Origin of the sequence: Allobrachymonas denitrificans DSM 15123, assembly GCF_900110225.1 — a bacterium.
Taxonomy (GTDB): domain Bacteria; phylum Pseudomonadota; class Gammaproteobacteria; order Burkholderiales; family Burkholderiaceae_C; genus Brachymonas; species Brachymonas denitrificans.
Genome location: NZ_FOCW01000001.1, coordinates 1,070,101 through 1,126,955 on the forward strand (window position 1 = coordinate 1,070,101; position 56,855 = coordinate 1,126,955).

50 protein-coding genes and 5 tRNA genes (2 of these 55 only partly in view) are annotated in these 56,855 nt (G+C 62.9%); 33 read left to right on the forward strand and 22 right to left on the reverse strand.

The window, feature by feature from the left end; genetic code table 11:
- Together BMW28_RS04980 and BMW28_RS04985 are read left to right on the forward strand one after the other, a co-directional pair.
- On the forward strand, positions 1 to 104 hold the 3' end of the coding sequence (locus tag BMW28_RS04980; RefSeq protein WP_091814570.1) for a hypothetical protein. The gene continues 907 nt to the left of window position 1, outside the view; only the last 104 of its 1,011 coding nucleotides appear in the window; its start codon lies beyond the left edge, outside the window; it ends in the stop codon at positions 102 to 104.
- Between the two features lie 107 nt (positions 105 to 211).
- Positions 212 to 1,621, forward strand: a complete 1,410-nt coding sequence (locus BMW28_RS04985; protein WP_091814573.1) for a DUF2130 domain-containing protein — start codon at positions 212 to 214, stop codon at positions 1,619 to 1,621.
- A gap of 147 nt (positions 1,622 to 1,768) precedes the next feature.
- Here BMW28_RS04985 and BMW28_RS04990 read toward each other — a convergent pair.
- From BMW28_RS04990 to hemA, 6 genes are all read right to left on the reverse strand, one after another.
- Positions 1,769 to 1,845 (reverse strand) — tRNA-Ile (locus BMW28_RS04990).
- 57 nt (positions 1,846 to 1,902) lie between these two features.
- Positions 1,903 to 3,201, reverse strand: a complete 1,299-nt coding sequence (locus tag BMW28_RS04995) for a polyamine export protein PaeA (RefSeq protein WP_091814576.1) — start codon at positions 3,199 to 3,201, stop codon at positions 1,903 to 1,905.
- 106 nt (positions 3,202 to 3,307) lie between these two features.
- Complete coding sequence (gene grxD, locus BMW28_RS05000) at positions 3,308 to 3,625, reverse strand: Grx4 family monothiol glutaredoxin (protein WP_091814578.1); 318 nt, start codon at positions 3,623 to 3,625, stop codon at positions 3,308 to 3,310.
- A gap of 159 nt (positions 3,626 to 3,784) precedes the next feature.
- On the reverse strand, positions 3,785 to 4,651 hold the full coding sequence (prmC, locus tag BMW28_RS05005) for a peptide chain release factor N(5)-glutamine methyltransferase (RefSeq protein ID WP_091814580.1): 867 nt from the start codon (positions 4,649 to 4,651) through the stop codon (positions 3,785 to 3,787).
- Entirely contained in the window at positions 4,644 to 5,747 is a 1,104-nt protein-coding gene (prfA, locus tag BMW28_RS05010; RefSeq protein WP_091814584.1) for a peptide chain release factor 1, read from the reverse strand. The genes prmC and prfA overlap by 8 nt, the downstream gene beginning before the upstream one ends.
- 114 nt (positions 5,748 to 5,861) lie before the next feature.
- Positions 5,862 to 7,133 carry a glutamyl-tRNA reductase gene (gene hemA / locus BMW28_RS05015; protein WP_091814586.1) on the reverse strand — a complete coding sequence of 424 codons (1,272 nt, stop codon included), beginning with the start codon at positions 7,131 to 7,133 and terminating at the stop codon, positions 5,862 to 5,864.
- Positions 7,134 to 7,239: 106 nt separating this feature from the next.
- Between hemA and BMW28_RS05020 the strand changes: the two genes are divergently transcribed.
- Both BMW28_RS05020 and BMW28_RS05025 read left to right on the forward strand, forming a co-directional pair.
- On the forward strand, positions 7,240 to 7,590 hold the full coding sequence (locus tag BMW28_RS05020) for a hypothetical protein (protein ID WP_091814589.1): 351 nt from the start codon (positions 7,240 to 7,242) through the stop codon (positions 7,588 to 7,590).
- A gap of 152 nt (positions 7,591 to 7,742) precedes the next feature.
- Positions 7,743 to 11,699, forward strand: a complete 3,957-nt coding sequence (locus BMW28_RS05025) for a DUF3683 domain-containing protein (RefSeq protein ID WP_091814592.1) — start codon at positions 7,743 to 7,745, stop codon at positions 11,697 to 11,699.
- 97 nt (positions 11,700 to 11,796) lie between these two features.
- Here BMW28_RS05025 and BMW28_RS05030 read toward each other — a convergent pair whose 3' ends face one another.
- Positions 11,797 to 12,405 carry an SAM-dependent methyltransferase gene (locus BMW28_RS05030; RefSeq protein WP_091814595.1) on the reverse strand — a complete coding sequence of 203 codons (609 nt, stop codon included), beginning with the start codon at positions 12,403 to 12,405 and terminating at the stop codon, positions 11,797 to 11,799.
- Between the two features lie 93 nt (positions 12,406 to 12,498).
- A complete protein-coding gene (locus tag BMW28_RS05035; RefSeq protein WP_159430717.1) occupies positions 12,499 to 13,020 on the reverse strand; it encodes a YceB family lipoprotein in 522 nt (173 codons plus the stop codon).
- Between the two features lie 192 nt (positions 13,021 to 13,212).
- Between BMW28_RS05035 and BMW28_RS05040 the strand changes: the two genes are divergently transcribed.
- Positions 13,213 to 13,677, forward strand: a complete 465-nt coding sequence (locus BMW28_RS05040; RefSeq protein ID WP_091814601.1) for an HIT family protein — start codon at positions 13,213 to 13,215, stop codon at positions 13,675 to 13,677.
- On the forward strand, positions 13,670 to 14,071 hold the full coding sequence (locus tag BMW28_RS05045; protein ID WP_091814604.1) for an MAPEG family protein: 402 nt from the start codon (positions 13,670 to 13,672) through the stop codon (positions 14,069 to 14,071). The genes BMW28_RS05040 and BMW28_RS05045 overlap by 8 nt, the downstream gene beginning before the upstream one ends.
- 74 nt (positions 14,072 to 14,145) lie before the next feature.
- On the opposite strand, the gene BMW28_RS05050 is transcribed toward BMW28_RS05045, so the two are convergent.
- Both BMW28_RS05050 and gloB read right to left on the reverse strand, forming a co-directional pair.
- Complete coding sequence (locus BMW28_RS05050; protein WP_091814607.1) at positions 14,146 to 16,086, reverse strand: transglycosylase SLT domain-containing protein; 1,941 nt, start codon at positions 16,084 to 16,086, stop codon at positions 14,146 to 14,148.
- Between the two features lie 34 nt (positions 16,087 to 16,120).
- Positions 16,121 to 16,927: a hydroxyacylglutathione hydrolase gene (gene gloB / locus BMW28_RS05055; RefSeq protein WP_091814609.1), complete on the reverse strand. Its 807-nt coding sequence runs from the start codon at positions 16,925 to 16,927 to the stop codon at positions 16,121 to 16,123.
- Positions 16,928 to 17,100: 173 nt separating this feature from the next.
- Between gloB and BMW28_RS05060 the strand changes: the two genes are divergently transcribed.
- The 4 genes from BMW28_RS05060 (at position 17,101) to coaBC (ending at position 20,182) form a co-directional block, all read left to right on the forward strand.
- Positions 17,101 to 17,874: a class I SAM-dependent methyltransferase gene (locus BMW28_RS05060; protein ID WP_234969981.1), complete on the forward strand. Its 774-nt coding sequence runs from the start codon at positions 17,101 to 17,103 to the stop codon at positions 17,872 to 17,874.
- An 80-nt stretch (positions 17,875 to 17,954) separates the two neighbouring features.
- A complete protein-coding gene (gene rnhA, locus BMW28_RS05065) occupies positions 17,955 to 18,401 on the forward strand; it encodes a ribonuclease HI (RefSeq protein ID WP_091814617.1) in 447 nt (148 codons plus the stop codon).
- Positions 18,402 to 18,447: 46 nt separating this feature from the next.
- Positions 18,448 to 18,912: a type II 3-dehydroquinate dehydratase gene (gene aroQ, locus BMW28_RS05070; RefSeq protein ID WP_091814619.1), complete on the forward strand. Its 465-nt coding sequence runs from the start codon at positions 18,448 to 18,450 to the stop codon at positions 18,910 to 18,912.
- 10 nt (positions 18,913 to 18,922) lie between these two features.
- The gene (coaBC, locus tag BMW28_RS05075; RefSeq protein ID WP_234969982.1) at positions 18,923 to 20,182 is read left to right on the forward strand and encodes a bifunctional phosphopantothenoylcysteine decarboxylase/phosphopantothenate--cysteine ligase CoaBC; all 1,260 of its coding nucleotides are present in this window, start codon (positions 18,923 to 18,925) and stop codon (positions 20,180 to 20,182) included.
- Positions 20,183 to 20,356: 174 nt separating this feature from the next.
- Here the strand turns inward: coaBC and earP are convergent, their stop codons facing one another.
- Positions 20,357 to 21,553 (reverse strand): elongation factor P maturation arginine rhamnosyltransferase EarP, encoded by a 1,197-nt coding sequence (gene earP, locus BMW28_RS05080; RefSeq protein ID WP_091815531.1) that lies wholly within the window; start codon positions 21,551 to 21,553, stop codon positions 20,357 to 20,359.
- Between the two features lie 56 nt (positions 21,554 to 21,609).
- Here earP and uvrC point away from each other — a divergent pair, with 56 nt between their 5' ends.
- From uvrC to BMW28_RS05120, 8 genes are all read left to right on the forward strand, one after another.
- Complete coding sequence (uvrC, locus tag BMW28_RS05085; RefSeq protein WP_407640931.1) at positions 21,610 to 23,796, forward strand: excinuclease ABC subunit UvrC; 2,187 nt, start codon at positions 21,610 to 21,612, stop codon at positions 23,794 to 23,796.
- A gap of 102 nt (positions 23,797 to 23,898) precedes the next feature.
- Entirely contained in the window at positions 23,899 to 24,465 is a 567-nt protein-coding gene (gene pgsA, locus BMW28_RS05090) for a CDP-diacylglycerol--glycerol-3-phosphate 3-phosphatidyltransferase (protein ID WP_091814628.1), read from the forward strand.
- Positions 24,466 to 24,539: 74 nt separating this feature from the next.
- Positions 24,540 to 25,439, forward strand: a complete 900-nt coding sequence (locus BMW28_RS05095) for an alpha/beta fold hydrolase (RefSeq protein WP_091814630.1) — start codon at positions 24,540 to 24,542, stop codon at positions 25,437 to 25,439.
- Entirely contained in the window at positions 25,436 to 26,533 is a 1,098-nt protein-coding gene (locus BMW28_RS05100) for a tartrate dehydrogenase (protein ID WP_091814633.1), read from the forward strand. The genes BMW28_RS05095 and BMW28_RS05100 overlap by 4 nt, the downstream gene beginning before the upstream one ends.
- Positions 26,534 to 26,810: 277 nt before the next feature.
- Positions 26,811 to 27,083 (forward strand): HU family DNA-binding protein, encoded by a 273-nt coding sequence (locus tag BMW28_RS05105; protein WP_091814635.1) that lies wholly within the window; start codon positions 26,811 to 26,813, stop codon positions 27,081 to 27,083.
- 14 nt (positions 27,084 to 27,097) lie between these two features.
- Positions 27,098 to 27,173: transfer RNA gene (locus BMW28_RS05110), tRNA-Val, on the forward strand.
- A gap of 77 nt (positions 27,174 to 27,250) precedes the next feature.
- The gene (locus BMW28_RS05115) at positions 27,251 to 29,191 is read left to right on the forward strand and encodes a SurA N-terminal domain-containing protein (protein WP_091814638.1); all 1,941 of its coding nucleotides are present in this window, start codon (positions 27,251 to 27,253) and stop codon (positions 29,189 to 29,191) included.
- Between the two features lie 52 nt (positions 29,192 to 29,243).
- Positions 29,244 to 29,319, forward strand: a tRNA-His gene (locus BMW28_RS05120).
- Positions 29,320 to 29,518: 199 nt separating this feature from the next.
- Here BMW28_RS05120 and BMW28_RS05125 read toward each other — a convergent pair.
- From BMW28_RS05125 to BMW28_RS05135, 3 genes are all read right to left on the reverse strand, one after another.
- Positions 29,519 to 30,535, reverse strand: a complete 1,017-nt coding sequence (locus BMW28_RS05125; RefSeq protein ID WP_091814640.1) for a P1 family peptidase — start codon at positions 30,533 to 30,535, stop codon at positions 29,519 to 29,521.
- A complete protein-coding gene (locus BMW28_RS05130; protein WP_091815533.1) occupies positions 30,532 to 31,152 on the reverse strand; it encodes an energy-coupling factor ABC transporter permease in 621 nt (206 codons plus the stop codon). The genes BMW28_RS05125 and BMW28_RS05130 overlap by 4 nt, the downstream gene beginning before the upstream one ends.
- Positions 31,153 to 31,327: 175 nt before the next feature.
- A complete protein-coding gene (locus BMW28_RS05135) occupies positions 31,328 to 31,864 on the reverse strand; it encodes a hemerythrin domain-containing protein (RefSeq protein ID WP_323031167.1) in 537 nt (178 codons plus the stop codon).
- Between the two features lie 153 nt (positions 31,865 to 32,017).
- Between BMW28_RS05135 and BMW28_RS05140 the strand changes: the two genes are divergently transcribed.
- Positions 32,018 to 32,476, forward strand: coding sequence for a universal stress protein (locus BMW28_RS05140; RefSeq protein ID WP_091814642.1), 459 nt, complete (start codon positions 32,018 to 32,020; stop codon positions 32,474 to 32,476).
- 66 nt (positions 32,477 to 32,542) lie between these two features.
- Positions 32,543 to 32,618: transfer RNA gene (locus BMW28_RS05145), tRNA-Gly, on the forward strand.
- 74 nt (positions 32,619 to 32,692) lie between these two features.
- On the opposite strand, the gene alkB is transcribed toward BMW28_RS05145, so the two are convergent.
- Positions 32,693 to 33,352 (reverse strand): DNA oxidative demethylase AlkB, encoded by a 660-nt coding sequence (alkB, locus tag BMW28_RS05150; RefSeq protein ID WP_091814645.1) that lies wholly within the window; start codon positions 33,350 to 33,352, stop codon positions 32,693 to 32,695.
- Between the two features lie 100 nt (positions 33,353 to 33,452).
- Between alkB and BMW28_RS05155 the strand changes: the two genes are divergently transcribed.
- Positions 33,453 to 35,357: a choice-of-anchor I family protein gene (locus BMW28_RS05155; protein WP_091814646.1), complete on the forward strand. Its 1,905-nt coding sequence runs from the start codon at positions 33,453 to 33,455 to the stop codon at positions 35,355 to 35,357.
- A gap of 184 nt (positions 35,358 to 35,541) precedes the next feature.
- Here BMW28_RS05155 and BMW28_RS05160 read toward each other — a convergent pair whose 3' ends face one another.
- The 5 genes from BMW28_RS05160 to BMW28_RS05180 form a co-directional block, all read right to left on the reverse strand.
- Entirely contained in the window at positions 35,542 to 36,687 is a 1,146-nt protein-coding gene (locus tag BMW28_RS05160; RefSeq protein ID WP_091814649.1) for a glycosyltransferase, read from the reverse strand.
- Positions 36,688 to 37,473, reverse strand: coding sequence for a UDP-2,3-diacylglucosamine diphosphatase (locus tag BMW28_RS05165; protein ID WP_091814652.1), 786 nt, complete (start codon positions 37,471 to 37,473; stop codon positions 36,688 to 36,690).
- Positions 37,474 to 37,994: 521 nt separating this feature from the next.
- Positions 37,995 to 38,085 (reverse strand) — tRNA-Ser (locus BMW28_RS05170).
- Between the two features lie 71 nt (positions 38,086 to 38,156).
- Positions 38,157 to 39,071, reverse strand: coding sequence for an SPFH domain-containing protein (locus BMW28_RS05175; RefSeq protein WP_091814654.1), 915 nt, complete (start codon positions 39,069 to 39,071; stop codon positions 38,157 to 38,159).
- An 85-nt stretch (positions 39,072 to 39,156) separates the two neighbouring features.
- Entirely contained in the window at positions 39,157 to 39,603 is a 447-nt protein-coding gene (locus BMW28_RS05180) for an NfeD family protein (protein ID WP_091815538.1), read from the reverse strand.
- Positions 39,604 to 39,799: 196 nt separating this feature from the next.
- On the opposite strand from BMW28_RS05180, the gene BMW28_RS05185 reads away from it, so the two are divergent.
- Entirely contained in the window at positions 39,800 to 42,181 is a 2,382-nt protein-coding gene (locus BMW28_RS05185; RefSeq protein ID WP_091814657.1) for an arginine/lysine/ornithine decarboxylase, read from the forward strand.
- Between the two features lie 182 nt (positions 42,182 to 42,363).
- Here BMW28_RS05185 and fabI read toward each other — a convergent pair whose 3' ends face one another.
- Complete coding sequence (fabI, locus tag BMW28_RS05190) at positions 42,364 to 43,164, reverse strand: enoyl-ACP reductase FabI (RefSeq protein WP_091814660.1); 801 nt, start codon at positions 43,162 to 43,164, stop codon at positions 42,364 to 42,366.
- A gap of 402 nt (positions 43,165 to 43,566) precedes the next feature.
- On the opposite strand from fabI, the gene rimP reads away from it, so the two are divergent.
- The 9 genes from rimP (at position 43,567) to BMW28_RS05235 (ending at position 55,573) form a co-directional block, all read left to right on the forward strand.
- Complete coding sequence (rimP, locus tag BMW28_RS05195; RefSeq protein WP_091814662.1) at positions 43,567 to 44,184, forward strand: ribosome maturation factor RimP; 618 nt, start codon at positions 43,567 to 43,569, stop codon at positions 44,182 to 44,184.
- Positions 44,185 to 44,190: 6 nt separating this feature from the next.
- A complete protein-coding gene (nusA, locus tag BMW28_RS05200) occupies positions 44,191 to 45,678 on the forward strand; it encodes a transcription termination factor NusA (RefSeq protein ID WP_091814665.1) in 1,488 nt (495 codons plus the stop codon).
- A gap of 20 nt (positions 45,679 to 45,698) precedes the next feature.
- Positions 45,699 to 48,647 carry a translation initiation factor IF-2 gene (infB, locus tag BMW28_RS05205; protein ID WP_091815540.1) on the forward strand — a complete coding sequence of 983 codons (2,949 nt, stop codon included), beginning with the start codon at positions 45,699 to 45,701 and terminating at the stop codon, positions 48,645 to 48,647.
- Positions 48,648 to 49,019 carry a 30S ribosome-binding factor RbfA gene (gene rbfA, locus BMW28_RS05210; protein WP_091814668.1) on the forward strand — a complete coding sequence of 124 codons (372 nt, stop codon included), beginning with the start codon at positions 48,648 to 48,650 and terminating at the stop codon, positions 49,017 to 49,019.
- A gap of 2 nt (positions 49,020 to 49,021) precedes the next feature.
- Positions 49,022 to 50,026, forward strand: coding sequence for a tRNA pseudouridine(55) synthase TruB (gene truB / locus BMW28_RS05215; protein WP_091814671.1), 1,005 nt, complete (start codon positions 49,022 to 49,024; stop codon positions 50,024 to 50,026).
- A gap of 49 nt (positions 50,027 to 50,075) precedes the next feature.
- Positions 50,076 to 51,908, forward strand: a complete 1,833-nt coding sequence (gene typA, locus BMW28_RS05220; protein WP_091814674.1) for a translational GTPase TypA — start codon at positions 50,076 to 50,078, stop codon at positions 51,906 to 51,908.
- A gap of 102 nt (positions 51,909 to 52,010) precedes the next feature.
- A complete protein-coding gene (locus BMW28_RS05225; protein WP_234969983.1) occupies positions 52,011 to 53,012 on the forward strand; it encodes a DMT family transporter in 1,002 nt (333 codons plus the stop codon).
- On the forward strand, positions 53,009 to 54,139 hold the full coding sequence (locus tag BMW28_RS05230; RefSeq protein WP_091814677.1) for an enoyl-CoA hydratase/isomerase family protein: 1,131 nt from the start codon (positions 53,009 to 53,011) through the stop codon (positions 54,137 to 54,139). The genes BMW28_RS05225 and BMW28_RS05230 overlap by 4 nt, the downstream gene beginning before the upstream one ends.
- A 63-nt stretch (positions 54,140 to 54,202) precedes the next feature.
- Positions 54,203 to 55,573: a TrpB-like pyridoxal phosphate-dependent enzyme gene (locus tag BMW28_RS05235; protein ID WP_091814680.1), complete on the forward strand. Its 1,371-nt coding sequence runs from the start codon at positions 54,203 to 54,205 to the stop codon at positions 55,571 to 55,573.
- 98 nt (positions 55,574 to 55,671) lie between these two features.
- On the opposite strand, the gene smpB is transcribed toward BMW28_RS05235, so the two are convergent.
- Positions 55,672 to 56,151: an SsrA-binding protein SmpB gene (gene smpB / locus BMW28_RS05240; RefSeq protein ID WP_091814683.1), complete on the reverse strand. Its 480-nt coding sequence runs from the start codon at positions 56,149 to 56,151 to the stop codon at positions 55,672 to 55,674.
- A 205-nt stretch (positions 56,152 to 56,356) separates the two neighbouring features.
- Here smpB and BMW28_RS05245 point away from each other — a divergent pair, with 205 nt between their 5' ends.
- Together BMW28_RS05245 and BMW28_RS05250 are read left to right on the forward strand one after the other, a co-directional pair.
- Positions 56,357 to 56,797 (forward strand): type II toxin-antitoxin system RatA family toxin, encoded by a 441-nt coding sequence (locus BMW28_RS05245; protein WP_091814685.1) that lies wholly within the window; start codon positions 56,357 to 56,359, stop codon positions 56,795 to 56,797.
- Positions 56,790 to 56,855: the 5' end (the start) of an RnfH family protein gene (locus tag BMW28_RS05250; RefSeq protein WP_091814688.1), read on the forward strand. Its footprint extends 294 nt past the window's final position; only the first 66 of its 360 coding nucleotides appear in the window; its start codon is at positions 56,790 to 56,792; its stop codon lies off the right edge, out of view. The genes BMW28_RS05245 and BMW28_RS05250 overlap by 8 nt, the downstream gene beginning before the upstream one ends.

The window sequence follows — 56,855 nt, forward strand, 5'->3', positions numbered from 1 at the left end:
GGCGAGCGGTGCAGCGTGTGGGTGCGGTTGATCTGGACATCCGGATCGTGTCTTATGGGGCGCCTTCGGCCGAGACGCAAGCGCTGGTGCGCGAACTGGCGTAACCGGCAGGGGCTGCCGGGCAAGACCGCCGCCTCAGGGAGTTGGGCGCAATGCCGAGCAATGGCAGAGACGCGCTGCCAGAAATTCATACAACAAGGAAAAACAAGACATGCATGACATCATCTGCCCGCACTGCCACAAGGCGTTCAAGATCGACGAGGCGGGGTACGCCGATATCCTGAAACAGGTGCGTGACAGCGACTTCGAAAAGCAGCTGCACGAGCGGCTGGAGCTGGCCGAGCAGGACAAGCGCAATGCCGTCGAGCTGGCCAAGGCAAAGGCAGCCAGCGAGTTGCAGAAGGCAGCTGCCGCCAGGGATGCCGAGATTCAGGGGCTAAAGGCCAGGCTGGAGACGGACGAGGTTGCGCGCAAGCTCGCCATCAACGAAGCGCTGAGCGCCATCGAAAAGCAGCGTGATGCGCTGGCCAACGAACTGGAGCAGGCCCGGCAGGAACAGCAGGCATCAGCCAGGCTGGCTGAAGCGACGTTGCTGCACGAACTGCAAAAGGCGGCTTCAAAGAAGGAGGCCGAAATCCAGGAGCTGAAAGCCAGGCTCGATGCCAGCAATATCGCACAGCGCCTTGCGGTGGCCGAGGCGGTCAACGTTGTCGAGAAGGAACGTGATGACCTGAAGAGCGGGCTGGATCGTGCGAAGCTGGAGAAGGATCTGGCCGAAAAGTCGATGAAGGAGCGCTACGAAACGCAGATCAAGGACCGGGACGACATGATCGAGCGGCTGCGCGACATGAAGGCGAAGCTGTCCACCAAGATGGTGGGGGAAACACTGGAGCAGCACTGCGAAACCGAGTTCAACCGCATCCGCGCCACGGCGTTTCCGTACGCGTATTTCGAGAAGGACAACGATGCGCGGAGTGGCAGCAAAGGAGACTACATCTTCCGCGACACGTCGGAAGACGGGACGGAGGTCGTTTCGATCATGTTCGAAATGAAGAACGAGAACGATACGACGGCGACAAAGAAGAAGAACGAGGATTTCCTGAAGGAGCTCGACCGTGATCGCACGGAAAAGGGCTGCGAGTATGCCGTTCTGGTGTCGCTGCTGGAGCCTGAAAGCGAACTCTACAACTCCGGCATTGTCGATGTCTTCCACCGCTACCCCAAGATGTATGTGGTGCGGCCGCAGTTCTTCATTCCGATCATCACGCTGCTGCGCAATGCGGCGATGAAGTCGCTGGCTTACAAGTCGGAGCTGGCCTTGGTCAAGGCGCAGAATCTTGACATTACCCGGTTCGAGACGCAGCTGGAGGATTTCAAGACGGCGTTCGGGCGCAACTGGCGCCTCGCTTCGGAAGGGTTTGCCGAGGCTGTCAGGCGCATTGACGAGGCGATCAAGGATCTTGAGAAAACCAAGGAAGCGCTGTACAAGTCGGCCAACAACCTGCGGCTGGCCAATGACAAGGCGGAGGATTTGACCATCAAGCGGCTGACGCGGGGGAATCCTACGATGAAGGCGAAGTTTGATGAGGCGAGGGGGCAGGGGGCGGTTGGGGCAGAATGACTTGGGGCAGTGGGCTGTTCTCCAGTCCTTGCGCGTCAGGGTGCGAAAATCGTGCCCCTAACTTACATCCCGGCTACACAGGGTTAGGAAATCGCTGCGTAGAAGAAAAAGGGGTCTACGAAATTGCTCTAACCCATTGATTTTATTTGGTAGGGCGTGAGGGACTTGAACCCCCGACCAAGGGATTATGAGTCCCCTGCTCTAACCAACTGAGCTAACGCCCCCCAGCCGCGCCATTGCAGCGCGTAGCCCGCCATTGTAAACCGAGCGCTACGCCCGCGTCACTCAACCGCTGGTGTCTTGCGCGTCACCATCACTTGGTCGATGCGGTAGCTGTCCACGTCCATCACCTCGAAGGTGAAGTTGCCCACCGTGACAGTATCCGTCCGCTTGGGGATACGACGCAGCATCACCATCAGGAAGCCGGCCAGCGTCTCGTAGCTGTCTTCGTCCGGCAGGGTGTCGATGCCCAGGGCACGCTCCACATCGCCGATGGGCGTGATGCCGTCGATCAGCCAGGAGTTGTCGTCGCGGCGGACGATCATTTCCTCTTCGTCCATGGCCACCAGATCGCCCATCACGGTGCTCATCACATCGTTCAGCGTCACCACGCCGACCACCATGCTGTACTCGTTTACCACTACGGCAAAATCCTCGTGCACCTGGCGGAACTGGTCGAGCACCTCGGCCAGCGTCACTTGGGCGGGCACCACCAGCACCTTGTGCAGCAGCGCCGGATCGCGCAGGTTGATGGGCTCATTCTTGAGGGCGCGCTGGAACAGGTCCTTGGCGTCCACGTAGCCGATCACATGGTCCAGATCGTCCTGCACCACGGGGTAGGTGGAGTAGGGCTGTTCGGTGATGCGGGCGCGGATGATCGTGTCCGAGTCGTCGATGTTGAACCAGGCAATGCGGTCGCGCGTGCTCATGGCGCTGGCCACGGTGATGCTGTCCAGCTCGAACACGTTCTCGATCACGCGCTGCTCGTTGCGTGCCAGCAGGCCCGATTGCGCACCCGCTTCGGCCAGCGAGAGGATGTCATCGGGCGTGACGCGGTCATCGCGCTGTGCCGGCATGCCCGAGACGCGCAGCACCAGGTCCGTGATGCGGCTGTAGAACCAGACAATGGGCTTGAGCAGTGCCACGCAGGCCTGCATGGGGCGGATCAGGCGCACCGCAAATTTTTCCGGCTGGCTCATGCCGATGCGCTTGGGCAGCAGGTCGGACAGCAGGATGAAGGCCGAGATGATCGCGATGAAGGAGAGGGCCGCGCTCAGGTGGCGTAGCACCACGGGATTGTCGATCCAGTACAGCGCATCTGCGATATAGGGGGTGAGACTGCCTTCGCCCACGATACCGCCGAGGATGGCGACGGCATTCTGCCCGATCTGGACGGCGGTGAAGTAATACCCAGGTTGCTCCTGCACATGCAAGACAGTGTCTGCGCGGGGGTCTCCGTCATCGGCCATTTGCCGCAAGCGTACGCGGCGCGATGCAGCCAGCGCAATTTCCGCCATGGAAAAGAAGGAGGAGGCCGCGATCAGGGCCAGCAGGATGACAAGACTCTGGGTAAAGCTCATAAAGATCCAGTTGGGTCGAACACCGGTAACCGCGGCGATGCGCTGGCGCCATCGCACTCCCTGCGGTTACCACGAAGCCGGACACGGGCGGCCCGGCTCAGGCATCTCAGGCCTGGAGCAACTGTTGCAGTTCGCCGCTTTCGTACATCTCCATCATGATGTCGGAGCCGCCGATGAATTCGCCCTTGACATAGAGCTGGGGAATGGTCGGCCAATTGCTGTAGTCCTTGATACCCTGGCGGATTTCGTCATCTTCCAGCACGTTCACGGTCTGCACATCCTTGGGATCCACGCCGCAGGCCTTGATGATCTGGATGGCACGGCCGGAAAAGCCGCACATGGGGAAGCTGGCGTTACCCTTCATGAACAGCACGATGGGGCTGCCTTTGACCAGGGTGTCGATGCGTTGTTGGGTTTCGTTCATGGTGTGCTCGCTACGAAAATCAGATGTCTGAGAAGGGCGCAGCCATGCATAGCTCCGCCCGAGTCGGTCAATTATCAGTGATATTGCTGCCTGCGCCGTGTGGGTGAGGGGCAGACCTTGCTGGTTTCGGGGCTACAGCGGGTGATTGCCTGTTCTGGATCAAGTCCATTGGCCGCCGGTACAGCGCGCAATGCCGGCCAGATCGTTCCGCGACTGCACCTGCGTGAACCCCTGCTCGCACAGCAATGCCTGCACGGCTACCGACTGATCATGGCCGTGTTCAAGCAGCAGCCAGCCGCCGGGTTTCAGGTAGAAGGGCGCCTGCGCGATGATGGCGCGGATATCGTCCAGCCCGTCCGCGCCGCTGGCCAGGGCAGACAGTGGCTCATGCCGCAGCGCGGCCAGATGCGGGTCATCGTCGGGAATATAGGGCGGGTTGCTGACGATCAGGTCGAAGCGGGGCGCTTGCGGGCCGAAGGCCTGCAGCCAAGAGCCGTGTGCGAACTGCACCGGAAGCTGCAGGCGTTCGGCATTGGACCGCGCCACGGCCAGCGCATCGTCGCTGGCGTCGCAGGCATGGACGCGTGCGTACGGGGCGTTGGCTGCAATGGCGCAGGCGATGGCGCCGCTGCCGGTACCGAGATCCGCAATGCAGGGCTGGTCTGCAAAAGTGGGCAGCAACTCCAGTGCCCAGTCCACCAGGGTTTCCGTATCGGGGCGTGGATCGAGCACGCGGGCGTCCACAGCGAGTTGCAGTCCGTAGAAGGCGTGAAACCCACGCAGGTAGGCCACGGGTTCGCCTGCCAGGCGTCGCCGCATCAGTTGCTGCCATAGTGCGTGTTGTTCCGTGGTGAGTAGGTCACCGTCATGGATCAGCAACCAGGAGCGGTCGCGAGCATCCTGCCCCACGGCATGCAGCAGCAGCAATTGGGCATCCAGGCGCTCCAGTCCCGCTGCCTGTCCCTCACGCAGGGCTTGTGCCAGTGTGACGGGGGTATCCGTGGAGGGGCAGGGCGACTCAGTCATTGACTTCCAGCTCGGCCAGTTGCTCTGCCTCACGCGCATGGCGCAGGGCCTGCAGCACTTCCGACAGGTCGCCATCCATCACGAAAGTGAGCTTGTACAGGGTGAGGTTGATGCGGTGATCCGTCAGCCGCCCCTGCGGGAAGTTGTAGGTGCGGATGCGGTCGCTGCGGTCGCCACTGCCGACCAGACCCTTGCGCATGGCCGCTTCCTTGGCGGCGCGTTCGCTGCGCTCCTTGTCCTGGATACGCGCCTGCAGCACCTGCAGCGCCTTGGCCTTGTTGCTGTGCTGGCTGCGGCCGTCCTGGCATTCGGCCACGATGCCGGTAGGCAGGTGCACCACACGCACGGCGGAGTCGGTCTTGTTGATATGCTGGCCGCCGGCACCGCTGGCGCGGAAGGTGTCGATGCGCAAATCGGCCGGGTTGAGCGTGATGGCTTGCGCCGGATCGGGCTCCGGCATCACGGCCACGGTGCAGGCGCTGGTATGGATGCGTCCCTGCGTCTCGGTGGCTGGCACACGCTGCACACGGTGGCCGCCAGATTCGAACATCAGCGTGCCATACACGCCCGTGTTGGTGTCCGTGCTGTTGGCGCCTTCCATGCGCAGCACGATTTCCTTGTAGCCGCCGATCTCGCTCGGCGATTCGCTGATTACCTGCACTGTCCAGCCCTGGCGCTCGGCATAGCGCGTGTACATGCGCGCCAGGTCGCCGGCAAACAGGGCAGATTCATCGCCGCCGGTGCCGGCACGGATTTCCACGAAGGCCGGGCGGCCTTCATCGGGGTCCTTGGGCAGCAGCAGGCGCTGCAGTTCGTCCTCCAGCTTCACCAGTTCGGCTTCGCCGTTGCTGATTTCTTCTTCTGCCATTTCCGCCATGTCCGGGTCGTCCAGCATGTCGCGGGCGGTGGCCACGTCGGCTTCTATCTGGCGGTAGCGCGTGAAGCGGCCGGCAATCTGGCCAATCTCGTTATGCTCGCGCGACAGCGCCAGGAACTGCTGCATGTCCTGCATGATGTCTTCGCGGCTGAGCAGGAAATCCAGCTCGTGCAGGCGTTCGGCGTAGCGGGCGAGCTGGGTGCGGAGAAAGGGTTTCATGCGGAGCAGGGCGGAAAGGGGAAAGACGGAAGACCGAGGCAGCGGCGAAGGGGTAAGCCCGCAGGCGCGCAGACAAAAGGCGGCCAAGGTTGGCCGCCCGTGTACGCGGGATAGCTAGCGCTGCTTGTTCAAAAACAGGCGCTGCACGGTCTCTGCGGCCTGCACCTGGCGCGACAGTTCCGTGCTCTGCAGCTCTTTCATCGTGCCGTGCAGCATTTTCTGCGTCAGGCCACGGGAAAGCGATTCCAGCACAGCCTCCACATCATCGCCCTTGGCCAGGCGCTTGCGTGCCTTGGCGATTTCCATTTCGCGCCATTCGTCGGCGCGCTGGTTGACCTGGCGGATCAGCGACACGGCCCCGTAGTTGGGGTCGCGCTGCTGCAGCCAGTGCATGAAGTTGCGCACGCCTTCGTCGATGATGGCTTCGGCTTGCGCCACGGCTGCCTGGCGGTTGGCCTGGCCGGTCTGCACCACGGTGGCGAGGTCGTCCACGGTGTAGAGATAGGCGTCGTTCAGTGCCTTCACTTCGGGCTCGATATCGCGCGGCACGGCCAGATCGACCATGAACATGGGGCGATGGCGGCGCTTCTTGAGCGCGCGTTCGACAGCGCCCAGACCGATGATGGGCAGGGTGCTGGCAGTGCAACTCACCACGGCATCAAATTCATGCAGACGCTCGGGAATGTCGGCCAGCTTCATTACGCTGGCGCCGAAGCGGTTGGCCAGTGCTTCGCCGCGTTCCATGGTGCGGTTGGCAATCACCATCTGCTTGGGATTGCGCGCGGCAAAGTGGGTGCTGGCCAGTTCGATCATCTCGCCGGCGCCCACGAACAGGATGCGGATCTGGCTCAGGTCCTCGAACAGTTGCGAAGCCAGACGCACGGCCGCGGCGGCCATGCTGATGCTGTGCGCACCAATTTCGGTGCTGCTGCGCACCAGCTTGGCCACGGAGAAACTGCGCTGGAACAGCTGGTTGAGCGTGGTGCCCAGGCTGCCGGCGGCCTCGGCGGCGCGCACGGCATCCTTCATCTGGCCGAGGATCTGCGCCTCGCCCAGCACCATGCTGTCCAGCCCGCTGGCCACGCGAAAGGCATGGCGTGCCACGGTGTCGTTCTGAAGCGTGTAGGTGTAGTCGCGAAGCGCGTGCTCGGGCACATTGCCCGCGCGGGCCAGCCACGCAAGCGTGTGGTCGATATCGACGCGGTCGCTCGCGCAGTACACCTCGGTGCGGTTGCACGTGGAGATGATGGCTGCTTCGGGATGCTGCGCAAAAGTCTGGCGCAAGCCGTGCAGGGCCGGACCCATCTGGTCGACCGCAAACGAGAAGCGGCCGCGCAAATCCAGCGGTGCGGTGTGGTGGTTGATGCCTAGAGCCCAGACTGACATGGCAGGGATTATAAAATCGAAGCTGGCCGCCTGTCTTGACGACGCTCTAGACTCCAGCAGGGCAGGCGTGTACTTTTTGCTCCCGTTTGCGCGGAAACCCTTGTCCATGGGACTGTTTGCCCTCTTCAATCACCTGTTCAACTTTGTGCTTCCTGCCATTTGGCTGGCCAGTCTGCTGTTGCTGACGCACCGTGTGTTGGCCCGGCGCCGCGATGTCACGCTGCGCTGGCAGCGTGAGTGGCTGTGGCTGTTCGTCTCTGGCGTGCTGATCCTGCTGCTGGGCATGCTCCTGCTGCAGCGCGACGGCGGCATGCTCACCTACGTGGCGCTGGCGCTGGGCATGGGCGGCATGCAGCAATGGCTGCTGCGCCACTTCCGCCGCCGCGAAGCACCGGTTGCCGAAGCAGAAGAATTGCCCGTTGCGCCCTGGCACCAGGGTGATACAACGCGGCATTAACACCACAGTGCTGTTGCCGGGCATGCCTTGAACGCATCGCATGTCCCACATGCCGTAGGGACAGTCCCTACTGGACTAAAATTCGTACTCGTGCTCCTTCCACCACGCGCCAGGGCCAGTTTTCTGGCGCGCCGACGAGGCTTTACCTGCCCATGAACGCTCCCGTTTTGCACAAGAACGTGCTGGCCCTCCAGCACGCTGCCCAGCGTATTCGCGAAATTCCCTATAACTACACCAGCTTCTCCGACGCCGAGATCGTCGAGCGTCTGCTCGGCCGCCATGGCTGGGAGTTGCTGAACACGCTGCGCGGCGAGCGCGAAACCGGCCGATCCGCCCGCATGCTCTACGAGGTGCTGGGCGACATGTGGGTGATCAAGCGCAACCCGTATGTGCAGGACGACCTGCTCGACAACCCCAAGCGCCGTGCCCAGTTGATCGAGGCCATGCGTCACCGTCTGGGCGAGATCGAGAAGCGCCGCACCGGCAGCATCGACAAGGTGCGTGACGACGCCGTGGGCGAAGTGCTGGCGCTGGCCCATGAGGCCGTCAACAGTTTCGAACGCTCCTTCGGCGTGACGATCGACCTGCGCGACAAGGTGCTGCGCCGTCTGCGCAAGCTGACGCAGAAGGACAACATCAAGTTCGACGGCCTGAGCCGCGTCAGCCACGTGACTGACGCGACCGACTGGCGCGTGGAATATCCCTTCGTGGTGCTCACGCCCGATACCGAGGCCGAAATGGCCGACCTGGTGAAAGGCTGTGTGGACCTGGGCCTGACCATCGTGCCGCGTGGCGGCGGTACCGGCTATACCGGCGGCGCCATTCCGCTCACGTGGATGAGCGCGGTCATCAACACTGAAAAACTCGACACTGTGACCGAAGTCGAGATGGTGCAGCTGCCCGGCGTGGCCGAGCCCGTACCTACCGTGTGGAGCGGCGCCGGCGTGGTGACCATCCGCGTGGCAGAGGCCGCCGAGCGTGCCGGCTTCGTGTTTGCGGTCGACCCGACTTCCATCGAGGCGTCCTGCATCGGCGGCAACATTGCCATGAACGCCGGGGGCAAGAAGGCCGTGCTGTGGGGCACGGCGCTGGACAACCTGGCCAGCTGGCGCATGGTGACTCCGGATGCGCAATGGCTGGAAGTGCACCGACTCAATCACAACCTGGGCAAGATCCACGACGTGGACGTGGCCAGCTTCGAGCTGCGCTACTTCGAAGCGGACGGCAAGACGCCGATCCGCACCGAACGCCTGGACATCCCCGGTGCCACTTTCCGCAAGGAAGGTCTGGGCAAGGACGTGACGGACAAGTTCCTGAGCGGTCTGCCCGGCATCCAGAAGGAGGGCTGTGACGGCCTGATCACCAGCGCGCGCTGGATCGTGCACCGCATGCCGGCGCACAGCCGCACCGTCTGCCTGGAGTTCTTCGGCAGCGCCAAGCTGGCGGTGCCCAGCATCGTCGAGATCCGCGACTACATGTTCGAGGAACAGAAGCGTAGCGGCGTGCTGCTGGCCGGCCTGGAACATCTGGACGACCGCTACCTCAAGGCCGTGGGCTATGCCACCAAGAGCAAGCGCGGCGCCACTGGCGAACTGGGCGGCAACGGCCTGCCCAAGATGGTGCTGATCGGCGACATCGTGGGCGACGATCCCGACGCCGTGGCCCGTGCCACCAGCGAAGTGGTGCGCATCGCCAACAGCCGCAGCGGCGAGGGCTTCATCGCCACCACGCGCGAAGCGGCCAAGAAGTTCTGGGCTGACCGCAAGCGTACCGCCGCCATCAGTCGCCACACCAACGCCTTCAAGATCAACGAGGACGTGGTGATTCCGCTGCCGCGCATGGCCGAGTACACCGATGGCATCGAACGCATCAACATCGAGTTGAGCCTGCGCAACAAGATCCGCCTGGCCGATGAACTGCTGGAGTTCTTCGAGCAGCCGCATCTGCCGCTGGGCAAGTTCGATGCCGAAACTGCCTCCATGGAACCCGGCGATCCGGCCGACATGCTGGCGACGCGCGTGCGCGAAGCCCGTGCGCTGATCACCGGCGTACGTGCCCTGTGGCAAAACTGGCTGGACAATATTGACCAGCATTTCGAAGCCCTGCAGGACCACAGCCTCCGTGCCAGCTGGAAGCTGCAGATCCGCAACCCGCTGCATACCCTGTTCAGCGGCGAAGTGTTCAAGCCGCTGCTGGAGGCAGTGGATGCGGTGCATCAGCGCGTGCTCAAGGGCCGTGTCTGGGTGGCGCTGCACATGCACGCGGGTGACGGCAACGTGCACACCAATATCCCCGTCAACAGCGATGACTACGACATGCTGCAGCTGGCCCACGAGGCGGTCAAGCGCATCATGGCGCTGGCGCGTTCGCTCGACGGCGTGATTTCCGGCGAGCACGGCATCGGCATCACCAAGCTGGAATTCCTGACGGACGAGGAACTCGCGCCGTTTGCCGACTACAAGGCGCGCATCGACCCCGAAGGCCGCTTCAACAAGGGCAAGCTGCTGCGTCCGGTGGTGATGAGCGAGAAACAGCGTGCTGTCTACGTAGGCACCACGGCGCTGGCCGACCTGAGCAATGCCTATACGCCCAGCTTTGGCCTGATGGGGCATGAGTCGATCATCATGCGCCAGAGCGATATCGGCTCGATTGCCGACAGCGTGAAGGACTGCCTGCGCTGTGGCAAGTGCAAGCCGGTGTGCGCCACGCACGTGCCGCGCGCCAATCTGCTATACAGCCCGCGCAACAAGATTCTGGCAACTTCGCTGCTGGTCGAAGCCTTCCTGTACGAAGAGCAGACGCGCCGCGGCATCAGCATCAAGCACTGGAGCGAATTCGAGGACGTGGCCGAGCATTGCACGGTGTGCCACAAGTGTTTCGATCCGTGCCCGGTGGACATCGACTTTGGCGATGTCTCCATGAACATGCGCAACCTGCTGCGCAAGATGGGCCAGCAGAGCACGCGTCCCGGCAAGTCGGCGGCCATGCTGATGCTGAACGCGACCGAGCCGTCCACCATCAACCTGCTGCGTGCCGGCATGGTGAACGTCGGCTTCAAGGCGCAGCGTGCGGCAGTGGACTTCTTCAAGGTGGCAGGGCGCCACCAGACTGCGCGTCCGCCGGCCACGGTAGGCACGGCTCCGGTCAAGGAGCAGATCATCCACTTCGTGAACAAGAAGTTGCCGGGCGGCCTACCGACGCGTACTGCCCGTGCGCTGCTGGATATCCAGGATCGCCAGTACGTGCCGGTGATCCGCGATCCGCAGAACACCTCGGTGGATAGCGAAGCGGTGTTCTACTTCCCGGGCTGCGGCTCCGAGCGCCTGTTCAGCCAGGTCGGCCTGGCAACGCAGGCCATGCTGTGGCATGCCGGCGTGCAGACCGTGCTGCCGCCGGGCTATGTGTGCTGCGGCTACCCGCAGCGCGGCGCCGGCCAGTTCGACGTGGCCGAGAAGATGATCACCGACAACCGCGTGCTGTTCCACCGCGTGGCCACCACGCTCAACTACCTGGACATCAAGACCGTGGTGGTGAGTTGCGGTACTTGCTACGACCAGCTGCAGGATTACGAGTTCGAGAAGATTTTCCCGGGCTGCCGCATCATCGACATCCACGAGTTCCTGCTGGAAAAAGGCATCACGCTGCCCAAGCCGGAAGGCTATCTGTACCACGATCCCTGCCACACGCCGCTCAAGCTGCAGGACCCCATGAAGACCGTCAAGGGCCTGCTGGGTGATGCTGTGGTGAAGAGCGATCGCTGCTGCGGCGAGTCGGGTACGTTGGGTGTCAGCCGACCGGACATCTCCACGCAGGTGCGCTTCCGCAAGACGGAAGAGATCCGCAAGAACGCCGTGGAACTGGCCAAGCTGCAGCAGGAGAATGGCCTGACGGCTCCGACCCTGCGTAACGGCGATCCCAAGGTGAAGATGCTCACCAGCTGCCCGAGCTGCTTCCAGGGTCTGAGCCGCTACAACGAGGATCTGCCCAATGGCCTGATGGAAGCCGACTACATCGTGGTGGAGATGGCGCGCCAGATCCTCGGCGAGGACTGGATGAAGGGCTATGTCGATGCCGCCAATGCGGGTGGCATCGAGCGCGTGCTGGTGTAAGCCGGAACGCGGCGCAGACGGTAAAGGCTGGAGAAGCGAAAGCTTCTCCAGCCTTTTTCTTTGTAATGTCCTGACAGATGGAAGGAGGAGGGTGACCTTATGCCGCGATCTTGCGGCCGATCCAGCGCGTCACCCATGCCGGCCCCTGGTGACCGGGGCCTTCGTCCAGGGTGGCCGGGCCTTCTTCGGCCATGACTTCTTCCATGCCATCGGCAAGGTCGGCGCGCAGCATGTCCAGCGTGTAGAGCATGGCTTCATCCTTGGGACCGCCGCTGCTGTACCCGAGCTGCTTCGGGTGGAAGGCTTCCAGCAGCAGCAAGCCGCCAGGCTTGAGTGCCTGTACCAGCTTGGCATGCACGGCAGGGCGCAGTGCCGGGGGCAGGTGCAGGTAGATCATCACCACCGCGTCGGCGCTGGCTGGTTCGGGCTGCCAGCTGGCCAGATCGGCCTGTACCGTGTCGATTGCAACGCCCCGGCGCTGCGCGAGGTCACGCGCACGGGCTAGGCCCACTGCGGAACTGTCGATGGATTGCACGGCGTGGCCCTGTTCGGCCAGCCAGACGCCATTGCGGCCTTCGCCATCTCCGGGAACCAGAATGCGTGAGGGACTGTCCAGTCGCGCTGCCTCCTCGCGCAAGAAGGCGTTGGGGGCTTCGCCGTACTTGTAGCCATCCACGGCGCTGTAGTTCTGGTCCCAGAAATTCATGCGTACTCCTGCAATAGAGGTGTTGTCCAAACGGCAAGCGGGCCTCACGCCCGCCTGTGCCCTGGTCCGGTGCTGCCGGACATTCATCCCGCATTATTTCCGCGGCACGAGAAGCACGTCGACACCATTACGCTTAACCGTAATTGTTGTCGGGGTGTATTGGTACTTGCTGGCCTTCTCCAGATCGGATGCGGTGAACTTGTACAGCGTGTAATCCTGGAACATCTGCTCGCCGACCATGGCCAGCGCATTGTTGGCGCGGCTGTTGCCCTGGCCTTTTTCGTCCTTCAGGTCGACCGATTTGACCTCGACATTGGTCATGCGCACGCTGTGATCGCTCGGTTCGTAGCGCAGTCCGTAGGCCAGATCCACATTGCCTTTCATGGCAGGCATCAGGCCGAATACGGCAGGAGTGGCCAGTGTCAGGCGCGTCCCCAGCTTGTTGGCGGCGGGATCGAAGCTCAGGCGGGGATTGCTCACCGTCACGTCAAACATGCCCAGCAGGCGTTTGTCGACGGGAAAACGGGTGTCCAGCTTCTGCTGCAGCTTGCTGCCATCGATGAAAACTGTCTGCTCGCCGGAGAACATGCCGGAGCAGCCGGTAACGGAAAGCATGCCGGCTGCGGCAACAGCAGCGGAAATCAGGTGGCGACGGGGAAGTGAGGGTATTGGCAGTGGCATCGTGGTGTGTGGGTCTCTGCTGCGTCATGCAGTGGCAGTCTTGTGTGCGCATATTAAGATAGGAACGCGTCGGGCGTGCGCCTCAGGGCGTTGCGTCTGCATCCATTTGTACCAGCGGAGAAAGCGATGAGTGCGATACAGACGGAGGACTGCATCCTGTGCAGGGAGGATGGGGGCCGGCTGGTCTGGCGCTCTGAAGGATGGCGGCTGGTGCATGCTGGTGAAGCCGCGTTTCCGGGCTTCTACCGCCTGATCTGCAACCGTCACGTGGCCGAGTGGAGTGATCTGGCCGCCGAAGAGCGCCAGCACGCCATGGAAGCGGTCACATTGGTCGAAAAGTTGCTGCGCGAGCATCTGCAGCCGACCAAGATCAATCTGGCCACCCTGGGCAACGTGGTGCCGCATCTGCACTGGCACGTGATTGCGCGCTTTGACTGGGACAGTCATTTTCCCAACCCCGTGTGGGGCGCTGCGTTGAGGGACTCGCCCGCTCCCAACATCCGGGCTGTGGAGCAGGTGTTGCCAGTGCTGGAGCAGGCGCTGGCAAACGAGCTGGAGGCCCATTTCAAGGCGGGAGAGTCTCATGGCTGACGGTTTTACCTGGGCCTACGGCATGGTGCTGGCGGCGTCGCTGCTGCCGATTGTCAGTGCCGGCATCGCCAAGAAGATTGGCGCCCGCGACAGCGGGGGCTTCGACAACAGCGATCCGCGTGCCTGGCTGGAGCAGCAGCGAGGGGCCGCAGCGCGGGCCAATGCAGCCCAGCAAAACGGCTTTGAGGTATTGCCGTTTTTCATCGGCGCGGTGCTTATTGCGCACCAGTTGCAGGCCAACCAGACCTGGATCGACCTGCTGGCCATCGCGTTCGTATTGCTGCGCGTGGTGTATGTATGGTGCTATGTCGTCGACAAGGCGACCTTGCGCAGCCTGGTCTGGACCGCTGCCTTCGGGGTGAATGTGGCCATTCTGCTGCTCGCGGCGTTCTGATGTGAGACGGGGCTGCACTGGCAGCCCCGTTCTTCCCGGCCAGATCGCAGGGGATGGCTCCCCTGCAGGCCAGTTCACTTTCCTTTGCGGGCCGGCTTGTCGTTCTTTTCCTTGCCGGATGTCCTGGCATCTTTCGCCGGCTTGTCGGCGTTTTTCCCGCTCCTGCCGGGTTTGTCGCTCGCTGCGCTGCGTGCCTTGGCAGGGGCTTCTTCCGCTCCCTTGGCACGGCGATTGGCTGCCTTGTCGGACGCGCGGCTTGCGTCCTTGCGCTCGGGCCTGTCTTCCGGATCAGCGCGGCGCTTGCTGCGTGCATCGTCACGGACCGGCTTGCCTTTGGCGGTGCGGGAATCGTCAGCTGCGGCCTTCTCCTTGACGGGGCGGGCATCCTCTTTCGGGGCATTTTTGCCACGACGTGTCGTGCGCTCATCCTCACGGCTCGCGGCCTTGCCACGCGCGGATGGCTCTTCGTTGCGGTTTGCCTTGCTTCGTGCCGGGCGGGTATCCGCTTCCTTTTCCGCATCGCGTGTGCGGGCGCTGCTCTTGCGTGAGGACACCCGCACAATGGATTCTTCCCGCTGACGCTGGCGTTGCGCCAGACGTTCAGCGCGCGCGGCCAGCGCTTCTTCCGCGCGCTGCTGGTTCAGCAGGCGGCTTGCCTGCGTTTGCGGCAGGTTGAGGACCACGGCCTCATCTGCTTCGAGCGACGCATTGGTGGAAGTCCGGTTCCAGCTGGCGACGTCCTGGGCAGGCACGCCGACGCGCGCCGCGAAGCTGGCAATGGTGTCTCCGTCCTGCGCTTTCAGCGTGATGCGGCGCAGCACGACTTCGGGGGCAAAGCTGATGCTGCTGCTTCTGGCAACCGCACTGGAAATTTCCGTGTTGTGCCAGTCCGGGCGCGGCACCATCAGGGACGAGCCGGCGCGCACCATCATGCGCGGGGGAATGCGGTTGATCTCGCGCAGCTGCTCTTCGGTGGCGCCCACCTGTTCTGCCGCCTGGGCCACCGTCATGGTGGTGGGGGCAGTCCACAGCGTCCAGCTGGCGAGGCGGTTGTTGCCCAGGCGCGCCAGATTCTCGCGGAAACGGGGGGCGGCCTCCCAGGGCAGCAGGATGCGCGGCGTGAGCGAGGCAATCACCATCGGCTTGTTGAGCGAGGGGTTGAGCGCCTTGAAATCATCCACGCTGATCTCGGCCAGACGCGCCGCCATGCTGACGTCGATGTCGCGCGAGATCTTGACCTGGTCGAAATAGGGATGGTTGGCGACGTTGGGCAGCGCCGTGTTGAACGTGGCCGGGTTGCGGATGATGTTCTTGAGCGCCTGCAGCTTGGGTACGTACTGGCGCGTTTCCTGCGGCATGTTCAGCTCTTCGTAGCTGGTGCCGCGGCCCGCAGCGATATTGCGGTTGATGGCGCGCTGCACATTGCCTTCGCCCCAGTTGTAGGCCGCCAGGGCCAGGTGCCAGTCGCCGAACATGGTGTACAGGCGCTGCAGGTAGTCCATTGCTGCCCGGGTGGAGCGCAGCACGTCGCGGCGGTCATCCAGGAAGCGGTTCTGGGCCAGTTCGTACTGCTTGCCCGTGCTGGGAATGAACTGCCACATGCCGGCAGCCTTGGCACTGCTCACGGCCTGCGGGTTGAAGGCGCTTTCCACGAAAGGCAGCAGGGCCAGTTCGGTCGGCATGCGGCGGCGCTCCAGTTCTTCGACCACATGGAACAGGTACTTGTCGGAGCGGCCGAGCATGCGGCTCACGCTGTTGGGGTTGCGTGTGTACCAGGCTTCGCGGTCGCGCACGATGGCGTTGTCCAGATCGGGCATGGAGAAGCCGCGTTGCACGCGCTCCCACATGTCGTTGGGGCTGCTCAGGCCGAAGCGGCTGGAGCTCTTGCCGCTGAAGACATTGCCATCCACATCGGACATGCGGATGCCGACGGAGCCGGCGTTCTGGCCCCCGCCGGTGGCACAGCCTGCCAGCACGGCGATGGCGCAAAGGCTCATCACATAACGGAAAAACATGAAGGGGAATCTCGGAGTCGTGCCGGCGCGCGGGTCAGAAGCGGTTCTTCCACTCGCGCAGCACGGCAAAGACCTGTACCGGGTCAGTGGCGGCGGCGTCCTGCTGCAGGGCAGCCTGTTGCACCGCAGGCTCATGCACCCGCAGGAAAGGATTGATGGCAAGTTCCTGGCCGATGGTGGACGGAACAGTCGGAACGCCCTGCGCGCGCAGGGCTTCGCAGTGATGCGTATAGGCCTGCAGATCGCTGTTGCCGGCTTCGACGGCTGCCGCAAAACGCAGGTTGGACAGAGTGTACTCATGCGCACAGCACACGCGCGTTGCAGCCGGGAGTGCGGCCAGCAGCGAGAGCGAATGGTGCATTTGCGCCGGCGTTCCCTCGAAGAGGCGACCGCAGCCGCCGGAGAAGAGGGTATCGCCGCAGAAAAGGATGGGCTGTTGCCCGGCAGGTGCCGCAGCAAAGTAGCCGACATGCCCCGCAGTGTGACCGGGAATATCCAGCACCTGGAAATCCACGCCCAGTGCAGCAACTGTGTCGCCCCCGGATACCCAGTGCATCGCCTGCTGCGGTACGGACGGGAACTGCCCCGCAGACAGGCCGTCGGCAACTGGCAGGTACACTTGCGTACCGCTGTGGCCACAAGCCTGGTAGAGGGCATCCAGCCCGCCTACATGGTCGGCATGGTGGTGCGTGATCAGGATGGCATCCAGCCGCAGGCCTTGCTGCTGCAGCGCTGCCACGACCGGTTCCGACACTGCCGGATCAACCACCAGGGCGGAAGCGCCGTCGTGCAGGATCCAGATATAGTTGTCGTTCAGGACGGGCAGGGGCACCAGGTTCATTGGGAGTGTCCGAGGAAGGTTCAATTCAGGGCATGTCGGAGCAGATTATAGATTTGGCGCAATGGTTCCACACCCCCGCGGGTCGCTATTTGCGGGAGTGGGAGCTGCGGCATTGCGATCAGGCGGTGGCAGACTGCTTTGGTTACCATGCGTTGCAAATTGGCGGAGAAACCTTGCCCTTGCTACGCAACAGCCGCGTCAAGCGGCGCTGGCTGGCCGGCATCGACACGCTGGAGCCTGCATTGGCAGCCGATCATGGCTTGCCGGTGGAAGTGCCGCAAGAGGTGGATGCCACACTGGCTGATGAGCTGGATGCTGACGTCTGCATTGGTGATCTGGCGCACGAAGGGCAGATTCCCCTGAGTCTGGTAGTCGAGCCCATGGCATTGCCGTTTGCCGAAAACAGCCTGGATCTGGTGGTGCTGCCCCATACGCTGGAAGCCAGTGCCGACCCGCACGCCACCCTGCGTGAAGTGGAACGTGTGCTGGTGCCGGAAGGGCGCCTGATCGTGATTGGTTTCAATCCGGTCAGCCTGTGGGGCACGCAGCAGTGGCGCAGCGTGCTGGCACAACGCATGGGCAGTGGCGCGCCTGCCTTCATTCCGGATATCGACGACCTGATCGGGCATCGCCGCCTGCGTGACTGGCTGCGCCTGCTCAATCTGGAGGTGGATGGAGGGCGCTTTGGCTGCTACCGCCCTGGCTTGCGCAGCGAGGCCTGGTACGAACGCCTGCGCTGGATGGAGCATGCGGGTGACCGCTGGTGGCCCATTCTGGGCGGGGTGTACTTCATCGAGGCGGTCAAGCGCGTGCGTGGCGTGCGCATGATCCAGCCGCGCTGGAAGGTCGCCAAGCAGGCGCGCAGTACCGTGCCGCTGGCGCAGGGCGAGCGGCATGCCACGCATCGTGCTCAGCCATCGGCCCAGACGCCCCGTACGCGGCCATAATCTTGCACCTTCGGCCAGGCTGCCTTCGTTCGGGTGCAGTCGGGCCAGACCAGCAACAACAAACAAAGAGAACAGGTGCCATGGATAACGTGACCATCTATACCGATGGAGCCTGCAAGGGCAACCCCGGGCCGGGAGGCTGGGGCGTGTGGCTGCAGTCAGGACCGCACAGCAAGGAGCTGTATGGCGGCGAGCTGAACACCACCAACAACCGCATGGAGCTGATGGCGGTGATCCGCGGCCTGCAGGCGCTCAAGCGGCCGTGCCGGGTGGCGCTGTACCTGGACAGTCAATATGTGCGTCAGGGCATTACCGAATGGATCCACGGCTGGAAGAAGAAGGGCTGGGTCACGGCGAGCAAGCAGCCGGTGAAGAATGCCGAACTGTGGAAGGAGCTCGATGCTCTGGTGCATGGGGGCATCCACAGGATCGAATGGCACTGGGTGCGCGGCCATGCCGGCGATCCGGGCAACGAAAAGGCCGATGCCCTGGCCAACAAGGGCGTGGACCAGGTGCTGGGGCGCTAGCCGCCTCGGGGTATCATCTGCGCATCGATTGATGATGGTTCCCGACATGACATCTGCTGCTTCCAGGACCGTGGTCGTCCTCAACGGCCCCAACCTCAACCTGCTCGGCACGCGCGAGCCCGCTGTCTATGGTTCTGCCACGCTGGCCGATGTGGAACAGTTGTGCCGCACGGCCTGCGAGCGCCACGGCTGGGCGCTGGATTTTCGCCAGAGCAACCACGAGGGCGATCTGGTGGATGCCATCCATGAAGCCGGACGCCTGCACGCTGCGGGACAGCTGGCCGGGGTGGTGCTCAATGCAGGGGCCTATACCCATACCAGCATCGCGCTGATGGATGCCATCAAGGGCACCGGTGTGCCGCTGGTGGAACTGCACATCAGCAATGTGTTTGCACGCGAAGCGTTCCGCCACCATTCCTATATCTCGCCCGTTGCCAGGGCCGTGATGTGCGGCTGGGGCGTGCAGGGCTACGCGCTGGCCATTGACGGCCTGCAGCACTGGCAGTATTGAGGAGACCACCATGGAATCAAGCACTCCCGTCATGCTGGGCGTTGCCCCTGGGGAACTGAATGGCCGCCATGTGCTGCTGGGACTGACTGGCGGCGTGGCCTGCTACAAGTCGGCCGAACTGTGCCGGCTGCTGATCAAGAGCGGTGCCACGGTGCAGGTGATGATGACCGAGGCTGCCTGCCAGTTCATCACGCCGGTCACCATGCAGGCGCTTTCGGGCCGACCCGTGGTGCTGAGCCAGTGGGATGCACGCAGCCCTGACAACATGCCGCACATCCGCATGGGCCGCGAGGCCGATGTGATCGTGCTGGCGCCTTGCAGTGCCGACTTCATCGCGCGGCTGGCGCAGGGACGGGCGGACGAACTGGTCAGCCTGACCTGTCTGGCGCGTCCTGCCGGCAAGCCGCTGCTGGTGGCCCCGGCCATGAATCGGGAGATGTGGGCGCACCCCGCCACTCAGCGCAATCTGGCACAGATCGTCCAGGATGGCGCGCAGGTGATGGGCGTGGGCCACGGCGAACAGGCCTGTGGCGAGATTGGCGATGGTCGCATGCTGGAGCCGCAGCAACTGCACGACCTGATCGTGGCCAGTTTTGCGCCCAAGGTGCTTGCTGGCCAGCAGGTGCTGGTCACGGCCGGCCCCACGTTCGAGGCCATCGATCCGGTGCGCGGCATCACCAACCATTCCAGCGGCAAGATGGGCTTTGCCATTGCACGTGCGGCGCAGGAAGCGGGCGCGCGGGTCACGCTGGTGGCCGGCCCGGTGCATCTTCCCACGCCTGAGGGTGTGCGACGCATCGATGTGCAGTCGGCCCAACAGATGCTGGAAGCGGTGGAGCGCAGCTTGCCTGAATACGGCATTTTCATCGCCACGGCCGCGGTGGCCGACTGGCGCACGGCGAATGTATCGGAGCAAAAGCTCAAGAAGGACGGAAGCGGCCAGCCGCCGGCCCTGCAGTTTGTCGAGAACCCCGACATTCTCGCCACCGTGGCGCGTACTGCCCAGGCGCAGGCCGGTACGCTGTATTGCGTGGGCTTTGCTGCCGAAAGCCATGACCTGGAAGCCAATGCCCAGGCCAAACGCCTGCGCAAACAGGTGCCGCTGCTGGTGGGCAATATCGGCCCCGCCACCTTCGGCAAGGATGACAATGCCTTGCTGCTGATCGACGATCACGGCACCACCGAGCTGCCGCACGCCAGCAAGCGAGTGCTGGCGCAGCAGCTGGTCAGCGAGATTGCGCGCAGGTTGCCGGATACGCAGCGGGCTTGAGGGCGGCTAGGCTGCTTCGAGCGGTGCGCCTTGTAGCTGCCGGAATCGCTGCGCGCTTGACGGGCTGTAGCCTCATGTGCTGAGCCGAGTGGCGCGTTTCCGCCAATCCGTGGCTGCAAACCGCTATTTCGCGCGGCACGCAGTCGGGGTTGCCAAGGATTTGCTCAGGCATTTTCAGACGACACTGGTGCTGGATACGAGCCCCAGCAGCTGGCTGACGAGGTCGTCCTGTTCAAGCAGCCGTTTGCGTGCCGCCTGGATGCACGCTTGCCAGTCCTGAAGACGGGTGGGCGTCAGGTCGGGCAAGGCGTCACTGCTGATCCCGTTCCAGACGAGGTGCAGCTGCCGCAGGTCGGCGGGCGCCTGAAGCCAGTCCAGAAAGGCCTCCAGCTTGGCATGGTGCGCATCATCGTCCTGCGGATAGATGTGCCAGACAAAGGGCTGCCCGGCCCACAGGGCGCGCACCAGTGAATCTTCACCCCGAACGCAGTTGAAATGGCTGCTCCACAGCACTTCGTCGAAGCCGTGCTGGTCCAGCCAGGGCATCAGGTGCAACTGGCACTGACCATGAGAAGGGGGCAGGTAGGGGGAGCCGAACATGCGCAACAACTCCTGATGACCACGTCCCTGAAAAACCAGCAGCCTGCTCGGCTTGCCAGCAAGCTGCGCCATCAGACTTGGTAGCGCCACCGGCTCGTAGCAGAACAGGCTGACCACCAGCGGCCCGGTTGCCAGCGCGGACTGCATCGTGTTTTCCTGCAGGGTCTGTGCTGGGGAGGTGTCACCACCATGGTCATCCGCTCCCTGCAAGCAAGGTAGTCGCTCAAACACCTGCTGCCGTTGCGGCAGGGATGCTTCACGGAGCAGGCCACCGGTGTCTTTCGTGAAACCCGGATAGAAAAACTGCTTCACCTGTCCCGCAGCCGGTCCCTGCATCACCGGTGACGGCAGGCCGTGGCAACGGGCCACATACGATTCGGCGGAGAGGTATTCCAGATTCAGCCACAGTCCGGAAGGCGAAGGGCGGCCTGCCCACCAGGCTTGCACGTCAGGCTCCAGCTCGCAGCCAAAGGCTTCGACGAGTACATCGCCCGCAGCATCCGGCAAGTCGGTGGCGTTCAGCGGCTGCTTCCAGTGACGGATTTCCACGCCGTCGGTTCCGTGGGGTGCCATCCAGTGCAGACAATCCGGCTGGTCGATCCAAAAGCGCACGCGTTGCCCGCGCTCCGCCAGTCCTGCCGCCAGTCGCCAGCACACGCCGGCATCGCCATAGTTGTCGATCACGGTGCAGAAGATGTCCCATTGCCAGCAGGGGAAGGGCTCGGGGGCGGCAGCGCGAAGGGGCAGGGGGATGAATGCGGGATACGGCATGGCCAGCATTGTCCCTGATCCCATTGTTCTGCCCGTCGCCTTCTACAATCCGGGGCATGCCGCGTCGAACTTCCGCTCCGCCCGCCGATACTCCCGAACAGCCAGAATCTGCGCCAACGCCGCCGATAGAAGCATCAGTTCCTGGCAGCGCGATGGAGGACGCGCCATTGATCGAGCCCGCACCTCGCCACAGCGCCGAATTGCTGGCCCAGGTGGCCGCCTTGCCCTCCCTGCCGGGGGTGTACCGCTATTTCGATGCCGACGATCAGGTGCTGTACGTCGGCAAGGCGGTACACCTGAAGCGGCGCGTCTCCAGCTATTTCCAGAAGGATCACGGGGGCACCCGCATCGGCTTCATGGTCGGCAAGATCGCCCGGCTGGAAGTGACGGTGGTACGCTCCGAGGCAGAAGCGCTCATCCTCGAAAACAACCTGATCAAGACGCTCAAGCCGCGCTACAACATCCTGTTCCGCGACGACAAGAGCTACCCCTATCTCAAGCTCACGGCTGTCACCGCCACGCCGCGCGCAGACGACACGCCGCAACCGGGCGAATATCCGCGCATGGCCTACTACCGTGGCGCCACGGACCGCAAGCACAGCTATTTCGGCCCCTACCCGAACGCCTGGGCGGTGAAGGAAACCATCCAGCTGATGCAGAAAGTATTCCGCCTGCGCACCTGCGAGGATTCGGTGTTTGCCAACCGCACGCGGCCCTGCCTGCTGTACCAGATCAAGCGCTGCAGTGGCCCCTGCGTGGGCCTGATCACGTCCGAAGACTACGCCCAGGACGTGGCTCATGCCCGCGATTTTCTCGATGGCGCCACCGACAACGTGATGAAGAAGCTGCAGAAGCGGATGCTGGCGCATTCCGAACAGCTGGAATTCGAACAGGCCGCAGAAGTGCGTGACCAGCTGGCCGCACTCAGCAACATCCTGCACCAGCAGGCAGTGGAGTCCACCTCGTCCGACAAGGATGTGGACGTGCTGGCGATCCGCGTGCAGGGCGGCAAGGCCTGCGTCAACCTCGCCATGGTGCGTGGTGGCAGGCATCTGGGCGACAAACCGCATTTTCCGTCCCAGCTGGAAGACGCCAGCAAGCTGGTCGAGCTGGAAGTGGAAGACGGGCGGCAGGTGGCGGAGCACCGCCTCGAACAGGCCGTGCTGGAGGCCTTTGTGGCCCAGCATTACCTGGGCGCAGACATGCCCCTGGTGCTGGTCACCAGCGTGCCGCTGTCGCCGGCGTTGGTGGAGGCATTGTCGGCACAGGCGGGCCACAAGGTGACGGCCATCCACCAGCCACGCGAACACCGTCGCGTCTGGCTGCAGATGGCAGAGCAGAATGCTGCCTTGCAACTGGCCCGGCTGCTGGCCGAAGAAGGCTCGCAGAAGGCACGTACACGGGCATTGGCCGATGCGCTGGGGCTGGATACCGAGCAACTCGACACGCTGCGCATCGAGTGTTTCGATATCTCCCATACCGCAGGGGAGGCCACCCAGGCCTCCTGCGTGGTGTTCGAGCAGCACACCATGCAACCGAGCCAGTACCGCCGCTTCACCATCCAGGGCATCACGCCCGGCGACGACTACGCTGCCATGCGTCAGGTGCTGCTGCGCCGCTACGGCAAGATGGCCGAGCAGATGCGCGAGCAGGGTGGGCAGGAGCAGTTGCCTGACGGAACCGCTGACACAGCGGGCACGACCGAACCTGCAGGAGCAGATACTGCACCTGACGCAACTGATGTCGCGGCAGACGCAAGCACGGGAGCGAGCGGGGCAGGGCGCCCGGCGCTGCGCTGGCCCGACATCGTCCTCATCGACGGCGGCAAGGGTCAGGTGGCCATGGCGCGCGAGGTGTTCCAGGAACTGGGGATCGAACTCTCCCGCATCGTGGGCGTGGAGAAGGGTGAGGGGCGCAAGGTCGGCCTGGAAGAGCTGGTCTTTGCCGATGGCCGCGATAAGGTCTGGCTCGGCAAGGATTCCGCCGCGCTGATGCTGGTGGCACAGATCCGTGACGAGGCCCACCGTTTCGCTATCACCGGCATGCGCGCGCGTCGCGCCAAAGTGCGTACCGGAGGCAGCCGGCTGGAAGACATCCCCGGCATCGGCCCCAAACGTCGCGCCCGACTGCTGCAGCGCTTCGGCGGAGTGGCGGGGGTCGCCCGCGCATCCGAAGCCGACCTGGCCAGTGTGGACGGCATCTCGGAAGAACTGGCGGGCCAGATTTATCGCGCGCTGCACTGATGGCAGCGACGGGCAATTGCTGCGCGGCCGGGAGGCTAGCGCAAATCCATGACACAATCGGTCACTAGTACGTCGGTCTGCACCGCTAGCCCCTGATACCCCATGTTCCTCAATCTACCCACCAGCCTCACCTGGGCGCGCATCGTTGCCATTCCCCTGCTTGTGGCGGTGTTCTATCTTCCCATGTCGCCGGCTGCGCAAAACGTGCTGGCGGCAGGCTTGTTCATTGCTGCAGCCGTTACCGACTGGTTTGACGGTTTCCTCGCACGCCGCCTGAACCAGACCTCCGCCTTCGGCGCCTTTCTCGATCCGGTGGCCGACAAGTTCCTGGTCTGCGCCAGCATGCTGATCCTGGTGCATCTGGGCCGTGCCGACGTGTTCGCCGCCCTCATCATCATCGGCCGCGAGATTGCCATTTCCGCCCTGCGTGAATGGATGGCGCAGATCGGAGCCTCCCGCAGCGTGGCCGTGCACATGATCGGCAAGCTCAAGACCACGGTGCAGATGGTGGCCATCCCGTTCCTGCTGTACGACGGCGTGCTGTTCGAGCAGATCGACACCCGCGTCTGGGGTTACTGGCTGCTGTGGCTGGCGGTGATCCTGACGGTCTGGTCCATGGGCTATTACCTGCAGAAGGCGCTGCCCGAAATCCGGGCCAAGGTGAAATAGACAGGCCGGAGCGCCTGACAACGCACAACCAGTGAAAGCGGCCGGGCCCCGTCCCGCCGCATCGGGGAGGGGAGATGTTCGAAGGTTTCACCCGCTTTGATGTGACACGGCGTGGCGTCCGGCTCCACGGCCAGATCCGTCGCCACTCCGATGCCGATGCGCCGGCCATGGTGCTGCTGCACGGACATCCCCAGACACATGCCATCTGGCACCATGTTGCTGCGCCGCTGACCCGGCATTTTCATGTGGTGTTGATGGATCTGCGCGGCTATGGCGATTCCGACAAGCCGCCCTCCGATGCCCAGCACCTGCCCTACAGCAAGCGCGAAATGGCACTCGACGTGCTGGCAGTGATGCTGCACCACGGTTTTGAACGGTTTCATGTGCTGGGGCATGACCGCGGCGCACGCGTGGCCCATCGCCTGGGCGTCGATCATCCGCATGCCGTCGACCGCATGATGCTGCTCGACATCGCGCCCACCCTCGCCATGTACGAAGGTACGACCGACGCCTTTGCCCGCGCCTACTGGCACTGGTTCTTCCTGATCCAGCCGGCACCGTTGCCCGAGACACTGATCGGCGCTGATCCCGTTGCCTACCTGCACCGCGTGATGGGCAGCCGCCATGCGGGCCTGGAAGTGTTTGCCCCCGAGGCGCTGCGCGAATACGAACGCTGCGCGTTGCAGGAAGGCTTTGTGCACGCCATGTGCGAAGACTACCGCGCCGCTGCCGGTATTGACCTTGAGCACGACCGCGCAGACGTAGCCGCTGGGCGCAAGCTCACGCAGCCGTTGCGCGTGCTCTGTGGTGAATATGGTGTGGTGCATCCCAATTTCGATGTGCTGGCGCTCTGGCAACAGCGTGCTGAACAGGCCAGCTACGGCACCACTCCATCCGGTCACTACATTCCCGAAGAGGCTCCGCAGGCACTGCTGGACGAGGCCCTCGCGTTCTTTCTGGAGACTTCTGCATGAGCAAGGCACACCGCATTGCCGTGATTCCCGGCGACGGCATCGGCCAGGAGGTGATGCCCGAAGGCCTGCGTGTGCTGCAGGTGGCGGCGCGTCGCTTCGCAATCCCCCTCGAATTCGACCACTTCGATTTCGCCTGCTGGGACTACTACGAGCGCCACGGCCGCATGCTGCCGGAGAACTGGAAAGAGCAGATCGGCCACCACGATGCCATCTTTTTTGGTGCAGTCGGCTGGCCCGACAAGATCCCGGATCACATCTCGCTGTGGGAATCGCTGCTGCTGTTTCGCCGCGAGTTCGACCAGTACATCAACCTGCGTCCGGCGCGTTTGATGCCGGGCGTGATCGCGCCGGTGGTGCGCAAGGATGGCAGCCCGCGCCAGCCCGGCGAGATCGACATGTTGATCGTGCGCGAAAACACCGAAGGGGAATATTCCGCCATCGGTGGCCGCATGTTCGAGGGCAGCGAGCGCGAACTGGTGATGCAGGAAACCGTGATGACGCGCGTCGGCGTGGACCGCGTGCTGCGCTTTGCCTTCGAGCTGGCGCGCTCTCGCCCCAAGAAACACCTGACCAGCGCCACCAAGTCCAACGGCATCGCCATCACCATGCCCTACTGGGACGAACGCGTCGCTGCCATGGCTAGGCAGTATCCGGAAGTGGTGGTGGACAAGTTCCACATCGACATCCTCACCGCCCACTTCGTGCAGCGTCCGGACTATTTCGATGTGGTGGTGGCGAGCAACCTGTTCGGTGACATCCTGAGCGATCTCGGCCCTGCCTGTACCGGCACCATCGGTATTGCGCCCAGTGCCAACCTCAACCCGACACGACGCTTCCCGTCCCTGTTCGAGCCGGTGCACGGCTCCGCCCCCGACATTGCAGGGCGGGGCATTGCCAACCCCATCGGGCAGATCTGGGCCGGAGCCATGATGCTCGATTTTCTCGGCTATCGCGCGGCGCATGACGCCATCCTGCACGCCATCGAGACCGTGCTGCAGCCGGACAGCGGGGCACCGCGTACCCCAGATCTGGGCGGCACTGCTCGCACGGCAGACATGGGCCGTCGCATCGCGGAGGAACTGGAGAAGGGCTGAATATCGTGAGGTTGACCTGCGTCAAGCTTGTGCCGGCCGGGGTGCAATCCAAGGGCAGACCGGCTGCCAAACGCCGTAAATAGGCGTTGGAAAGCCGGCTACAATGACCAGTACGGATGAGCGCCGGAGTGTTCCGGCAAACGGTGGGCATGCAGAAGTAGTGCGCATGCGCAACGCCACCTCAGAAGTGCCGGTTTCGTTGCTATACTAGCCGACTTTCTCGCAACGCATCCCTTGCAGGGCGCGGGCGGGAGTCAAAGAACACAAGGGGATTTTTGTGAACAAGACCGAACTGATCGAGCACATTGCCAAAAATGCCGACATTTCCAAGGCTGCAGCCACGCGTGCGCTGGATGCTGCCATTGGTGCAGTGACCACCACCCTGAAAAAGGGCGGCACGGTGTCTCTGGTGGGCTTTGGCACCTTCGCCGTGGGCAAGCGTGCAGCTCGTACCGGTCGTAATCCTCGCACCGGTGAAGAAATCAAGATCAAAGCTGCTAAAATTCCAAAATTCCGTCCCGGTAAAGGCCTGAAAGACGCCTTGAATTGATTGAATTTCAGATGGGGTGCTTAGCTCAGTTGGTAGAGCGGCGCCCTTACAAGGCGTAGGTCGGCGGTTCGACCCCGTCAGCACCCACCATCCATCTGAATGTAGAAAAGGCGAACGTCGGTTCGCCTTTTTTATTGCCCTTTTCCCTCTCACGCAGGACCTGATGCATGTTTGATTTGATTCGTAAGCACAACAAGTGGATGATGATCCTGCTGTTCGCGCTCATCATTCCTTCTTTCGTGTTTTTCGGCATCGAGAACTACCAGCGCATGAACGATGCCAGCCATGCAGCGGTGGCGCTGGTCGATGGCAACAAGATCACGCAGGCCGAGTGGGATGAGCAGCACCGGCGCGAAGCTGAGCAGCTGCGCGCCAGCAACCCCGGCATGGATCCGGCACTGCTGGATTCGCCCGAGGCCAAGTTCGCCACGCTGGAACGCATGATCCAGCAGCGCGTGCTGACGGGTGCTGCCAACAAGCTCAAGCTGTTCGTGAGCGACCAGCGTCTGGCCAAGGAACTGATGGCGGACCCCAACATTGCTGCACTGCGCACTGCCGACGGCAAGCTGGACGATGCCCGCTACAAGGAACTGCTGGAGCGCCAGGGCATGACGCCCCAGGGCTTCGAGGCCATGATGCGTGCCCAGCTGGCGCAGCGCCAGGTGGTGCAGGGCGCCGTCAATGCCGGCGGCTGGATTCCGGCAGCTTCCGGTGACCTGGTCATGCGTCCCTTCTTCGAGCGCCGCGAGATTCAGGTGACGCGTTTCAATCCGGCCGACTTTGCCGCGCAAGTGAAGGTGGACGATGCTGCGTTGCAGGCCTACTACACCGCAAACGCGGCACAGTTCAAGACCAGCGAACGTGCCGACATCGAATACGTGGTGCTGGACCTGCCTGCAGTCGAACAGCGCATCACCATTGCCGAGGCCGATCTCCGCACTTATTACGAGCAGAACAAGGACCGTCTGGGCCAGGCAGAGCAGCGTCGCGCCAGCCACATCCTCATTGCAGCCGATGCTTCCGGTGATCCTGCTGCCCGCACCGCTGCGCGCAAGAAGGCCGAGGAAGTGCTGGCTGAAGTGCGCAAGAGCCCTGCTGCCTTTGCCGAACTGGCAACGAAATATTCCCAGGATCCTGGCTCCGCACAGAACGGCGGTGATCTGGGCTTCTTCGACCGTCAGGCCATGGTCAAGCCGTTTGCAGATGCGACCTTTGCCCTCAAGCAGGGCGAGATCAGCGGGGTGGTGGAGTCCAACTTCGGTTACCACATCATCCAGCTGACCGGCATCCAGGGCGGTGCTGCGGGTGACTTCGAAAGCCACAAGGCCGAAATCGAAGCGGAACTGCGCAAGCAACAGGCGCAGCAGAAGTTTGCCGAAGCGGCAGAAGAGCTGTCTGATGGCGTATTCAAGGATCCGCTGGCGCTCAAGCCCATTGCCGACAAGCTGGGCCTGCAGGTGCACACGGCTTCCGGTATTGGCCGCGCGCCTGCCGCGGGTGCCGAAGGTGCACTGGCCAGCACGCGCTTCCTGCAGGCCGTGTTCGCGCCCGAATCCCTGAGCAAGAAGAACAATACCAACGCGATCGAGATCGGCCCGAACCAGATGGCAGTGGGTCGCATCTTGAACTACGCGCCGGCACAGACCAAGCCGCTGGCAGAAATCAAGCCGCAGGTGACACAGGCCTTCGTGCAGGCCAAGGCAGCCGAACTGGCCAAGGCGGCAGGGGAAGCCAAGCTGAAAGAATGGGCGGCCAATCCGGCCCAGGCGGCGGCCACTGGTGAAACCGTTACTGTGGCGCGCGTGATGACGACGAACCAGCCGGCTGCCGTGGTCAACGCCGCACTGCGCGCCGACCGCGCCAAGCTGCCCGGTTTTGAAGGTGCCGACCTCGGCAAGCAAGGCTACGCCGTGGTGCGCGTGAACAAGGTTCTGGCTCCCGAAGGTGGCATGGCAGAGCTGCAGAAGCAGCAGTACCCGCAAGTCGCGCAGGCCCAGAACGAGGTGGAGCTGCTCGCCTATTATGAGACGCTGAAGAAGCTGCTCAAGGTCGAATACAAGGTGCAGAAACCGGCAACCGCTCCCGTGGCTGCAGCATCTGCATCCTGATTGAAAAAAGATTGGAAAGCGCCGAAAATTCCGCTATAATCTTATCTTTCTGGTGGCTGTAGCTCAGTTGGTAGAGTCCAGGATTGTGATTCCTGTTGTCGTGGGTTCGAGCCCCATCAGCCACCCCAGAATTTCATAAACAGAATCAGGCACTTAGGTGCCTGTTTTTGTTTCTGGGGATAGCTCGGGGATAAAGTGGCGCTCAGGTGCTTCGTTTCGAGGTGGTTCCCCCGTTGCTCCATTTGGCGAAGACAGACAGAGCCTCCAACTTGGCATCCCATCCAACCCGCCACACCTGCAGTGCCTTGCCGGGGAGGGCGCTGTCTCTTACGTGCGAGCTTTCCAGTCACCAGCCGCCGGCAATTCCAGCTCCCCCACACGAATTCCGCGCGCACTGCTTATCGCCACCTGAACTGCCTGCATGGTAGCTTCCGCAGCCATCGCGGCCAGCGTAATCATGTCGGGTGGCGCTGAAGCTGAACTGGCGGCAGTCGACACTGCAAACAGGGTATCTCCGTCCAGCAAGGTGTGAATCGGCGAAATGCAGCGCGCCAGTCCGTCATGGCCGGCCAATGCCAGACGTTGCAGCTGTGCCTTGTCCAGTTGCGCATCGGTGGCGATGACGCCGATGGTGGTGTTGGTTCCGGGCAGGGCGAACTGGGGTCGCTCGCCCCTGAGCAGGCTGTGCGCGGTGTTGCGCAGGGCCTTGCCATCTGCTGTTCGCGCTCCGGCCAGCATGCTGCCATCCGGCGCCAGAACATCTCCCACGGCGTTGACTGCGATTAGGGCGCCAACGGTCACGCCATGCACGCTGACACTGGCAGAGCCAATGCCACCCTTCATGGCGCAGGCATGTCCGAACAGCTTGCCTACGGTTGCACCGGCACCGGCCCCGACATTGCCGGTAGCGCAGGGAGTGCTGGTAGCAGCCTCGCAGGCGGCGCGCCCGGCGGCAGCGTCCGGGCGGATGGAGGCGTTGCCGACAGGCAGGTCGAACAACACGGCAGCGGGCACGATGGGCACGCGACCGACGCCCACGTCCAGACCATATCCCTGTTCCTCCAGCCATTCGGCTACCCCCGTGGCTGCAGACAGGCCCCAGGCGCTGCCCCCGCTCAGCACGATGGCATGCACCTGTTCCACCAGATTTCCGGGGCGCAGCAGATCGGTTTCCCGCGTGCCAGGCGCGGCACCGCGCACATCCACCGCAGCCACCGCTCCCTCCGGAGTCAGCACGACGCTGCATCCCGTGGGGCGCAGATCCGAGGTGAAGTGTCCGACCTGCACACCCTGCACCCGGGTAATGCAACCAGAGTCTGGAAGGGGAGAGGCAGATCGTGTCATTTGTGAAGGTAGAGGTTGTCAGACCAGGTGGCCAGCCACTGGGGGCGGAAGGCCACGAAAATGGCACTCAGCATGCCGGTCATGAATGCTTCGCCCCAGGCCATCATCCAGTGGGCGGTAGTCACCAGGGTGGGTTCGATGTTCGGCAGTTCGGCTCCGGCCCATTCTCCCAGCAGGCTGGCGCCGAAGGTGCTGACTGCTGTCACGATGAAGCCCCGGCCCAGCGTATAGACGAAGACATGGGGGCCGACATAGCGACGCAGCAGGGCGCCGAGCACCAGTGCGATGCTGGCGGGGAGTACGCCTATCCAGAAGGCGTTGGCGACCAGCAGTTCCACGGGAGCCGGTGCAACCAGTCCGGAAAGTGCGGCGATCAGGCAGATGACAGGCACCGCCAGCGGCCAGCCCAGCATCAGAAGGATCAGGCACGAACCCGACAGGATGAGCGGGATCGGCATCGCGTGCATGCGGGGAAGCGCCCACAACCAGGGGAAGAACACCAGGCTTGCCAGCAGCGGCGTGGCAAGAGCGCCATCCCGCAGCATGCGCCAGGGACGCATGCTGAAAGCCAGCGCCAAGGCCACTGCCAGCGGCAGCCATTCCCAGTTGAGATCCATCATGCGTGGATGATACAGCGGCGCATGGCCCGAAATCGGGAGGCGGAAGAGCGCATTCCTGTTGCGCGAGCAGTGCGGATGCAGGCGTATCGCACTGCTCGGCGCTCATGTGCGGAAGCGCATTGTTTCGCTTGAGAAAGCCAGGGTAAGGCAGGCTCCGAAAGCACGCCGGAAGTCAGGCGTTTGCGGCTGCTTCCGTAGTGTCTGCTTCTGCGGTTTCCACATTCTGGTCGGAACAGGTATCGCCACCGCAGCCATGGATCAACTCACCTGGCAGCATCTCCGGATGGGCGATGCTGCCCGTTTCGGGGTTGTAGCCAACACGCTGCAGGTGCATGGCCAGGGCGGCGTCCATGCTGTCGGCATGCTGCGGAAACCAGGTGGTCAGTTCGGCGGCCATCTGGCGCACGATGTTGCGATGGCCTTGCTGGCCATAGCGCAAGCCGTCGCGCATCACGTCGAGTACGGCCTTGTGGTGCGTGGTGTGGCAGTTACCCGCGGCGAAGCGCGTTTCCTGCATCCAGCGGTTTTCGTTGTCGAAATGCACCTGGGTATGGTCGATCAGGGCTTCCCACTTGGCGAGCAGGGTGTCGTCAGGGGCTTGCTGCACCTCGGCCAGCAGGTCCACGAATTCGATGTGGGTCTGGTCCATTGCGCCTACGCCTAGCGCAAAATCTTCGCTCCATTGCAGTGTGCTCACATGCTTCTCCATATCCGTTCCGGTGTGAGTCGATAGTGTAATCAGTGCAGCAGGTGCGCTGCTTGATGCCGGTCAGGAACAGGGGGCCGGCTGCGGTTACACTAGACGCAGAAACAACGCATTGGCTGGCGAGAGCGCAGCCTTTCAACTAGAGAGGAGTCAAACATGTTCAAGCACATTCTTCTGCCGGTCGATGGTTCCAGCACCGCTTCGCTGGCCGTCACCAAGGCCCTGTCCATGGCAAAGGCCTTCGGCAGCAAGGTGACGGCGCTCTACGTGCTCGATCCGTATCCGTTTGCCAGTGCCGGCCCCGATTTTGCCTTTGGCCAGGCGCAGTACCTGTCTGCGGTTAACACCGAGGCGGAGCAGGCACTCAAGGAGGTGGCCAACGCATTTGCTGCAGAAGGCGTGACGGTCGATACCGTGACGGTGGATGCCTACGCTGTCTGGAAAGGCATCATTGACACTTCCGACGAAGTGGGTGCCGATGTCATCGTGATGGGCTCGCACGGCCGTCGTGGCGTCGAGAAGCTCATGCTCGGCAGCGTGGCACAGCGCGTGGTTTCCCATGCCCACAACTCGGTGCTGATCGTGCACCACGGTGCTGGCGGCAAGGCCGAATAAGATTTTTTCGAAAATTTTTGCTGCTCTTGTCAAAAGCGAAAAAATCAGCATACAATAGCGGCTTCCGCGGGAATAGCTCAGTTGGTAGAGCGCAACCTTGCCAAGGTTGAGGTCGCGAGTTCGAGCCTCGTTTCCCGCTCCAAACAAGAAAGCCAGTGCAAGCAATTGCACTGGCTTTTTGCTTTTCCGGCGCCGAATGTTTGGCAGGGTGTGGCGTCAAAGGGCCTTGCGAAAGGTCAGGTTCAGCCGGCGCGCGCCAGAAAGGGCATGGGGCTCGCCGCGCACGGTCAGAACGCCGTGGTAACGCAGCCTATCCACACCACCCCACACCACGACATCACCATGGTGCAGGGGCACCCGCCGTACCGGATCGCTGCGCCTCAGGCCGCCAAACTGGAAGGTTGCACTCATGCCGAGTGAAACCGACACGATGGGCGCCTGCAGGTCCTGTTCGTCCCGGTCCTGATGCAGGCCCATGCGCGCGCCGGCCTGGTATTCGTTGATCAGGCACATGTCGGGGTGATAGTGTGGAAATCCGGCCATGCGTGCAGCGTCCTGCGCCAGCGCCAGCCAGTTGTCCGGCAGGGCGGGCCAGGGCTTGCCGCTGGAGGGGTCCAGCGTGCTGTAGCGATAGCCGCGTGTGTCTGACGTCCAGCCCGCCATCCCCGCATTGCTGATGCCGACAGACATGTGCTTGCCCCCGGGTACCTGCATGCAGCGCGGCGGGGCGAGGGCGTGGATGCTGGCGATGTCCTGCAGCAGGCGCTCGGCCTGGCTCAGGGCAAAGCCTGGAAACAGCCATGCCTGAGGGCCCAGTGCTTCAGGCCCCCGAGGGTCCGGGCTGCAGGATTCGAAGAGATCGGCGCTGGAAAGCATGGACGGTAGGTTTCTCCGATGGGGTGTCACCGAACTGAAATACGGACTGGTTACCGTGTGTAACTTTCCTTTTTCTTCTTTCAGCCAGAAGGTGATTTCAATGCAAGTGCGCTCCATTGTCCAGGCGTTTTCGATCAGCGTGTTGTCTGCGGCAGCTCTCGTCGCGTGTGGCGGCGGAAATGGCATCGGTCCGGGCAAGCCGGTTACTCCTCCCGGTCAGGGGCCCGTCAAGCCGGTTGAAGAGGCAACTCCCGTTTCCTTCACGCTGGAGAAAATCGGCGGTTACGAAACAGGAGTGTTCGGCAAGAGTGCTGCCGAGATCCCGGCTTTTGACGCTGCGTCCAAGCGCGCCTTCGTGGTCAATGCGCAATCTGGCAAGGTTGATGTGCTGGATCTGACAGATCCCGCCAAGCCTGTGCGGGTGGGTGAACTGGCCTCCGAATCGGTTCTGGCTGGCTCTGAAATCAACAGTGTGGCCGTTCACGGGGGTATTGTTGCCGTTGCCATCCAGGCAAAGCCCAAGACTGCCAACGGCCGCGTCGCCTTCTATCAAGCTGCAGACCTTTCCCTGTTGAGCCATGTGGAAGTGGGTGCGCAGCCCGACATGCTGACCTTCACGCCCGATGGCCGCCGCGTGCTCACGGCCAACGAGGGCGAGCCGAGCGATGACTACCAGACCGATCCGGAAGGCTCCGTCAGCATCATTCACATCGACAATGTGAAGACTCCGGTCGTGCGCACGGCGGACTTCAGTGCGTTCAATGGGCGCGAGAGCGAGTTGCGCAAGAAGGGCGTTCGCATCTTTGGTCCGAATGCCAATGCCGCCCGCGATTTCGAGCCCGAGTACGTCGCGCTTTCTGCGGACGGCAAGACCGCCTGGGCCACGCTGCAGGAGAACAATGCCCTGGCCATCATCGATGTGGACGCCGCCAAGGTGCTGGATGTGGTGCCGTTCGGCTACAAGGACCACGGCGTTGCAGGCAAGGGCATCGATGCATCGGACACAGACCTGAAGGCGGATATCCGCACCTGGCCGGGCGTGCTGGGCATGTATCTGCCTGATGCCATTGCAGCCTATCAGGCCGGCGGCAAGACTTATCTGGTGACTGCCAACGAAGGCGATGCACGTGCCTGGGGCGAGGGCGACGCAGCCTACTGGGGCGATGGCGTGGTGCCGGGCGATGCGAGCAAGGGCTTTGTCGAGGAGTTCCGTGCCAAGCACCTGATCAACGCGAAAGGCTGGGGTGGACGTGCCGGAGATGATCTGCCGCCGCAGCTGAACGCACTGGCCAAGGGTGGCTTGCTCAACCCCGCCAGCTTTGCCTATTGCGGCGCAGCCGCGGGTACACCTGGTGCGTGCCGTGACGATGACAAGCTGGGCCGCCTCACAGTCTCCTGGACGCAGGGCTATCAGACCCATGCGGACGGCAGCCCTGTGCTGTACACCTCCAAGGGGGTGCAGGATCCCGCAGGCGATCGCCTGATGTACGACCAGCTCTATGCCTACGGTACGCGTTCCTTCTCTATCTGGAACGACAAGGGTGAGCAGGTCTGGGATTCGGGGGATGCGATCGAGCAGTTCTTTGCCAGCGATGCCTGCAAGCTGGGCGCCAGCCGAACGATTCCCTGCAAGGACTTTTTCAACTCCAACCATGAGGCGGGTGGCTCGCTGGACAACCGCAGCGACAACAAGGGACCGGAGCCGGAAGGCGTGGTGGTCGGCAAGATCGGCAGCAAGCATTTTGCCTTCATCGGTCTTGAGCGCATGGGCGGTGTGCTGGCGTACGACATCACCAATCCTTCTGCGCCGCAGTTTGTGGACTATCTGAATACGCGTGAAGACTGGACCACCAAGGATCCGTCCACCGTACAGGCTGGTGATCTCGGCCCTGAAGGGCTCGCCTTCATTCCCGCTGCGCAGTCGCCGAATGGCAAGCCGCTGTTGCTGGTGGGCAATGAAGTGAGCGGCAGCACCACGGTGATGCAGCTCAATCTGCAGTACTGATAGGCTTGATCCGGAAGCGTGGGGAATCCCGTGCTTCCGGACTTGTTACCGCAGTGTGTGGGTGCAGAGAGGACTTGTGTCATTGAAAGTACCGGCACCCGGCTTTTTCATAAGCGGAGGGTGCCGGGCAATCGCTACTGAGGCTCTGGCGTCCGGGCCGGCTTGCCAGTGAAGGCTGTGCGGGTCAGCTTGCCAGCAGGGAGCGATACAGTGCAGCCAGCCGGCCGGCCATGGCCGTATCCGACCATGCGCTGGCGTCGCTGCGGGCATGTTGGCGCAACTGTTCCAGGCGTTCCGGCTGCGCAAACAGTTCGGCCAGTTGCGCGCCGAAAGCTGCCGGATCATTGGGTGGCGCTATGGCGCTGCGGGCCGAGGCGAGAATGTCGGTGGTGCCCATTTCGGCAAGGGCCACTACGGGCGTGCCGGCCGCCATGGCTTCCAGAAGGACCAGGCCCTGGGTTTCCGTAAGGGAAGCGAATACGAAGACATCGGCTGCGGCATAGCAGGCCGGCAACTCGTGGTGTCTTTCGAGATACCCGATGAACCGGACCGAGTGGTCGAGCTGTTGCTGCGCTACCTGTTGCTGCAGTTCGGCGCGGGCGGGGCCTTCGCCGGCAATCACCAGCAGCAGGTCGGGGCAACCCTTCAAGGCGTGCTGCAGCGCTTGCAGCAGAAAGCCGATATTCTTTTCGTGGGCCACGCGGCCGACAAAGAGCGCCATGGGGCGTTCTGGCGCAATGCCATGCCTTGCCCGAAAAGAGGCGCCATCCGCGTCGGCAAAGTTCTGCACCGGAATGCCGGTGGGCAACACGTGCATGGAGGTGCTCACACCGTAGTCCCGCAGGCGATCGCGCATGGCAGAAGAGGGGACGACGACGGCATCCAGCGCATTGCACTGGCGGCGGGACCATGCACGCGCCTGTCCGCGCAGCCAGCGCGCGGGAAGCATGGGCGCGTAATGATGCAGGTATTCCTCGAACAGCGTGTGGTAGGTGGCCAGCACCGGCTTGCCCAAGGTGCTTGCTGCCTTCAGGCCAGCGTAGTGCGCCACGAAAGGCGTCTGGATGTGAATCAGGTCGCAATTGCGGGCGGCAGCCAGTGCTGCGCGGTGCATGGCGCGCCAGTGGAGCAGGCGATCCTCGGGGTCACCGGGCACCTGCCAGCCTTTCACGCGCACGACATCGGGGCTGTCGGTTTCGTGGCCGTAACGCGGGGCCACCATGCGCACTGTCACACCGTGACGCGGCAGTGCGGTGCGGAAGGTTTCTATGGAAGTGGAGACGCCGTTGACGCGCGGAAAGTAGACATCCGATACCATCAGGACCCGCATTCAGGCCTCGACCGCTGCACCCATCGGACTGGCCGGAATGCGGGACGGCTCGCGCTCGTCCCAGGTAATCTGCTCCAGGCGGCCATCCAGATGCTCGACGATGGCGGTGCAGGAGTCCACCCAGTCGCCGCAGTTTACATACTGCAGGCCATCGATTTCACGGATGGTGGCCCAGTGGATATGGCCGCAGATCACGCCATCCAGATTGCGCTCGCGCGCGTGGTGGGTGGCGGAATCCTCGAAATCGAAGATGAAGTTGAGGGCGGTCTTGACCTTGCGCTTGGCGTAGCCGGCAAGTGACCAGTAGCCGGAAATGCCCAGCTTGCGGCGCACCCAGGACAGCCAGGTGTTGAGATTGACCAGCGCCTCATAGGCCTTGTCGCCCAGCACGGCCACCCACTTGTGGTGTTGCGTCACCTGGTCGAACTGGTCGCCATGGATCAGCAGGTAGCGCTTGCCATCCACCGTCTGGTGCACCAGTTCACGCTGCACGTCGATCTCCAGAAATACCGTCTGGCAGTACTCGCGCAGGATTTCGTCGTGGTTGCCGGGAATCAGCACCACGCGCGTGCCGGCGCGGGCGCGTTGCAGCAGCTTCTGCACCACGTGGTTCTGTGCCTGCGTCCAGTAGATGTTGCGGCTCATGGCCCAGAAGTCCACCACATCGCCAATGAGGAAGATGTTTTCCGCGTGGTGTTCCTGCAGGAAATCCAGCAGCCGATCGGCCTGGCAGGCACGCGTGCCCAGATGGATGTCGGAGATGAAGATGGACTGGACTTGTTGCATGTGCAAGAAGTTACCGGTGCGTTATGAAATGGGGGTGACGCTTCCGTGGCAGAACTGTGAACGTTGCTGTAGTCAGACGGTGTTGGCTGCAGACGCCGAGCCTGCATCCGCTGCTGCACGTGGCCTTTGTGCGTGATTGTTCAGGATTCATGGGGCATGGAAGGAGGCCGCCATCAACGGGTCGTCCTCACGGAATGACGGCGCTGTTCGATGCGCTGAAGATTCCAATGCGAAGAATGTGTATGACTGAGCATCAGGAACTGCTCGTGACTTGACGCTGAGCATACGCGGTTGACGGGCAGGAGAGAATCCCGTCCGATGTTGGCAGGCTTTCACTTTGAGTGGCCTTGATTCGCGAGCCTGAAGCATGATCCCTGTTCACACTGCACCAGCGGAAGTTCTTGTCATCTGGCTACTCGCTACGAACAGCTGTGCATGTGGTAACTACGCATGGCAAGTTACTCGGAGGGAAAAACGAAAAAACCCTCGCAAATCAAGGATTTGCGAGGGTTTTTGTGTTCTGGCGGAGAGGGCGGGATTCGAACCCGCGGTAGGCTATTAACCTACACACGCTTTCCAGGCGTGCGACTTAAACCGCTCATCCACCTCTCCAGAAGACCGCTATTCTAGCAGGGAAAAACCCTGCTTGTCATCGGCCGGGCAAGATTTCTGAAAAAAGACGCTCACTGTGGCCGCTGCGCCTGCACCATCTTCATGGCCGAGGCAATCAGCGTGGACACTTCCGTCATGTTGGCTGGCACAACCAGGGTCGTAGTCGAGTCCGCAGCCACGCGGCTGTAGGCCTCGACAGCCTTTTCTGCAACCTTGAGTTGCACCGCCTGCTCGCCACCGGGCTGGCGGATGGCCGCAGCAACGCGTTCAATGGCTTGCGCTGTCGCATCCGCAACTGCCGTGATGGAAGCCGCCTCCCCCATGGCGTTGTTGATCACGGCCTGTTTCTCACCCTCCGAGCGGGCAATGAAGGCTTCGCGCTCGCCGGTGGCGATGTTGATCTGCTCCTGGCGGCGGCCTTCGGAGGCAGCAATCAGCGCGCGCTTTTCACGTTCGGCGGTGATCTGGGCCTGCATGGCGCGCAGAATCTCTGCCGGCGGCGTCAGATCCTTGATCTCGTAGCGCAGCACCTTCACGCCCCAGTTCAGGGCCGCTTCGTCAATGGCGTTCACCACCTGCGCGTTGATCATCTCGCGCTCTTCAAAGGTCTTGTCCAGTTCCAGCTTGCCGATCACGCTTCGCAACGAAGTCTGCGCGAGCTGCGTCACGGCCATGATGTAGTTGCTGGAGCCATAGCTGGCGCGCATGGCATCCGTCACTTGGAAGTAGAGGATGCCGTCCACCTGCAGCTGGGTGTTGTCCTTCGTGATGCAGACCTGGCTGGGCACATCCAGCGGAATTTCCTTCAGGCTGTGTTTGTAGGCCACGCGGTCGATAAAGGGCAGCAGAAAATTCAGGCCCGGGTTGAGCGTGGTGTGGTATTTGCCGAGGCGTTCCACCACCCAGGCATTCTGCTGGGGCACGACCTTGATGGTTTGCGCGATGAAGATGACAGCGACGGCGAGCAGGACGATGGCGTATTCCATCTCTAACCTCCGGGTAGTAACCAGACAGGCCGTACACAAGGACGGCGGAAACCTTGCACTATAGACCAGTCACGTGACAAGCCCGTCACGTGCTACGTGTCGAATCAAGCGGCTCCAGCACCAGCCGGTTGTTGAGAATGTCGACGACGCGGTGCTGACCAGCTTGCAGCGGAGTGGCAGAATCCGCTGCAATGGCGGTCCATGGTGCACCCCGGTAGGCTACCTGCGCCGTGCCATCCGGCTGCCAGTGCTCGACTGCCACTGTGCCACCAATGTCCAGCTTGTTCCTCGTGGCGTTGGCCCGTGTGGGCGCCGTCTTGCGCCGGCCACGCAGCACAAACCACAGCAGCACTGCCAGACTGCTGACAATGGCAGCCCCCGCAATCTGGCCGGAAACCGGCAGGCCCAGGTAGGTAAGCAGGGCGGCCGTCATCGCACCCAGCGACAGCATCAGCAGGAAAAAGGTCCCGCTCAGCAGTTCCGCGCCAACCAGCAGCGCGGCTGCAATCCACCAGAGAGTCGCGTTATCCAATGCAGGCTCCATGTTCAGGGTCAGACACCGCGGCTAGTGTCATATTTCGCCGCTATGGTCGCATGTTTGCCGCAAGCTGTGGCATTTACCGGATCGCGGGGTGCCAAATTGCAGTCTGTTGCGTTGCAGCAGGGCGCACACACGTATCATTCTGCCTTATCGTCTATTTGCTGTTTTCCAGAACTGGAGTCTGTCCGTGAAATTCCGCTTTCCCATCGTGATCATCGACGAGGATTACCGCGCCGAGAACATTTCCGGCCTGGGCATCCGCGCCCTGGCAGAGGCCATCGAGAGCGAGGGATTTGAAGTGCTGGGCGTCACCAGTTACGGCGACCTGAGCCAGTTCGCCCAGCAGCAGAGCCGTGCCAGCGCCTTCATCCTGTCGATTGACGACGAGGAATTCTCCACCGGCCCCGATCTGGATCCTGCCGTGCTCAACCTGCGCACCTTCATCGAGGAAGTGCGCCGCAAGAACGAGGACGTGCCGATCTACGTCTACGGCGAAACCAAGACCAGCCGCCACCTGCCCAACGATGTGCTGCGCGAGCTGCACGGCTTCATCCACATGTTCGAGGACACGCCCGAATTCGTGGCGCGCCACATCATCCGCGAAGCCAAGGCCTATCTGGAAAGCATCCAGCCGCCATTCTTCCGCGCGCTGCTGGACTATGCCGAAGATGGCTCCTACTCTTGGCATTGCCCGGGCCACTCTGGCGGCGTGGCTTTCCTGAAGTCGCCCATCGGCCAGATGTACCACCAGTTCTACGGCGAGAACATGCTGCGCGCCGACGTCTGCAACGCGGTGGAAGAGCTGGGCCAGCTGCTGGACCACAACGGCGCCATTGGCGAGAGCGAGCGCAATGCCGCGCGCATCTTCAATGCCGACCACTGCTTCTTCGTCACCAACGGCACCTCCACCTCCAACAAGATGGTGTGGCACCACACCGTGGCCGCCGGCGACGTGGTGGTGGTGGACCGCAACTGCCACAAGAGCAACCTGCACGCCATCATCATGACGGGTGCGATCCCGGTGTTCCTGCGCCCCACGCGCAACCACTACGGCATCATCGGTCCGATCCCGCAAAGCGAGTTCGAGCCCGAGGCCATCATGGCCAAGATCAAGGCCAACCCGCTGCTCAAGGATGTCGATCCCAAGAAGGTCAAGCCCCGCATCCTGACGCTGACGCAATCCACTTATGACGGCGTGCTCTACAACACCGAAACCATCAAGAACCTGGTGGACGGTTACGTGGAGAACCTGCACTTCGACGAAGCCTGGCTGCCGCATGCCTCCTTCCATCCGTTCTACGGCACCTTCCACGCCATGGGCCGCAAGCGCGAGCGTCCGCAGAAGACCATGGTGTACTCCACGCAATCCATCCACAAGCTGCTGGCCGGTATCAGCCAGGCCAGCCATGTGCTGGTGCAGGATTCGCAGGAACGCAAGCTGGACACCTACCTGTTCAACGAGGCCTACCTGATGCACACGTCCACCTCGCCGCAGTACAGCATTATTGCCAGCTGTGATGTGGCCGCAGCCATGATGGAGCCGCCTGGCGGTACCGCGCTGGTGGAAGAGAGCATCGTCGAGGCGCTGGACTTCCGCCGTGCCATGCGCAAGGTCGAGGAAGAGTTCGGCAAGAACGATTGGTGGTTCCAGGTCTGGGGTCCGGACGAGCTGGCCGACGAAGGCATTGGCCGTGCCGATGACTGGGTGATTCATTCCAAGGGCAAGGGCAAGAAGTCGCAGCAATGGCACGGCTTCGGCGAACTGGCCGATGGTTTCAACATGCTGGACCCGATCAAGTCCACCATCGTGACGCCCGGCCTCAAGCTGGATGGCACATTCGAGCAGAACGGCATCCCGGCCAGCATCGTCACCAAGTACCTGGCCGAGCACGGCGTGGTGGTGGAAAAGACCGGCCTGTACAGCTTCTTCATCATGTTCACCATCGGCATCACCAAGGGCCGTTGGAACACGCTGCTCACCGCGCTGCAGCAGTTCAAGGACGATTACGAGAAGAACCAGCCGATGTGGCGCATCCTGCCGGAGTTCTGCCAGCAGCACCGCCGCTACGAGCGCATGGGCCTGCGAGACATGTGCCAGTACGTGCACGAGATGTACGCCAAGTACGACATTGCCCGTCTGACGACCGACATGTACCTGTCCGAGCTGACGCCGGCCATGACGCCTTCGGACGCCTACGATCACATCGCCCGCCGCCAGACCGAGCGTGTGGAAATCGACCACCTGGAAGGCCGCGTCACCGTGGGCCTGGTCACACCGTACCCGCCGGGCATTCCGCTACTCATTCCGGGCGAAGTGTTCAACAGCCAGATCGTCGACTACCTCAAGTTTGCGCGTGAGTTCGCCAAGCAGTGCCCCGGCTTCGAGACCGATATCCACGGTCTGGTCAAGCAGCTGGATGAGAAGGGCGAAGTGCGCTTCTATGCCGACTGCGTGATGGAAGAGCCGGTGCCGGGTCGCCGCCGTTCGCGTTCCAAGGCCGCGCGCCCGCTGACCATGGACGACATGATCGCCGCGCAGCAGCACACGCCGTTCACCAGCCAGTTCTGACGAACGGTTTGGCCAAGCAAAAGCGCCTGGTGTCTTGGGACACCAGGCGCTTTTTGTTGGGGCGGAGAGTTGAATCGCAGCGTTTTCAGTGAAGGTTACGCGAATCACTCTCACCGAGAGGCGTGGCCCAGCCAAAAGGCCGGACTGCCAGGACGCCTCGGCATCCTGACTGGCCGCTTCGCTTACTCGTAGTCGGAGCTCAGACCAGCCGTCTGGCTGAAGCCGCAGTCCACATAGCTGATCTCGGCCGTCATGCCGGAAGCCAGATCGGACAGCAGGAAGGCGGCGACGTTGCCCACTTCCTCGATGGTGACGTTGCGGCGCAGCGGGGCGTTGGTGGCCATGAAGGCCAGCAGCTTGCCGAAGTCCTTGATGCCGCTGGCGGCCAGCGTCTTGATCGGGCCGGCGCTGATGCCATTCACGCGGATGGAGCGGCCATCCTCGGTACGGCCCACGGCTTCGGCCAGGTAACGCACGGATGCTTCCAGCGAGGCCTTGGCCAGACCCATGGTGTTGTAGTTGGGGATGGTGCGCATGGCGCCCAGATAGGTCAGCGTCAGCATGGACGACTTGTCGTTCAGGTAGGGCAGGGCTGCCTTGGCCATGGCCGGGAAGCTGTAGGCGCTGATCTCGTGGGCGATCTTGAAAGCATCGCGGCTCAGGCCGTCCAGGAAGTTGCCGGCAATCGCTTCACGCGGTGCAAAACCGATGCTGTGCACGAAGCCGTCGAACTTGGGCCATACCTGTGACAGGTCGGCAAACAGCTTTTCGATCTGGGCATCGTCGCCGACATCGCAGTCGAACACCAGGCTGGAGCCGAAGTCTGCGGCAAATTCGGTGATGCGGTCCTTGAAGCGCTCGCCCACGTAGCTGAAGGCCAGCTCGGCGCCTTGCTCATGACAGGCCTTGGCAATGCCGTAGGCAATCGAGCGGTTGGAGAGCACGCCGGTAATCAGCAGTTTCTTGCCGGACAGGAAACCCATGGAATTCTTCCTCTTGTAATGTCTGAATGGGAAAATAGCGGTAATCGGGCAGCACCAATGCCAGCCGAAGACAGCATCTGCCTCCGTGCGCGGGTCTGCAAAGTGTGCATTGTCGCATGGCCGATAGGGCTATCGGAAGTCTCGGGACATGCGTTCGGGGTGGCAGGGCACCAAAAGCATGGCGTCGCCACAACGCACAGACGTGCAGGCTCCCTTGTACAGAGGGCGCGCCTCGGCTATAATTTCGTCCATCACCACCAAGCGTGCACGCAAAATGGGCCGGTTTTTACCCGCCCATTTTTTTTGTTCATGCTCGGAAATGGGGGCTTGGCGGCCTGAAGTTTGTTTGCAGAATCAACAGGTTGCCGTAATTTTCTAAACACGGGAACATAAAGGCAAGGCGTGTCGCTACAAAGTCTGGTCGAGCAAACAGTACAAGGATTGGGCCTGGATCTGGTCGAGATTGAACGCTCGGCAGGCGGATTGCTGCGCATCACCATTGATTTGCCCTGGATGCCCGAGCACGCGGCCCTGCCCGAGCAGTTCGTCACCATCGAGGATTGCGAGAAAGTCACCCGCCAGTTGCAGTACGCACTGGAAGTGGACGGCATCGATTACAACCGCCTCGAAGTGTCCTCGCCCGGCATTGATCGCCTGCTGCGCCACGGCAACGATTTCCTGCGTTTCGTCGGCGAGGAAGTCGACATCACGCTGAAAGAGCCGATCGGCCCGAACGAATCCAGCATCGCAGCCAACCGCAAGAAGTTCCGCGGCACGCTGGAGCAGACCGACAGCGGCTGGCAGATCGTGTGGAGCGATGCGCCGCCGGTCAAGCCGGGTCAGCGCGTCAGCAAGAAGAAGGCGCCGCCGCCGCTACAGGCTCTGGGTTTCGTGCTCGATGAGGTGCGCGAGGCCCGTCTGGCTCCCGTGGTCGATTTCAAGGGCCGCCGCAAGCCGGCCGCTGCCAACCCCGCGCAAGAACAACCCCGTCCCGAGAACGACGCACAAGATACGGAGTAAACCACAATGAATCGCGAACTGTTGATGCTGGTCGAGGCGATTGCCCGCGAAAAGAACGTCGAGCGTGACGTGGTGTTCGGCGCCATCGAAATGGCGCTGGCCCAGGCCACCAAGAAGCTGTACAACGGCGAGGTTGACATCCGTGTCGCCATCGACCGCGAGAGCGGCGAATACGAAACCTTCCGCCGCTGGCTGGTCGTGCCCAACGAGGCCGGCCTGCAGAACCCCGATGCCGAAGAACTGCTGATGGATGCGGAAGACCGCATCGCCGATATCGCCGTGGGCGACTTCATCGAAGAGCAGGTCGAGTCCGTGCCGATCGGCCGTATCGGCGCCATGACGGCCAAGCAGGTCGTGCTGCAGCGCATCCGTGATGCCGAGCGCGAAATGCTGCTGCGCGAATTCATGGAGCGCGGCGAGAAGATCTTCACCGGCACCGTCAAGCGCATGGACAAGGGCGACCTGATCGTCGAGAGCGGCCGCGTGGAAGGCCGTCTGCGCCGCAGTGAAACCATCCCGAAGGAAAACTTCCGCACCGGCGACCGCATCCGCGCCATGATCATGGAAGTGGACACCACGCTGCGTGGCGCGCCCATCCTGCTGTCGCGTTCCGCGCCCGAATTCATGGTCGAACTGTTCCGCCAGGAAGTGCCCGAGATCGAGCAGGGCCTGCTGGAGATCAAGTCCTGCGCCCGTGACCCCGGCAGCCGCGCCAAGATCGCCGTGGTCGCCCATGACCAGCGCATCGACCCGATCGGCACCTGCGTCGGCGTGCGCGGCAGCCGCGTGACGGCCGTCACCAACGAGCTGGCTGGCGAGCGTGTCGACATCGTGTTGTGGAGCGAGGATCCGGCCCAGTTCGTGATCGGCGCGCTGGCTCCGGCCAACGTGCAGTCCATCGTCGTGGACGAAGAAAAGCATGCCATGGATGTGGTGGTGGACGAGGAAAACCTCGCCGTGGCCATCGGCCGTGGCGGCCAGAACGTGCGTCTGGCCTCCGACCTGACCGGTTGGAAAATCAACATCATGGACGCGGCCGAGTCTGCCGAGAAGCAGGCCAACGAGCAGCACGAGCTGCGCACGCTGTTCATGAGCAAGCTGGATGTGGACGAGGAAATCGCCGACATCCTGATCGAAGAGGGCTTTACCAGCCTGGAAGAAGTCGCCTACGTTCCCCTGCAGGAAATGCTGGAAATCGAGGCGTTCGACGAGGACACCGTCAACGAGCTGCGTGCCCGTGCCAAGGATGCCCTGCTGACCATGGAAATCGCCCAGGAGGAGAGCGTGGAAGACGCTGCACTCGACCTGCGCGACCTGGAAGGCATGACGCCCGAACTGCTGGCCAAGCTGGCCGAAGGCAACGTGCATACGCGTGACGAGCTGGCTGATCTGGCGACTGATGAACTGGTCGAGATGACCGGCCAAACTGAGGATGAGGCGACTGCGCTCATCATGAAAGCCCGCGAGCACTGGTTCGACCAGGATCAGGCGTAAGGAAAGGGGTGAGCAACCATATGACAAATACAACCGTCGCCGAATTTGCAGCAGAACTGAACAAGACGCCGCAGGCCCTGCTGGACCAGCTCCAGAGCGCCGGCGTGAACAAGAACGCCGCCTCCGATACCCTGAGCGAGTCCGACAAGCTGAAGCTGCGTGACTACCTGCGCGCCGCCCATGGAACGGGCGCCGAACGCAAGAAGATCGTGCTGACCAAGAAGTCCACCAGCGAGATCAAGCAGGCCGACGCAACCGGCCGTGCCCGCACCATCCAGGTGGAAGTGCGCAAGAAGCGCACGCTGATCAAGCGTGACGAATACGAGGCCGAAGCTACCGAGGCTGCTGCACCCGCCGCTCCTGCTGTGGATACGGAAGAGCTGCTGCGCCGCGAGGAAGAAGCCCGCCGCCAGGCCGAGCTGATCCGTCGCCAGGAAGAAGAGCTGGCCGAGCGCCGCCGCCAGCGTGAGGAAGAGGAAAAGCGCGAAGCCGAAGAGCGTGCCCGCGCCGAAGCCGAAGCCCGTGCTGCGGCCGAGGCGGCTGCTGCCCAGAAGGCTGCCGAACCGGTCGATCCGGAAAAGGCCCGTGCCGAAGCCCGTGCCCGCGCCGAAGCCGAAGTCGCTGCCATCCAGAACGCCCGTGCTGCCAGCGCCGAACGCGAGGCCGCTGCCCGTGAGGCCGCCGAATCCCGCGAGCGCGCTGCTGCCGAAGCCAAGGCCAAGGCCGAAGCCGCTGAAGCAGAAGCCAAGGCCAAGGCGGAAGCCGAGCGCCAGGCCCGTCTGGACGAGGAAGCCAATCGCGCCAAGGAACTGGAAGAGCGCCGCCGCAAGGCCCTGGCTGAGGCGGAAGCCATCCGCGCCATGATGAATGCGCCGGCCAAGGTGCTGACTGCCAAGAAGCCCGAAGAGCCGAAGCCGGCCAAGGGGACGCTGCACAAGCCCGCTGCCAAGGCAGACGCCAAGCCCGCCGCCAAGACCGGCGGAACAGCTCCTGCCGGCGGCGCTGGTGCCAAGGAAGTCAAATCCGCCAAGCTGTCTTCCAGCTGGGCCGGTGATGGCGACAACAAGAAGAAGGGCGAAATCAAGACGCGTGGCGACACGTCCGCCGGCAACCGCGGAGGCGGCAACTGGCGTTCCGGCCCGCGTGGCGGCCGCCGCAACGATCGCCATGGCCGTGACGAGCGTCGCGAGCCGCAGGCACCGGCCGAGTTCAAGCAACTCGAGATCCATGTGCCCGAGACCATTACCGTGGCCGAACTGGCGCACAAGATGGCCATCAAGGCTTCCGAAGTGATCAAGGTGCTGATGAAGCTGGGCCAGATGGTCACCATCAACCAGCCGCTGGACCAGGACACCGCCATGATCGTGGTGGAAGAAATGGGCCACCTGGCAGTGCAGGCCGCTCTGGACGATCCGGAAGCCTTCACCCAGGAAGAGGTGGAAGCACAAAGCGCCGAACTGCTGCCGCGTGCACCGGTGGTGACCGTGATGGGTCACGTCGACCACGGCAAGACCTCGCTGCTGGACTACATCCGCCGCGCCAAGGTGGCGGCAGGCGAAGCCGGCGGCATCACGCAGCACATCGGTGCCTACCACGTCGAAACCGAGCGTGGCATCGTCACCTTCCTGGATACCCCCGGCCATGAGGCGTTCACCGCCATGCGTGCCCGCGGTGCCCAGGCTACCGACATCGTGATTCTGGTCTGCGCTTCCGACGACGGTGTGATGCCCCAGACCAAGGAAGCCATCAAGCACGCCAAGGCGGCCGGAGTGCCGATCGTGGTCGCGCTGACCAAGGCCGACAAACCCGAAGCCAACCCCGAGCGCGTCAAGGGCGAGCTGGTGGCCGAGGAGGTGGTGCCGGAAGAATTCGGTGGCGACTCCCCGTTCGTGGCTGTCTCCAGCAAGACCGGCATGGGCATCGACGAGCTGCTCGAGAACGTGCTGCTGCAGGCTGAAGTGCTGGAGCTGAAGGCGCCGATTGACGCCATGGCCAAGGGCCTGGTGGTGGAAGCGCAGCTCGACAAGGGCCGTGGTCCGGTGGCGACCGTGCTGGTGCAGTCCGGTACGCTCAAGACGGGCGATGTGGTGCTGGCGGGCCAGACCTGGGGTCGCGTGCGTGCCATGAACGACGAAAACGGCAAGCCGACCAAGTCGGCCGGCCCGTCCATCCCGGTGGAAATCCAGGGTCTGACCGAAGTGCCGCAGGCCGGCGACGAGTTCATGGTGCTGGCCGACGAGCGTCGCGCCCGTGAAATCGCCACCTACCGCTCCGGCAAGTTCCGCGATACCAAGCTGGCCAAGCAACAGGCGGCCAAGCTGGAAAACATGTTCGCCAACATGGAGGCGGGCGAGGTCAAGACCCTGCCCATCATCATCAAGGCCGACGTGCAGGGTTCGCAGGAAGCGCTGGCAGCCTCGCTGCTCAAGCTGTCGACCGACGAAGTCAAGGTGCAGGTGGTGTATGCTGCCGTGGGTGGCATCAGCGAAAGCGATATCAACCTGGCCATCGCCTCCAACGCCGTGGTGATCGGTTTCAACACGCGTGCCGACGCCAACGCCCGCAAGGCGGCCGAAGGCAACGGCATCGACATCCGCTACTACAACATCATTTACGACGCCGTGGATGACGTGAAGGCGGCCATGAGCGGCATGCTGACGCCCGACAAGAAGGAAGAGATCATCGGTCACGCCGAAATCCGTACCGTGTTCGTGGCATCGAAGATTGGTACCGTTGCGGGCTGTATGGTCACTTCCGGCCATGTCACGCGCAGCGCCAACTTCCGCCTGCTGCGCGACAACGTGGTGATCTATACCGGCGAGCTGGATTCCTTGAAGCGCATGAAGGACGATGTGCGCGAGGTCAAGGAAGGCTTCGAGTGCGGTATCAAGCTCAAGAACTACAACGACATCAAGGAAGGCGACCAGCTCGAATTCTTCGAAGTCAAGGAAGTGGCACGTACGCTGTAAATGGCACAGAAGAAATCCCCGACCAACCGCAGCTACAAGGTTTCCGACCAGATCCAGCGTGATCTGGCGGAACTGATTGCGCGCGAGCTCAAGGATCCCCGCGTCGGCATGGTGACGCTGCAGGGCGTGGAAGTCACGCCCGACTACGCCCATGCCAAGGTGTATTTCAGCGTGCTGACCGGTGATCCGGAGCAGACGCAGGAAGCGCTCAACCACGCGGCCGGCCATCTGCGCAACGGCCTGTTCAAGCGCCTGCACATCCATACCGTGCCGACGCTGCACTTCATCTACGACCGCACCCAGGAGCGTGCGGCGGACATGAACGCACTAATTGCCAAGGCAGTCTCTTCCCGTTCCAAAGACGAGGAATAACCATGACTGCTGCTCCACGTACCAGGGTGCAGCGTCGCCCTGTGCATGGGGTGCTGCTGCTCGACAAACCGCTCGGACTCTCCAGCAACCAGGCCTTGCAGAAGGTCAAGTGGTTGCTGCGTGCCGAGAAGGCCGGCCATACCGGCACCCTCGACCCGCTCGCCACCGGCGTGCTGCCGCTGTGCTTTGGCGCTGCCACCAAATTCAGCCAGATGCATCTCGATGCCGACAAGGCGTACGAGGCGACGCTGCGCCTGGGCGTTACCACGACGACGGGAGATGCCGAAGGCGAAGTGCTGCAGGAGCGCCCCGTTGCGGTGAGCGACGCGGACATTGCTGCGGTGCTGGAACGCTTTACCGGCCCGCAGCAGCAGGTGCCGCCCATGCATTCCGCGCTCAAGAAGGACGGCAAGGCGCTGTACGAATACGCCCGCGCCGGCGAAACGGTGGAGCGCCCGCCGCGCAACATCACCGTGTTCCGCCTTGAGCGTCTGCCGGCACCGGAGTCGGTGCTGCAGGCGCATCCGCAAGGTAAGGTCATCAAGCTGCATGCCGCTGTCAGCAAGGGCACCTACATCCGTACGCTGGCCGAAGACATCGGCGCTGCTCTCGGCTGTGGCGCGCACCTGATCGGCCTGCGCCGCGTCCAGACCGGCGCTTTCGGCCTGCAGGGCTGTGTCACGCTGGAAGCGCTCGAGGCCATGAACGAGGCCGAGCGCCTGCAGGCGTTGCACCCCGTGGACATTCTGCTGACCGGTCATGCGCCTGTCATGCTGGTTGCGGACGATGCAGCACGCTTTCTGACCGGCCTGCGCCGCCGCGGCACATGGCCGGATGCCGACCACCTTGCTGTGTACGGACCGCCGCCTGCGCCCGGTGTTGCCGTGGAGCGTGTGTTGCTGGGCACCGCCCATGCCCACGCCGGCCAGCTGATTCCGACTCGGCTGCTGAGCCCGCTCGAAATCACCCAGGCCTTGGCGCAGCACCCTCCCGACTTGCCGGCCTGAGCCACCCTATAACAAACAAATCTCCCATCTTCCAAAAAGCATTGTTTCCATGAGTACCCAAATCCGCAATATCGCCATCATCGCCCACGTCGACCATGGCAAGACCACGATGGTCGACCAGCTCCTGCGCCAGTCCGGCACCTTTGCCGATCACGAAAAAGTCGTCGACACCGTGATGGACAACAACGCCATCGAGCGCGAGCGTGGCATCACCATCCTGGCCAAGAACTGCGCCGTGAGCTGGGAAGGCACCCACATCAACGTGATCGACACCCCCGGCCACGCGGACTTCGGTGGCGAGGTGGAGCGCGCGCTGTCCATGGTGGACGGCGTGGTGCTGCTGATCGACGCCCAGGAAGGCCCGATGCCGCAGACACGCTTCGTGACCAAGAAGGCGCTGGCGCTGGGCCTAAAGCCCATCGTGGTGGTGAACAAGGTCGACAAGCCGGGCGCCGATCCGGACAAGGTGATCAACGCCGCTTTCGACCTGTTCGACAAGCTGGGCGCGACTGATGAGCAGCTGGACTTCCCGGTGGTGTACGCTTCCGGCATCAACGGCTGGTCGTCGCTGGAAGAGGGCGTGCCGGGCGAGCAGTGGGGCAAGGATATGTCGGCCCTGTTCAACACCATCCTGAAGCATGTGCCGTCGCACGAAGGGGATGCCAGCGAGCCGCTGCAGCTGCAGATTTCTGCCATCGATTTCTCGACCTTCGTGGGCCGCATCGGCGTGGGCCGTGTCAACTCCGGCACCGTGCGCCCCGGCATGGATGTGCTGGTGATGGAAGGCCCGGACGGCAAGCAGACCAAGGGCCGCATCAACCAGGTGCTGACCTTCGAGGGTCTGGACCGCGTGCAGGTCAAGGAAGCCCGTCCCGGCGACATCGTGCTGATCAACGGGATCGACGAGATCGGCATCGGCGTGACCGTGACCGACGTCAACGATCCGCGCCCGCTGCCCATGCTGAAGGTCGACGAGCCGACGCTGACCATGAACTTCTGCGTCAACACCAGCCCGCTGGCCGGCCGCGAAGGCAAGTTCGTGACCAGCCGCCAGATCTGGGACCGTCTGCAGAAGGAACTGCAGGCCAACATGGCGCTGCGCGTGAAGGAAACCAACGAGGACGGCATTTTCGAAGTGTCCGGCCGTGGTGAACTGCACCTGACCATCCTGCTGGAAAACATGCGCCGCGAAGGCTACGAGCTGGCCGTGTCCAAGCCGCGCGTGGTGTTCCGCGAAATTGACGGCGTGCTGTGCGAGCCGATCGAGCTGGTCACCGCCGACATCGAGGAAGGCCACCAGGGCGGCGTGATGCAGGCCCTGGGCGAGCGCAAGGGCGAACTGGTGAACATGGAGCCGGACGGCCGTGGCCGTGTGCGCCTCGAATACCGCATTCCGGCGCGCGGCCTGATCGGCTTCACCAACGAATTCCTGAACCTGACGCGCGGTTCCGGCCTGATCGCCAACATCTTTGACGGCTACGAGGAGCACCGTGGCGAGATCGGCAGCCGCAAGAACGGCGTGCTGATTTCCATGGATGATGGCGAAATCTTCACCTACGCGCTGGGCAAGCTGGACGACCGCGGCCGCATGTTCGTGAAGGCCGGCGACCCGGTGTATGAAGGCATGATCGTCGGCATCCACAGCCGCGACAACGACCTGGTGGTGAACGCCACGCGCACCAAGCAGCTGACCAACTTCCGCGTGAGCGGCAAGGAAGACGCGATCAAGATCACGCCGCCGATCGAGCTGACGCTGGAATACGGCGTGGAGTTCATCGAGGACGACGAGCTGGTGGAGATCACGCCCAAGAGCATCCGCCTGCGCAAGCGTCATCTGAAAGAGCACGAACGCAAGCGCGCCAGTCGCGAGAGCGCCGTCTGATCCCGACCGGGAGGATTCCCGGTTTCCTGAATCTGCGGAGCCTCGGCTCCGCTTTTTTCCGTCTGGTGTGCGATGTTGTTGCGTTCCCTGTTGCCTGCCGCCATGAGCCACCGGCGCGCGGTTGTCGTGATGACGCTGGCCACGCTGCTGTGGGCTACGGCGGGGGTGTTCACGCGCCAGATCACGGGGGCACAGGGTTTCGAGATCACCTTCTGGCGCAGCGTGCTGGCGCTGGCTTCCATGCTGCTGTTGCTTCGCTGGTGGCGCGGGCCGGGATTTTTCGGCCGCATTCCATGGCGCGAACCGGTGCTGTGGCTGTCCGGTTTGTGCTGGGCCACCATGTTTACCGCCTTCATGATGGCGCTGAGTTTTACCACCGTGGCCAACGTGCTGGTGCTTTCGGCGCTCGGGCCGGTATTCACGGCGCTGGTGAACCGCTTCGTACTCGGCAACCCCTTGCCGCGCCGCACCTGGATGGCCATTGCGACGGCAGGAGCTGGAATTTTCTACATCTACGCTGCGCAGCTTACCTTGGGGCACGATCGCAAGCTGATCGGTTCGCTGATTGCGCTGTTGGTTCCGGTGGGCGCTTCCGCGCAATGGATCCTGATGCAGCGCGAGCAGCAGCGCGTTCGTAGACTGACGCCACAGCGGCTTACGACCGAATTGCTGATCGAGCAGGGCGTTATGCCGGATCAAGGGAGCAAGGCGCAAGTGCTACCAACAGAAGACGTCCTGCCTCAACAGATGCCCGCTCCGGCCATCCGCGACATGGTTCCTGCACTGCTGATCGGCGCCGCGCTTTCGGCACTGATATGTCTGCCATTTGCCATTCCCTTTCAGGCCACTCTTGCGGACATGGGCTGGCTCGCGCTGCTCGGCATGGTGCAGTTGGCCATTCCTTGCAGCATGGCGGTGGTGGCTTCGCGCGTATTGCATGCACCGGAACTGTCGCTTCTGGCTTTGCTCGAGATAATTTTTGGCATACTTCTGACTTGGTGGGGTGCGGGCGAAATTCCTGGCCCCAACGTAGCCATCGGCGGCGCGCTGGTAATAGTCGCGCTCGCCCTCAATGAAATCCTCGGATGGAGACAATCGGAATGACGCAAGCGAGACAATGGGCCACCACGGACGTGCTGGAAGAAGTACGAGGTGGTGTCGGTTTCATCACCCTCAACCGTTCGAAGGCGCTCAATGCCTTGTCGCTCGCCATGGTGCGCGCCATGTACGAGATCCTGCTGGACTGGAAGGACAACCCGGCAGTCAAGGCCATCGCGATCCGCGGCAGCAACAAGGAAGGCCCCTTCGGCGCCTTCTGTGCCGGTGGCGACATCCGCTTTTTCCATGAGCAAGCCGAGCATGGCAACCCCGAGATCGAGGACTTCTTCACCGAGGAATACACCCTCAACAATCTGATCCCGAACCTGGGCAAGCCCTATATCGCCTTCATGGACGGCATCGTGATGGGTGGCGGCATGGGCATCAGCCAGGGCGGTACCGACCGCATCCTGACAGAGCGCACGCGCATGGCCATGCCCGAGACCCTGATCGGCCTGTTCCCCGATGTGGGTGGCGGCTATTTCCTGAGCCGTTGCCCGGGCCACACAGGAGAGTGGCTGGGTCTGGCTGGCGACCACGTGATGGGCGGAGACGGACTGAGCATCGGCTGGGGTGACCATTTCCTTTCCAGCAGCCGCCAGGCTGAAGTGTGGCAGGCGCTGGGCGAGCAGGACTTTTCGTCCGGTGAGGCGGCCCGGCAATGGCTGCGCGGCCAGTGCGAACCGGCTCCCGCCGTGAGCGAGGCTTTTACCAAGGCGCGCGAGGAGGCCGAGCAATTCTTCGGTGCCGGCGATTTCAACGCCATCCTGAAGGCTCTGGAGGCCGCTACCGACAACGCATGGGCACAGAAAACCGCCCAGGCACTGCGCAAGCGTTCGCCGCTGATGCTGCATGTGGTGTTCGAGCAGATCCGCCGCGCCCGCGGCATGACGCTGGCCGAAGACCTGCGCATGGAGCGTGATCTGGTGCGCCACTGCTTCTTCCCGCAGCACATGGGCCGCAAGGCGGTGAGCAGCGAAATCATCGAGGGCATCCGCGCCCTGGTGGTGGACAAGGACAACAACCCGCAGTGGGATCCCCCGCGCGTCGAGGACGTCACGCCCGAGATGATCGAGGCCTTTTTCGAGAGCCCCTGGCCGGCCAGCGTGCACCCGCTCGCATCCCTGAAGTAAACGCCGCAACCGGGAGCCACAGCGCTCCCGGTTGCGTCCTTGCGCCGATTTTGAAAGTTCCCCATGAGCAAGCAAACCAAGTACGTGCTCGACGAAGAGCAGATTCCCAAGTTCTGGTACAACATCCAGGCCGACCTGCCAGTGCCGCTGCCGCCCGTGCTGCACCCCGGCACCATGCAGCCGGTGGGTCCGGATGACCTGTCGCCGCTGTTCCCCATGTCGCTGATCCAGCAGGAAGTCAGCACCGAGCGCGAGATCGAGATTCCCGAACCCGTGCGTGACGTGTTCCGCCTGTGGCGTCCGGCGCCGCTCTACCGTGCCCACGGACTGGAAAAGGCGCTGGATACGCCCGCCAAGATCTTCTACAAGTACGAGGGCGTGAGCCCGGCTGGCAGCCACAAGCCGAACTCTGCCATTCCGCAGGCCTTCTACAACAAGGAAGCCGGCGTGAAGCGCCTGACCACCGAAACCGGTGCCGGCCAGTGGGGCACCTCGTTGGCATTTGCCGGTTCGCTCTATGGCCTGGACGTGGAAATCTTCCAGGTGCGCGTGTCGTACGACCAGAAGCCGTACCGCCGCGCCGTGATGGAAACCTACGGTGCGCGCTGCATCGCCTCGCCTTCCAACGAGACGGAATACGGCCGCAAGGTGCTGGCCGAGAACCCGAACCACACCGGCAGCCTGGGCATCGCCATCAGCGAGGCAGTGGAAATTGCCGCACAACGCGACGACACCAAATACGCCTTGGGCTCCGTGCTCAACCACGTGCTGCTGCATCAGACCATCATCGGCCAGGAAGCCATGCTGCAGATGGAGATGGCCGATGCCTATCCGGACGTGGTGCTAAGCTGCACCGGCGGCGGCTCCAACTTTGCCGGCATTGCCTTCCCGTTCATGGGCCAGGCGCTGCGTGGCGGGCCGAAGCCGCGCATCGTGGCGGTCGAGCCCACGGCCTGCCCGTCGCTCACGCGTGGCAAGTACGCCTACGACTTTGGTGATACCGGCCACATGACGCCCATCACCAAGATGCATACGCTGGGCTCCACCTTCACGCCGCCGGGCTTCCACGCTGGTGGTCTGCGCTACCACGGCATGGCGCCGCTGGTGTCGCATGTGAAGGAACTGGGCCTGATGGAAGCGGTGGCTTACGGCCAGCGCGAGTGTTTCGAGGCCGGCGTACTGTTCGCTCGCCACGAAGGCATCGTGCCGGCGCCTGAATCCAACCACGCCATCAAGGGCGCGATCGAGGAAGCGCTGCGCTGCAAGCGTGAAGGCAAGGCCGAGACGATCCTGTTCTGCCTGAGCGGCCACGGCCACTTCGACATGGCGGCCTACACCCGCTACTTCGAAGGCGATCTGCAGAACGAGGTGTACGCGGAAGAGGCGATGGCCGAGGCCATGGCGCATCTGCCGGAAGTGCCCGAGAACGTCTGACGCTGAAGCCCGGTCAAGAAAGCCCCGCAAGCAATTTGCTGCGGGGCTTTTTCATGGTGAACGGCTGGGCCGGTCGTCCTGCGGCGCAGGACGCGTTTTCAGCGGTTGCGGCTCTTCATCGCGCGTTCCACCTCGCGCTTGCCCTCGCGTTCCTTGATGGTGTCGCGCTTGTCGTGCTCGGCCTTCCCCTTGGCGAGGGCGATTTCGCATTTGACGCGGCCGTTCTTCCAGTGCAGGTTGAGTGGCACCAGCGTGTAGCCTTTCTGCTCGACCTTGCCGATCAGGCGCTCGATCTCGTTCTTGTGCATCAGCAGCTTCTTGGTGCGAACGGCATCCGGCGTGACGTGGGTGGACGCCGATTTGAGCGGGTTGATCTGGCAGCCGATCACGAACAGTTCACCATCGCGCACCACCACGTAGCCGTCGGTGAGCTGCACCTTGCCTTCGCGCACGGCTTTCACTTCCCAGCCCTGCAGCACCATGCCTGCCTCGTATTTCTCCTCGAAGAAATAGTTGAAGGCAGCTTTCTTGTTCTCTGCAATGCGGGTTTGCGGGGGGGCTTTTTTCTTGGTGGCCATGACGGATGCGCGAATCTTGTTGTTCTGGTCTGCCGCGCCGGAAACGTGGAGCGGGTGCTTCTGTGGCAGGTGGGGGCTATGTGCCGAGGATCAAGCCGACTGCACCGGTCCGGGAGGACACAGGTCACGGCCGCCCGAGCCACAGGGAAAGCCGGCCATACTACCTGTCATATGCCGTGTTTACAATGGCATAAAGCAGCATTCTATGAAAACAGTCCACAAATCCGTTCTCATCTGGTACAGCCCGGCGGAAATGTACCAGCTCGTCATCAAGTGCGAAGACTATCCGCAGTTTCTGCCGTGGTGCGATTTCGGCCGTGTGCTCGAGCATACGCCCGATGGCATGGTGGCGGAAATCGGCATTGCCATGGCGGGCCTGAAGCAGAGCTTCGTCACGCGCAATGTGCACGTTCCCGACCGCGAGGTGGAACTGAATCTGGTGCGCGGCCCGTTCTCGCACCTGAAGGGGCGCTGGCGCTTCGAGCCGGTGGGTGATGGTACGCAGCGCGCCTGCCGCGTCCATTTCGATATCGAATACGATTTCTCCAGCCGCACCTTGGCCATGCTGGTGGGGCCGATCTTCGAGAAGATTACCAGCACCTTTGTCGACGCCTTTATCCAGCGCGCCAAGAAGGTCTATGGCTGAGACTGGCTGCATTCCGGTGGAACTGGCCTATGCGCCGGCGCCGCGCTCGGTGATCAGC

Bases quoted from the DNA above. Each gene is read 5' to 3' on its own strand.
- BMW28_RS04985 (WP_091814573.1), top strand. From the start codon at position 212: ATGCATGACATCATCTGCCCGCACTGCCACAAGGCGTTCAAGATCGAC.
- BMW28_RS04995 (WP_091814576.1), bottom strand. From the start codon at position 3,201: ATGAGCTTTACCCAGAGTCTTGTCATCCTGCTGGCCCTGATCGCGGCC.
- grxD (WP_091814578.1), bottom strand. From the start codon at position 3,625: ATGAACGAAACCCAACAACGCATCGACACCCTGGTCAAAGGCAGCCCC.
- prmC (WP_091814580.1), bottom strand. From the start codon at position 4,651: ATGACTGAGTCGCCCTGCCCCTCCACGGATACCCCCGTCACACTGGCA.
- prfA (WP_091814584.1), bottom strand. From the start codon at position 5,747: ATGAAACCCTTTCTCCGCACCCAGCTCGCCCGCTACGCCGAACGCCTG.
- hemA (WP_091814586.1), bottom strand. From the start codon at position 7,133: ATGTCAGTCTGGGCTCTAGGCATCAACCACCACACCGCACCGCTGGAT.
- BMW28_RS05020 (WP_091814589.1), top strand. From the start codon at position 7,240: ATGGGACTGTTTGCCCTCTTCAATCACCTGTTCAACTTTGTGCTTCCT.
- BMW28_RS05025 (WP_091814592.1), top strand. From the start codon at position 7,743: ATGAACGCTCCCGTTTTGCACAAGAACGTGCTGGCCCTCCAGCACGCT.
- BMW28_RS05030 (WP_091814595.1), bottom strand. From the start codon at position 12,405: ATGAATTTCTGGGACCAGAACTACAGCGCCGTGGATGGCTACAAGTAC.
- BMW28_RS05035 (WP_159430717.1), bottom strand. From the start codon at position 13,020: ATGCTTTCCGTTACCGGCTGCTCCGGCATGTTCTCCGGCGAGCAGACA.
- BMW28_RS05040 (WP_091814601.1), top strand. From the start codon at position 13,213: ATGAGTGCGATACAGACGGAGGACTGCATCCTGTGCAGGGAGGATGGG.
- BMW28_RS05045 (WP_091814604.1), top strand. From the start codon at position 13,670: ATGGCTGACGGTTTTACCTGGGCCTACGGCATGGTGCTGGCGGCGTCG.
- BMW28_RS05050 (WP_091814607.1), bottom strand. From the start codon at position 16,086: ATGTTTTTCCGTTATGTGATGAGCCTTTGCGCCATCGCCGTGCTGGCA.
- gloB (WP_091814609.1), bottom strand. From the start codon at position 16,927: ATGAACCTGGTGCCCCTGCCCGTCCTGAACGACAACTATATCTGGATC.
- rnhA (WP_091814617.1), top strand. From the start codon at position 17,955: ATGGATAACGTGACCATCTATACCGATGGAGCCTGCAAGGGCAACCCC.
- aroQ (WP_091814619.1), top strand. From the start codon at position 18,448: ATGACATCTGCTGCTTCCAGGACCGTGGTCGTCCTCAACGGCCCCAAC.
- coaBC (WP_234969982.1), top strand. From the start codon at position 18,923: ATGGAATCAAGCACTCCCGTCATGCTGGGCGTTGCCCCTGGGGAACTG.
- earP (WP_091815531.1), bottom strand. From the start codon at position 21,553: ATGCCGTATCCCGCATTCATCCCCCTGCCCCTTCGCGCTGCCGCCCCC.
- uvrC (WP_407640931.1), top strand. From the start codon at position 21,610: ATGCCGCGTCGAACTTCCGCTCCGCCCGCCGATACTCCCGAACAGCCA.
- pgsA (WP_091814628.1), top strand. From the start codon at position 23,899: ATGTTCCTCAATCTACCCACCAGCCTCACCTGGGCGCGCATCGTTGCC.
- BMW28_RS05095 (WP_091814630.1), top strand. From the start codon at position 24,540: ATGTTCGAAGGTTTCACCCGCTTTGATGTGACACGGCGTGGCGTCCGG.
- BMW28_RS05100 (WP_091814633.1), top strand. From the start codon at position 25,436: ATGAGCAAGGCACACCGCATTGCCGTGATTCCCGGCGACGGCATCGGC.
- BMW28_RS05115 (WP_091814638.1), top strand. From the start codon at position 27,251: ATGTTTGATTTGATTCGTAAGCACAACAAGTGGATGATGATCCTGCTG.
- BMW28_RS05125 (WP_091814640.1), bottom strand. From the start codon at position 30,535: ATGACACGATCTGCCTCTCCCCTTCCAGACTCTGGTTGCATTACCCGG.
- BMW28_RS05130 (WP_091815533.1), bottom strand. From the start codon at position 31,152: ATGGATCTCAACTGGGAATGGCTGCCGCTGGCAGTGGCCTTGGCGCTG.
- BMW28_RS05135 (WP_323031167.1), bottom strand. From the start codon at position 31,864: ATGGAGAAGCATGTGAGCACACTGCAATGGAGCGAAGATTTTGCGCTA.
- BMW28_RS05140 (WP_091814642.1), top strand. From the start codon at position 32,018: ATGTTCAAGCACATTCTTCTGCCGGTCGATGGTTCCAGCACCGCTTCG.
- alkB (WP_091814645.1), bottom strand. From the start codon at position 33,352: ATGCTTTCCAGCGCCGATCTCTTCGAATCCTGCAGCCCGGACCCTCGG.
- BMW28_RS05155 (WP_091814646.1), top strand. From the start codon at position 33,453: ATGCAAGTGCGCTCCATTGTCCAGGCGTTTTCGATCAGCGTGTTGTCT.
- BMW28_RS05160 (WP_091814649.1), bottom strand. From the start codon at position 36,687: ATGCGGGTCCTGATGGTATCGGATGTCTACTTTCCGCGCGTCAACGGC.
- BMW28_RS05165 (WP_091814652.1), bottom strand. From the start codon at position 37,473: ATGCAACAAGTCCAGTCCATCTTCATCTCCGACATCCATCTGGGCACG.
- BMW28_RS05175 (WP_091814654.1), bottom strand. From the start codon at position 39,071: ATGGAATACGCCATCGTCCTGCTCGCCGTCGCTGTCATCTTCATCGCG.
- fabI (WP_091814660.1), bottom strand. From the start codon at position 43,164: ATGGGTTTCCTGTCCGGCAAGAAACTGCTGATTACCGGCGTGCTCTCC.
- nusA (WP_091814665.1), top strand. From the start codon at position 44,191: ATGAATCGCGAACTGTTGATGCTGGTCGAGGCGATTGCCCGCGAAAAG.
- infB (WP_091815540.1), top strand. From the start codon at position 45,699: ATGACAAATACAACCGTCGCCGAATTTGCAGCAGAACTGAACAAGACG.
- rbfA (WP_091814668.1), top strand. From the start codon at position 48,648: ATGGCACAGAAGAAATCCCCGACCAACCGCAGCTACAAGGTTTCCGAC.
- truB (WP_091814671.1), top strand. From the start codon at position 49,022: ATGACTGCTGCTCCACGTACCAGGGTGCAGCGTCGCCCTGTGCATGGG.
- typA (WP_091814674.1), top strand. From the start codon at position 50,076: ATGAGTACCCAAATCCGCAATATCGCCATCATCGCCCACGTCGACCAT.
- BMW28_RS05225 (WP_234969983.1), top strand. From the start codon at position 52,011: ATGAGCCACCGGCGCGCGGTTGTCGTGATGACGCTGGCCACGCTGCTG.
- BMW28_RS05230 (WP_091814677.1), top strand. From the start codon at position 53,009: ATGACGCAAGCGAGACAATGGGCCACCACGGACGTGCTGGAAGAAGTA.
- BMW28_RS05235 (WP_091814680.1), top strand. From the start codon at position 54,203: ATGAGCAAGCAAACCAAGTACGTGCTCGACGAAGAGCAGATTCCCAAG.
- smpB (WP_091814683.1), bottom strand. From the start codon at position 56,151: ATGGCCACCAAGAAAAAAGCCCCCCCGCAAACCCGCATTGCAGAGAAC.
- BMW28_RS05245 (WP_091814685.1), top strand. From the start codon at position 56,357: ATGAAAACAGTCCACAAATCCGTTCTCATCTGGTACAGCCCGGCGGAA.